The 53,658-nt window shown below is 71.5% G+C and carries 45 protein-coding genes and 2 pseudogenes; 19 read left to right on the forward strand and 28 right to left on the reverse strand.

Annotated elements, in window-relative coordinates; genetic code table 11:
• Window positions 1-127 precede the first annotated feature (127 nt).
• Together ACFC0G_RS27895 and ACFC0G_RS27900 are read right to left on the reverse strand one after the other, a co-directional pair.
• The gene (locus ACFC0G_RS27895) at window positions 128-808 is read right to left on the reverse strand and encodes an ABC transporter ATP-binding protein (protein WP_376407918.1); all 681 of its coding nucleotides are present in this window, start codon (window positions 806-808) and stop codon (window positions 128-130) included.
• Window positions 805-1,881, reverse strand: a complete 1,077-nt coding sequence (locus ACFC0G_RS27900; RefSeq protein ID WP_376407920.1) for an ABC transporter permease — start codon at window positions 1,879-1,881, stop codon at window positions 805-807. The genes ACFC0G_RS27895 and ACFC0G_RS27900 overlap by 4 nt, the downstream gene beginning before the upstream one ends.
• Window positions 1,882-2,005: 124 nt before the next feature.
• Here ACFC0G_RS27900 and ACFC0G_RS27905 point away from each other — a divergent pair, with 124 nt between their 5' ends.
• Window positions 2,006-3,238 carry a sensor histidine kinase gene (locus ACFC0G_RS27905; protein ID WP_376407922.1) on the forward strand — a complete coding sequence of 411 codons (1,233 nt, stop codon included), beginning with the start codon at window positions 2,006-2,008 and terminating at the stop codon, window positions 3,236-3,238.
• Window positions 3,235-3,864 (forward strand): response regulator, encoded by a 630-nt coding sequence (locus ACFC0G_RS27910; RefSeq protein WP_376407924.1) that lies wholly within the window; start codon window positions 3,235-3,237, stop codon window positions 3,862-3,864. The genes ACFC0G_RS27905 and ACFC0G_RS27910 overlap by 4 nt, the downstream gene beginning before the upstream one ends.
• Here the strand turns inward: ACFC0G_RS27910 and ACFC0G_RS27915 are convergent.
• Entirely contained in the window at window positions 3,854-4,186 is a 333-nt protein-coding gene (locus ACFC0G_RS27915; RefSeq protein ID WP_376407926.1) for a DUF5955 family protein, read from the reverse strand. The genes ACFC0G_RS27910 and ACFC0G_RS27915 overlap by 11 nt on opposite strands.
• Window positions 4,187-4,406: 220 nt before the next feature.
• Between ACFC0G_RS27915 and ACFC0G_RS27920 the strand changes: the two genes are divergently transcribed.
• The 3 genes from ACFC0G_RS27920 (at window position 4,407) to ACFC0G_RS27930 (ending at window position 8,297) form a co-directional block, all read left to right on the forward strand.
• Entirely contained in the window at window positions 4,407-5,021 is a 615-nt protein-coding gene (locus ACFC0G_RS27920; protein ID WP_024758423.1) for an NTP transferase domain-containing protein, read from the forward strand.
• A 266-nt stretch (window positions 5,022-5,287) separates the two neighbouring features.
• Window positions 5,288-6,910, forward strand: a complete 1,623-nt coding sequence (gene aceB / locus ACFC0G_RS27925) for a malate synthase A (RefSeq protein WP_376407928.1) — start codon at window positions 5,288-5,290, stop codon at window positions 6,908-6,910.
• Between the two features lie 241 nt (window positions 6,911-7,151).
• A complete protein-coding gene (locus ACFC0G_RS27930; protein ID WP_376407930.1) occupies window positions 7,152-8,297 on the forward strand; it encodes a GDSL-type esterase/lipase family protein in 1,146 nt (381 codons plus the stop codon).
• A gap of 12 nt (window positions 8,298-8,309) precedes the next feature.
• On the opposite strand, the gene ACFC0G_RS27935 is transcribed toward ACFC0G_RS27930, so the two are convergent.
• Window positions 8,310-10,172, reverse strand: a complete 1,863-nt coding sequence (locus ACFC0G_RS27935; RefSeq protein ID WP_376407932.1) for a hypothetical protein — start codon at window positions 10,170-10,172, stop codon at window positions 8,310-8,312.
• 65 nt (window positions 10,173-10,237) lie between these two features.
• Window positions 10,238-11,209, reverse strand: coding sequence for a fibronectin type III domain-containing protein (locus ACFC0G_RS27940; RefSeq protein ID WP_376407934.1), 972 nt, complete (start codon window positions 11,207-11,209; stop codon window positions 10,238-10,240).
• A gap of 131 nt (window positions 11,210-11,340) precedes the next feature.
• Here ACFC0G_RS27940 and ACFC0G_RS27945 point away from each other — a divergent pair, with 131 nt between their 5' ends.
• A complete protein-coding gene (locus ACFC0G_RS27945) occupies window positions 11,341-11,928 on the forward strand; it encodes a hypothetical protein (RefSeq protein ID WP_376407936.1) in 588 nt (195 codons plus the stop codon).
• 25 nt (window positions 11,929-11,953) lie between these two features.
• On the opposite strand, the gene ACFC0G_RS27950 is transcribed toward ACFC0G_RS27945, so the two are convergent.
• The 9 genes from ACFC0G_RS27950 to ACFC0G_RS27990 form a co-directional block, all read right to left on the reverse strand.
• Complete coding sequence (locus ACFC0G_RS27950) at window positions 11,954-12,721, reverse strand: aspartate/glutamate racemase family protein (protein WP_376407938.1); 768 nt, start codon at window positions 12,719-12,721, stop codon at window positions 11,954-11,956.
• Between the two features lie 62 nt (window positions 12,722-12,783).
• Window positions 12,784-14,133: a nucleobase:cation symporter-2 family protein gene (locus ACFC0G_RS27955; RefSeq protein ID WP_376408031.1), complete on the reverse strand. Its 1,350-nt coding sequence runs from the start codon at window positions 14,131-14,133 to the stop codon at window positions 12,784-12,786.
• A gap of 397 nt (window positions 14,134-14,530) precedes the next feature.
• Complete coding sequence (locus ACFC0G_RS27960; protein ID WP_376407940.1) at window positions 14,531-15,919, reverse strand: 8-oxoguanine deaminase; 1,389 nt, start codon at window positions 15,917-15,919, stop codon at window positions 14,531-14,533.
• A 48-nt stretch (window positions 15,920-15,967) separates the two neighbouring features.
• Window positions 15,968-17,374, reverse strand: coding sequence for a nucleobase:cation symporter-2 family protein (locus tag ACFC0G_RS27965; RefSeq protein WP_376407942.1), 1,407 nt, complete (start codon window positions 17,372-17,374; stop codon window positions 15,968-15,970).
• 69 nt (window positions 17,375-17,443) lie between these two features.
• Window positions 17,444-18,367, reverse strand: coding sequence for a factor-independent urate hydroxylase (gene pucL, locus ACFC0G_RS27970; RefSeq protein ID WP_125742494.1), 924 nt, complete (start codon window positions 18,365-18,367; stop codon window positions 17,444-17,446).
• Between the two features lie 5 nt (window positions 18,368-18,372).
• A complete protein-coding gene (gene uraH, locus ACFC0G_RS27975) occupies window positions 18,373-18,762 on the reverse strand; it encodes a hydroxyisourate hydrolase (protein ID WP_376407944.1) in 390 nt (129 codons plus the stop codon).
• Window positions 18,759-19,274, reverse strand: a complete 516-nt coding sequence (gene uraD / locus ACFC0G_RS27980) for a 2-oxo-4-hydroxy-4-carboxy-5-ureidoimidazoline decarboxylase (protein ID WP_376407946.1) — start codon at window positions 19,272-19,274, stop codon at window positions 18,759-18,761. The genes uraH and uraD overlap by 4 nt, the downstream gene beginning before the upstream one ends.
• Before the next feature lie 156 nt (window positions 19,275-19,430).
• Window positions 19,431-19,769: a helix-turn-helix domain-containing protein gene (locus ACFC0G_RS27985; protein WP_376408033.1), complete on the reverse strand. Its 339-nt coding sequence runs from the start codon at window positions 19,767-19,769 to the stop codon at window positions 19,431-19,433.
• A gap of 44 nt (window positions 19,770-19,813) precedes the next feature.
• Window positions 19,814-20,065, reverse strand: coding sequence for a hypothetical protein (locus ACFC0G_RS27990; RefSeq protein WP_078627122.1), 252 nt, complete (start codon window positions 20,063-20,065; stop codon window positions 19,814-19,816).
• A gap of 140 nt (window positions 20,066-20,205) precedes the next feature.
• Between ACFC0G_RS27990 and ACFC0G_RS27995 the strand changes: the two genes are divergently transcribed.
• The 4 genes from ACFC0G_RS27995 (at window position 20,206) to ACFC0G_RS28010 (ending at window position 24,929) form a co-directional block, all read left to right on the forward strand.
• A complete protein-coding gene (locus ACFC0G_RS27995; RefSeq protein ID WP_376407948.1) occupies window positions 20,206-21,039 on the forward strand; it encodes a TIM barrel protein in 834 nt (277 codons plus the stop codon).
• 44 nt (window positions 21,040-21,083) lie between these two features.
• Window positions 21,084-21,974, forward strand: a complete 891-nt coding sequence (locus tag ACFC0G_RS28000) for a 2-hydroxy-3-oxopropionate reductase (protein ID WP_376407950.1) — start codon at window positions 21,084-21,086, stop codon at window positions 21,972-21,974.
• Window positions 21,975-22,186: 212 nt separating this feature from the next.
• The gene (locus tag ACFC0G_RS28005) at window positions 22,187-23,644 is read left to right on the forward strand and encodes a catalase (RefSeq protein WP_376407952.1); all 1,458 of its coding nucleotides are present in this window, start codon (window positions 22,187-22,189) and stop codon (window positions 23,642-23,644) included.
• 619 nt (window positions 23,645-24,263) lie between these two features.
• Entirely contained in the window at window positions 24,264-24,929 is a 666-nt protein-coding gene (locus ACFC0G_RS28010) for an HNH endonuclease (RefSeq protein ID WP_376407954.1), read from the forward strand.
• Here the strand turns inward: ACFC0G_RS28010 and ACFC0G_RS28015 are convergent.
• Window positions 24,913-26,142 carry an MFS transporter gene (locus tag ACFC0G_RS28015; protein WP_376407956.1) on the reverse strand — a complete coding sequence of 410 codons (1,230 nt, stop codon included), beginning with the start codon at window positions 26,140-26,142 and terminating at the stop codon, window positions 24,913-24,915. The genes ACFC0G_RS28010 and ACFC0G_RS28015 overlap by 17 nt on opposite strands.
• Window positions 26,143-26,243: 101 nt before the next feature.
• Between ACFC0G_RS28015 and ACFC0G_RS28020 the strand changes: the two genes are divergently transcribed.
• Window positions 26,244-27,215, forward strand: coding sequence for an ArsR family transcriptional regulator (locus tag ACFC0G_RS28020; RefSeq protein WP_376407958.1), 972 nt, complete (start codon window positions 26,244-26,246; stop codon window positions 27,213-27,215).
• Window positions 27,216-27,398: 183 nt separating this feature from the next.
• On the opposite strand, the gene gcl is transcribed toward ACFC0G_RS28020, so the two are convergent.
• Complete coding sequence (gene gcl, locus ACFC0G_RS28025) at window positions 27,399-29,186, reverse strand: glyoxylate carboligase (RefSeq protein WP_376407960.1); 1,788 nt, start codon at window positions 29,184-29,186, stop codon at window positions 27,399-27,401.
• Between the two features lie 236 nt (window positions 29,187-29,422).
• Between gcl and ACFC0G_RS28030 the strand changes: the two genes are divergently transcribed.
• From ACFC0G_RS28030 to ACFC0G_RS28040, 3 genes are all read left to right on the forward strand, one after another.
• Entirely contained in the window at window positions 29,423-30,724 is a 1,302-nt protein-coding gene (locus ACFC0G_RS28030; protein WP_376407962.1) for a hypothetical protein, read from the forward strand.
• Window positions 30,725-30,878: 154 nt separating this feature from the next.
• On the forward strand, window positions 30,879-31,703 hold the full coding sequence (locus tag ACFC0G_RS28035) for a TIGR04222 domain-containing membrane protein (RefSeq protein WP_376407965.1): 825 nt from the start codon (window positions 30,879-30,881) through the stop codon (window positions 31,701-31,703).
• A gap of 19 nt (window positions 31,704-31,722) precedes the next feature.
• Window positions 31,723-32,373 (forward strand): GNAT family N-acetyltransferase, encoded by a 651-nt coding sequence (locus ACFC0G_RS28040; RefSeq protein ID WP_376407967.1) that lies wholly within the window; start codon window positions 31,723-31,725, stop codon window positions 32,371-32,373.
• A gap of 60 nt (window positions 32,374-32,433) precedes the next feature.
• Here the strand turns inward: ACFC0G_RS28040 and ACFC0G_RS28045 are convergent, their stop codons facing one another.
• From ACFC0G_RS28045 to ACFC0G_RS28055, 3 genes are all read right to left on the reverse strand, one after another.
• Window positions 32,434-33,492 (reverse strand): phosphotransferase, encoded by a 1,059-nt coding sequence (locus tag ACFC0G_RS28045; RefSeq protein WP_376407970.1) that lies wholly within the window; start codon window positions 33,490-33,492, stop codon window positions 32,434-32,436.
• 236 nt (window positions 33,493-33,728) lie between these two features.
• Window positions 33,729-35,339, reverse strand: coding sequence for an AMP-binding protein (locus ACFC0G_RS28050; RefSeq protein ID WP_376407972.1), 1,611 nt, complete (start codon window positions 35,337-35,339; stop codon window positions 33,729-33,731).
• Window positions 35,336-37,021, reverse strand: a complete 1,686-nt coding sequence (locus ACFC0G_RS28055; protein ID WP_376407975.1) for an AMP-binding protein — start codon at window positions 37,019-37,021, stop codon at window positions 35,336-35,338. Before ACFC0G_RS28055 ends, ACFC0G_RS28050 begins: the two co-directional genes overlap by 4 nt.
• Before the next feature lie 138 nt (window positions 37,022-37,159).
• Here ACFC0G_RS28055 and ACFC0G_RS28060 point away from each other — a divergent pair, with 138 nt between their 5' ends.
• Window positions 37,160-37,972, forward strand: a complete 813-nt coding sequence (locus ACFC0G_RS28060; protein ID WP_376408036.1) for a LuxR C-terminal-related transcriptional regulator — start codon at window positions 37,160-37,162, stop codon at window positions 37,970-37,972.
• A gap of 67 nt (window positions 37,973-38,039) precedes the next feature.
• On the opposite strand, the gene ACFC0G_RS28065 is transcribed toward ACFC0G_RS28060, so the two are convergent.
• Window positions 38,040-39,176, reverse strand: a complete 1,137-nt coding sequence (locus tag ACFC0G_RS28065) for a winged helix DNA-binding domain-containing protein (RefSeq protein ID WP_376407977.1) — start codon at window positions 39,174-39,176, stop codon at window positions 38,040-38,042.
• A 162-nt stretch (window positions 39,177-39,338) separates the two neighbouring features.
• On the opposite strand from ACFC0G_RS28065, the gene ACFC0G_RS28070 reads away from it, so the two are divergent.
• Window positions 39,339-40,445 (forward strand): magnesium and cobalt transport protein CorA, encoded by a 1,107-nt coding sequence (locus ACFC0G_RS28070; protein WP_376407980.1) that lies wholly within the window; start codon window positions 39,339-39,341, stop codon window positions 40,443-40,445.
• A 493-nt stretch (window positions 40,446-40,938) separates the two neighbouring features.
• On the opposite strand, the gene ACFC0G_RS28075 is transcribed toward ACFC0G_RS28070, so the two are convergent.
• From ACFC0G_RS28075 to ACFC0G_RS28100, 6 genes are all read right to left on the reverse strand, one after another.
• On the reverse strand, window positions 40,939-42,336 hold the full coding sequence (locus ACFC0G_RS28075; RefSeq protein ID WP_376407982.1) for an aminotransferase class III-fold pyridoxal phosphate-dependent enzyme: 1,398 nt from the start codon (window positions 42,334-42,336) through the stop codon (window positions 40,939-40,941).
• A 233-nt stretch (window positions 42,337-42,569) separates the two neighbouring features.
• Window positions 42,570-43,475 (reverse strand): carbon-nitrogen hydrolase family protein, encoded by a 906-nt coding sequence (locus ACFC0G_RS28080; protein WP_024758428.1) that lies wholly within the window; start codon window positions 43,473-43,475, stop codon window positions 42,570-42,572.
• A complete protein-coding gene (locus ACFC0G_RS28085) occupies window positions 43,472-44,266 on the reverse strand; it encodes an ABC transporter ATP-binding protein (RefSeq protein WP_376407985.1) in 795 nt (264 codons plus the stop codon). Before ACFC0G_RS28085 ends, ACFC0G_RS28080 begins: the two co-directional genes overlap by 4 nt.
• Complete coding sequence (locus ACFC0G_RS28090; protein ID WP_376407988.1) at window positions 44,263-46,239, reverse strand: dipeptide/oligopeptide/nickel ABC transporter permease/ATP-binding protein; 1,977 nt, start codon at window positions 46,237-46,239, stop codon at window positions 44,263-44,265. Before ACFC0G_RS28090 ends, ACFC0G_RS28085 begins: the two co-directional genes overlap by 4 nt.
• Window positions 46,236-47,252: an ABC transporter permease gene (locus ACFC0G_RS28095; protein WP_376407990.1), complete on the reverse strand. Its 1,017-nt coding sequence runs from the start codon at window positions 47,250-47,252 to the stop codon at window positions 46,236-46,238. Before ACFC0G_RS28095 ends, ACFC0G_RS28090 begins: the two co-directional genes overlap by 4 nt.
• Entirely contained in the window at window positions 47,252-48,835 is a 1,584-nt protein-coding gene (locus ACFC0G_RS28100) for an ABC transporter substrate-binding protein (RefSeq protein ID WP_376407993.1), read from the reverse strand. The genes ACFC0G_RS28095 and ACFC0G_RS28100 overlap by 1 nt, the downstream gene beginning before the upstream one ends.
• 131 nt (window positions 48,836-48,966) lie before the next feature.
• On the opposite strand from ACFC0G_RS28100, the gene ACFC0G_RS28105 reads away from it, so the two are divergent.
• Both ACFC0G_RS28105 and ACFC0G_RS28110 read left to right on the forward strand, forming a co-directional pair.
• Window positions 48,967-49,860 carry a LysR family transcriptional regulator gene (locus ACFC0G_RS28105; protein WP_376407996.1) on the forward strand — a complete coding sequence of 298 codons (894 nt, stop codon included), beginning with the start codon at window positions 48,967-48,969 and terminating at the stop codon, window positions 49,858-49,860.
• A 794-nt stretch (window positions 49,861-50,654) separates the two neighbouring features.
• Window positions 50,655-52,499, forward strand: a complete 1,845-nt coding sequence (locus ACFC0G_RS28110; protein ID WP_376407998.1) for a hypothetical protein — start codon at window positions 50,655-50,657, stop codon at window positions 52,497-52,499.
• A 71-nt stretch (window positions 52,500-52,570) separates the two neighbouring features.
• Here ACFC0G_RS28110 and ACFC0G_RS28115 read toward each other — a convergent pair.
• Both ACFC0G_RS28115 and ACFC0G_RS28120 read right to left on the reverse strand, forming a co-directional pair.
• Window positions 52,571-52,982: pseudogene (locus tag ACFC0G_RS28115) on the reverse strand (hypothetical protein); the annotation flags it as partial.
• Window positions 52,983-53,044: 62 nt separating this feature from the next.
• Window positions 53,045-53,232, reverse strand: a pseudogene (locus ACFC0G_RS28120) (hypothetical protein); the annotation flags it as partial.
• Window positions 53,233-53,471: 239 nt separating this feature from the next.
• Here ACFC0G_RS28120 and ACFC0G_RS28125 point away from each other — a divergent pair.
• The gene (locus ACFC0G_RS28125) at window positions 53,472-53,630 is read left to right on the forward strand and encodes a hypothetical protein (protein WP_376408001.1); all 159 of its coding nucleotides are present in this window, start codon (window positions 53,472-53,474) and stop codon (window positions 53,628-53,630) included.
• Window positions 53,631-53,658: the final 28 nt, after the last annotated feature.

Raw genomic sequence — 53,658 nt, forward strand, 5'->3', positions numbered from 1 at the left:
GGTCTGCTGCTTTTTTTTTTTGTGTTTTTGGGTTTGTTTTTTTTTACAAACACCCCACCCCCCCCCGCGCCGGCCCCCCCCCCCCCCGCGGGCCCCCCCCCCCCTTCCGTGTGTGCTTCCGTACGCGCTACGCCTGCACGGCCTCCGCGAGACGGCCGTCCTGGACCGTCACCGTGCGGTCCGTACGGGCCAGGTGGGTCCGGTCGTGGGTCACGAGCACCGTCGCCGTGCCCCGCTCCGCCGTCAGGCCGGCGAGCAGCTCCATGACCGCCGCGCCCCGCTCGTGGTCCAGGGCGCTCGTCGGCTCGTCGACCAGGAGCACGGACGGCTCGTTCATCAGCGCCCGCGCGATGTTCACCCGCTGGCGCTGACCGCCCGACAGCTGGTGCGGGCGGCGGTGCGCCTGGTCCGCGAGGCCCACCGCGTCGAGCAACTCCATCGCCCGGCCCCGTACCGACGCCGGCGCGCGCCCCGACAGGTGCGCCATCACCTGGAGCTGTTCCGCCGCGCTCAGCGAGGGCAGCAGGTTGGGCTGCTGGAAGACGATCCCGATGTGCTCGCGCCGCAGCTCGGCGCGGGCGGCCGGGGTGAGCGGCCCCGTGTCCGTACCGGCGACGACGACCTGCCCCCGGTCCGGGGTCACCAGGGTCGCGGCCACGGCCAGCAGGCTGGACTTGCCGGAGCCGGACGGGCCGACGACGGCCGTGAGCGTGCCCGCGGGGACGGTCAGGGAGACGGCGTCGAGGGCGGTGAGCCGGCTGTCTCCGTCGGGGTAGGTCAGGGTGACGGCGTCGAGGACGAGGCTCATCGGGCGCTCCCGAGGGCGGTGAGGGGGTCGACGGCGGTGATCCGCCGGATGGACAGGGCGGCGCCGAGCACCCCGAGCACGATGATCACGGCGGCGGGCCCGAGGACGGTGAGCGGCTCCAGGACGAAGGGCACGTTCCCGCCGCTGACCAGGGCGCCGATGCCGACCGCGAGGGCGGTGCCGAGCAGGGTGCCCGCGGTGAGCATGAGGACGGCCTGCCCGAGGGCGTCCTTGAGGAGGTACGGCGTGGAGGCGCCGAGCGCCTTGAGGACGGCGACGTCGCCGCTGCGCTGGATCGTCCAGACGGTGAAGAACGCTCCTATGACGAGCGCGGAGATCGCGAAGAGGAAGCCGCGCATGAGCTGGAGCGAGCCGTTCTCGGCCTGGTAGGACCCTATGGCGGTGAGCGCCCCGTCGACGGTCCGCGCCTCCGTCCCGGCGGCCTTGTCGCCGGCCGCCCAGTCGACGTCGCCGCCGCTGAGCGCGATGACGGTGGCCTGTTCCTGCGGGGTGGTGCCGCTGTGGCCGAGCTTCTGCCAGTCGTCGAGGGAGGTCCACACCACCGGGGTGTGGCTGTACGAGGCGTCGCCGGAGACGGCCGTGACGGTGGCCTCCAGGGGGCCGAGGCGCAGGGCGTCGCCGACGCCCACGCCCAGCTCCTCCGCCGCCGACTCCGACAGGACGGCCTTGCCGGCGCCGACGGTCCCGGGGGCGAGCCCGGACCCCGGCTCCGTACCGAAGGCGGAGACGGCGGCGGTGCGGTCCCCGGCGGCGGCGTTGAGCGTACGGATGCCGAGCGGCTCGGCCGCCGTCACCCCGGGCCGGTCCGCCCACCCGGTCCACTGGTCCTCCGTCACCGTCGAGTTGGTGAAGGAGACCGACTGCCCGGACGGCGGCGCCGCGAAGGCCAGCCGGTCGGCGGACAGGCCGGTGATCGCGGAGATGTTCTCTCGCGCGAGCCCGGCGGTCAGCCCGGACAGCAACCCCACGAGCAGGGTGATCAGCACGATCACGGTGCCCATGAGGGCGAATCGCCCCTTGGCGAATCTCAGGTCTCTCCATGCCACGAACATGCTGACCAGAGTGGTCCGAGGGGGGCCGTCGGGGCATCGCGCCACGGATGGCTCCGCAATCAAACTTTCGATTGAGTCCGGATTGTCCGTTCCCCGTCCGGCCCCTGTCTACGCTGGAGGGGACATGGATCCTCGCTCTCTCACCCCCGCCCTGCGCGTCCTGCGCCTCTGCCTGCATCTGCTGATGGCGGGCCTCCTCGTCCTCGCGGCGGTACGGGCCGACTCGGCCGCCGGGACGGTGATGGCGGTGGTCGTGGGCGCGGTCTACGCGGCCGGTTCGCTGCTGCCGTCCGTGGGCCGCTCGCAGCGGGCCGCCGCCGTCTGGCTCGGCGTCCTGGGCGCGGCCTGGCTGGGCCTGCTCTGGCTGACCCCCGACGCGCTGTGGGTGGCCTTCCCGCTCTACTTCCTCCAGCTGCACCTGCTGCCCACGCGCTGGTCCCTGCCGGCCGTCACCCTGACGGCGGGCGCGGCGATCCTCTCGTACGTCGGACACGGCGCCCCGCTCAACCCTGGGGTCTTCATCGGGCCGCTGCTCGGCGGGGCGGTCGCGGTGGCGACCGTCCTCGGCTACCAGGCCCTCTACCGGGAGAGCGAGCGGCGGCGCCGGCTCATCGAGGAGCTGATCGAGACCCGGGCGGAGCTGGCGGCGGCGGAGCGGCACGCGGGGACGCTCGCCGAGCGCGAGCGGCTCGCGCGGGAGATCCACGACACGCTCGCGCAGGGCCTGTCCTCGATCCAGCTCCTGCTGCGCGCCGCCGAGCGGGCGCTGCCGCCGGGCTCCCCGGCCGCCGGGCACATCGACCGGGCGCGGCAGGCGGCGCAGGACAACCTGGCGGAGGCGCGGCGCTTCGTCCGCGCGCTGTCGCCGCCGGACCTGGAGCACGGCTCGCTCGCGGCGGCCCTGGAGCGCCTGTGCGAGCCAGGGGCCGGTTCCGGACCTGACGGGTCCGACGGACCTAACGTGTCCTACGGGTCCTACGGCGCCTACGGACCGGGGGCCGGGCCGCGGGTCCGGTTCTCGGTGAGCGGGACGCCGACCGAGCTGCCCACCCCGTACGAGGTGGCGCTGCTGCGCATCGCGCAGTCCGCGCTCGCGAACACCGTGCGGCACGCCTCGGCCTCCCGGGCCGAGATCACCCTGTCCTTCATGGACGCCTCCGTGACCCTGGACGTCGTCGACGACGGCAAGGGCTTTGACCCGGGTTCCGTACGCCAGTCCCGGGAAGGCGGCTTCGGGCTGCCGGCGATGCGGTCGCGGGCCGAGTCGCTCGGCGGCACGTTCACCGTCGAGTCCGCCCCCGGCCAGGGCACGGCGGTGGCCGTGTCCCTCCCCCTCCCCGCTGGAGTCTCCGCATGACCACCATCAGGCTTCTCCTCGCCGACGACCACCCGGTGGTACGGGCGGGCCTCCGCGCGGTCCTGGACACCGAGCCGGACTTCACCGTGGTCGGCGAGGCCGCCACGGCCGAGCGGGCCGTGGAGCTGGCCGCCGCCGGGGGCGTGGACGTCGTCCTGATGGACCTGCAGTTCGGCGCCGGGATGCACGGTTCGGAGGCGACGGCGGCGATCACCGCGGTGCCCGGCGGGCCGAAGGTGCTGGTCCTGACGACGTACGACACGGACGCGGACATCCTCGCGGCGGTGGAGGCGGGCGCCTCCGGCTACCTCCTGAAGGACGCGCCGCCGGAGGAGCTGGCGGCGGCGGTACGGACGGCGGCGGCCGGGCAGTCGGCGCTCGCCCCGGCGGTGGCCCACCGGCTGATGGACCGGATGCGGACCCCGGCGGAGGCGCTGACGAAGCGGGAGCTCGAGGTGCTCCAGCTGGTGGGCGAGGGCCTGTCGAACCAGCAGATCAGCAAGGCGCTGTTCCTCAGCCAGGCGACGGTGAAGTCGCACCTCGTGCACATCTTCGCGAAGCTGGGCGTGGACTCGCGCACGGCGGCGGTGGCGGCGGCGACGGCCAGGCGGCTGATCAGGCGGTAGGGCCGGATCCCGGATCGGGCGGCGTCCCGAAGAGCTCGACGGCGCGGCGGACCCCGGCGAGGCCCTCGGCGAGCGCGCTCACGGAGCCGAGCGAGCCCGCGACGATCAGCAGGGAGCGGCGCAGCCGCCGTACCTCGGGGACGCCGCTGAGCGCCATGGCGTCGAGGGCGGCGAGCTCGCCCTCGGCGATGCCGCGATCGGCGAACTCCACTCGGTGACCGGCCAGTTCGCGCCGGAGCCGGGACACCGCGGACCGCAGTTCGGCCACCCTGGGATCCACGCCCTCGCCGGTCACTCGCCTCTGCCCCACGCTTCGCAACATGGTTCTCCCCCTCGCACGACACTGTGCGCAGAACACTCCGACCCCACCGAACACACCCCGCCGAAAGCGCCTCGCCGAGCACGCCTCGCCGGCCCCCGGACGGCGGTCGGGCGCCGGGAGACGCGGGCCAGTTAACTCCTTCGCCACCCCGGCGCGCCACCCCGCACGGCCGGAATTCAGGCGAGCGTGTGATTCCGCGTCATGAGGTATGCAGTCCCCTATGACTGCCACAGAAGATCGAACCCCGCTCGTCGCCGGACTGCTGCTCGCCGCGGGAGGCGGGCGGCGCCTCGGGGGGCGCCCCAAGGCCCTCCTTCCCCACCGGGGGCGGCCCCTCGTCGAGAACGCGGTGCGCGTGCTGCGCGAGGGCGGCTGCGAGGTGGTGCACGTCGTGCTCGGGGCGGCGGCCGGGACCGTACGGGAGCGGGCCGAGCTGCCCGGGTGCGTGCTCGTCGAGAACCCGGAGTGGGCCGAGGGGATGGGGTCCTCCCTGCGCGCCGGGCTCGCCTCGCTCGCCGCGGATCCGCGCGGGGTGGACGCGGCGCTGGTGTTCCTGGTGGACCAGCCGGGGATCGGGGCCGCGGCGGTGGCCCGGGTCCGTGCGGCGTACCGCTCGCGGGATTCGCTGGCGGCGGCCTCGTACGACGGGGAGCGGGGCCATCCGGTGCTGTTCGGCGCCGGGCACTGGGCCGGGATCGCCGAGGGCGCGGTCGGCGACCGGGGGGCCCGCGACTATCTGGCGGCACACCGGGATGCGATCACGCCGGTGGACTGTTCGGATGTGGCCGAGCCCTACGACATCGACACGGAGGCGGATCTGGCCCACCTGGAGTGAGCGACCGAAAGTGAGCGACCGGGAGTGAGCGGCACGGCACGGGGCGTGGCACGCAGCGCCATGTTGTGTCGATCCAGAGAATCTCGACATCAACAAACCATTGAACTTCCACCATGAGGAAACTAGTATCCACTGTTCAGAAGCGCCTGCCAGTTCCGAAGGCGCTTGCGGCCGTATCTCGGCGCCTGCGGCACTCCGTGCCGTCCCGCGACGCCCGGCGGCCGTCTGGCACCGCCCGTGAAGTTCGCTGAAGGAAGTGACAGTTCATGTCCGCACCAGCGCCGTCCCCCCTGGCCGTCGTCGATGCCGAGCCCCTGCCGCGTCAGGAGGAGGTGCTCACCGAGGCCGCCCTGGCCTTCGTCGCCGAACTGCACCGGCGGTTCACTCCGCGCCGGGACGAACTCCTCGCCCGCCGGGCGGAGCGTCGCGCCGAGATCGCCCGCACGTCCACCCTGGACTTCCTCCCGGAGACCGCCGCGATCCGCGCCGACGACTCCTGGAAGGTCGCACCGGCCCCGGCGGCCCTGAACGACCGCCGCGTCGAGATCACCGGTCCGACCGACCGCAAGATGACGATCAACGCGCTCAACTCCGGCGCCCGCGTGTGGCTCGCCGACTTCGAGGACGCCTCGGCGCCGACCTGGGAGAACGTGATCCTGGGTCAGGTCAACCTGATCGACGCGTACCAGCGGAACATCGACTTCACGGACCCGCGTTCCGGCAAGTCGTACGCCCTCAAGCCCGCCGGCGAGCTGGCCACGGTCGTCATGCGGCCGCGCGGCTGGCACCTGGAGGAGCGTCACCTGACCTTCGACGGACGCCCGGTGCCCGGCGCGCTCGTCGACTTCGGTCTGTACTTCTTCCACAACGCCCAGCGCCTCATCGACCTCGGCAAGGGCCCGTACTTCTACCTCCCGAAGACGGAGTCGTACCTGGAGGCCCGCCTCTGGAACGACATCTTCGTCTTCGCCCAGGACTACGTCGGGATCCCGCAGGGCACCGTCCGCGCCACGGTCCTCATCGAGACCATCACGGCCGCGTACGAGATGGAGGAGATCCTCTACGAGCTCCGCGACCACGCCGCCGGCCTGAACGCGGGCCGCTGGGACTACCTCTTCTCCATCGTCAAGAACTTCCGTGACGGCGGCGCCAAGTTCGTCCTCCCGGACCGCAACGCGGTCACGATGACGGCCCCGTTCATGCGCGCGTACACCGAACTCCTCGTCCGCACCTGCCACAAGCGCGGCGCGCACGCGATCGGCGGCATGGCGGCCTTCATCCCCTCCCGCAAGGACGCCGAGGTCAACAAGGTCGCCTTCGAGAAGGTCAAGGCCGACAAGGACCGCGAGGCCGGCGACGGCTTCGACGGCTCGTGGGTCGCGCACCCGGACCTGGTCCCGATCGCGATGGCCTCCTTCGACGCCGTCCTCGGCGAGAAGCCGAACCAGAAGGACCGGCTCCGCGAGGACGTCTCCGTGGCTCCCGGCGACCTGATCGCGATCGACTCGCTCGACGCGAAGCCCACCTACGACGGCCTGGTCAGCGCCGTGCAGGTCGGCGTCCGCTACATCGAGGCGTGGCTGCGCGGCCTCGGCGCCGTCGCCATCTTCAACCTGATGGAGGACGCGGCCACCGCCGAGATCTCGCGCTCGCAGATCTGGCAGTGGATCAACGCGGGTGTCGTCTTCGAGAACGGGAAGACGGCGACCCCGGAGCTGGCCCGCGAGGTCGCCGCCGAGGAACTCGCCGCGATCCGCGCGGAGATCGGCGAGGAGGCCTTCGCGGCCGGCAAGTGGCAGCAGGCGCACGACCTGCTCCTGCACGTCTCCCTCGACGCGGACTACGCGGACTTCCTCACGCTCCCCGCCTACGAACAGCTGGTCGGCTGACCGCACAGCGGCCGAACAGCGCTCGGAAGAACCCACAGATCAGGGCTCTGCCCCCGGTGTCCGCACAGACACCGGGGGCAGAGCCCTGTTTCCGTTCCCTGGCTCCTCACAGGTGACGTGACGGAACCGAGATATGCAGCTACCTAGCGGTAACAAGTCACGGCGTGCGAGATTCCGCCATGCCACCGGCCGGAGGCTGTCCCCCACGTCACTGCGCACCGCATACCGCAGGAGCACAGCCATGCCTTCGACCCCCCACCGTGCCTTGCGCGGACTCCTGGCCCTGTGTACCGCCGCCGGGCTCGCCTCCGTCGCCGCTCCACCCGCCCACGCCGCCCCCGGCACCGGCCCCACCGCCGTCGTCACCATGGGCGACAGCTACATCTCCGGCGAGGCCGGACGCTGGCTGGGCAACAGCCTGACCAACTCCGGCAGCCGCACCGGCACCGACCGGGCCTGGACGGGCAGCGCCTACGACCCGTCCCGGGTGTACGGAGCCACCGCGGGCGGCTGCCACCGCTCGGACACCGCCGAGGTGAAGAGCGCCGGACCGCTCGCCTCGTCCCTGATCAACCTCGCCTGCTCCGGGGCGACCACGAAGAACGTCGTCCGGGCCTCCCAGGGCGGCCAGGCCTACAAGGGCGAGGCCCCCCAGGCCGACCAGCTGGCGGCCGTGGCGGCCTCGCACGACGTGGAGCTCATCGCGCTCTCCATCGGCGGCAACGACCTGGGCTTCGCCGACATCATCGAAACCTGCGCGAAGGACTACATCGTCTGGTACTCGTACTGCCACGACGACCAGCAGGCCGAGGTCGACGCGCGGATCGACGGCGTGATGGCGGACGTCGGCCGGTCGGTCGACGAGATCCGGGCCGTGATGACGGGCGCGGGCTACTCCTCGTCGGACTACCGGATCGTGCTCCAGTCGTACCCCTCCCCCATCCCGCGCGCCGCCGAGAACCGGTACGGCGAGAGCGGCTGGGCCCGCACCAACACCGGTGGCTGCCCCTTCTGGAACGCAGACTCCGACTGGGCGCGGGACTCCCTGGTCCCGCAGCTCGCGAACCGGCTGAAGGGGGTCGCGGCGGCCAAGGGCGTGCAGTTCATGGACCTGCGGGACGCGCTCCAGGGCCGCGAGGTCTGCGCGAAGGCGAGCAAGCAGGTCACGTCGACCGTGCCGGCGTCGGCGACGACGAGCGAGTGGGCGCGCTGGATCGACAGCCAGAGCACGCAGGGCCTCGTCCAGGAGTCGATGCACCCGAACGCGTACGGCCAGCAGGCCCTGGGCCGGTGCCTGGCCCTCGTCCACGCCCGGCCCACCGGGAACCACAGCTGCAAGAACACGGCGGGTTCCGGGGCCTCGGGGATGTACCTGACGGCGGGGTGACCCCGCCGGGGCTCAGGGCATCGTGATGCCCAAGGGGCCGAGGACCCGGGCGGTCTCGTGCCGGTCCGCCTCGGCCATCGCCCGGACCAGGGCGGCGGAACCGCCGGGCCAGGCGGCCGCCGCCGCGTCGAAGGCGGCGCGGCGGGACTCCAGGGGCCCCGTCTTGCCGGGCAGCGCGTCGAGGACGTACAGCGCCCGCGCCGAGGTGGGGACCTGGAGGTGGTCCGCCCGCTCGCCCCTCGCGCTCAGGACCTCGTGGGCGTACGCGCCGATCACGGGGTCGCGCAGGGCGCCGCGGAGGGCATCGGCCGGGGCGGCGCCCGTGTCGAGGACGGCGAGGAGGCCCCGGGAGTCGGCCGCTTCGGCGGTGCCCGCGTGGGCGGTGCCGAGGGCGGCGAGCAGCTGGGACCAGGCCTCGGCGGTGTCCACGCGCGCGTGCAGCCAGTCGCCGAGGACCCGCGCGGCGGACGACGCGGGCCAGCCGGTGGCGGCGCCGACCAGGTCCTGCGCGGACCAGCCGGCCGTCTCGACCGCGTCGGGCGCGGCGATCCCGCGCACCCGGAGCAGATAGCGCACGACGCCGGCGCCGCGCGGGGTCAGCCCGAAGGCGTCGCCGGTGCGGAAGAGGAGGCCGGTGGCGGCGAGCCGGTCGACGACCGCGGCGAGGTCACGGGCGGGTCCGGTGAGCCGTTCCCGGTCCGCCTCGGTCAGCTCCGGCGCCCCGAGGAGCCGTACGAGCTCCGCCAGGGGCGGGGTCGTGTACGCCTCCGGCGCTTCGGCCGGGACGGGTACGGGCAGGTCCTCCAGAGCCGGGTCGACGGACCAGTCCTCGTACTCGGCGGCCTTGCGGGCGACGGACTCGGCGGAGCAGCCGCGCTGGTACACCACGTACAGCAGGTGCGCCGCCTCGCCGGCGTACGGGCCGAACTCCCGTTCCTCCCCTTGCGCCCCTTCGTCGCCTTCCTCGTCTGCCTCGCCTTCCGCGCCTTCCTCGCCTTCCGCGAGGCTCTCCACGGCGGCGGCGAGCGCGTCGGCGGCCGACTCCACGGCCCCGGGCCCGGCCGGCGTCTCGACGGCGGGCGGCGGGGGCACGGGGGCGGCGGAGTCGCCGTAGTAGTCGAGGTGTTCGTCGAGGAGGGCGTCGGCGAGGACGAGGTGGGGGAAGTCGTCGGGGCCGGGGGCGAATCGGGCGTACGGCCCGGCAAGCTGTTCGGCGAGCCCGGCGGCGGTCCACCGGTCCAGGAGCGCGGCGGCCACCTGCCCGATGCCGGTGGCGACGGTGTGGTCGGTGAGCAGCGGTCCGGCGGCCGGGGCGGACTCGGCGTCCCGTACGTACGCCCGGGTGAGGGCCTCGGCGAGCAGGACGTCGGCGAGGGCGGTGCGGCCCATGAGGTCGGCTCGGCGCACCCCGTCGGGGAGCGGTGCGCCGTCGAGGGCGGCGAGCCGTCGGCGTACGTCCTCGGGGTCGGCGAGATCGGTGCCGCAGGCCCGCAGGAGGGAGGCGTACCAGCGGTGCCAGGTGAGGTTGCCGGGGTCGTTCATGGCGCGCTCGAAGTCGGGCGCGGCCTCCGCGACCACGGCGACGACCTGCTCGCCGCGCCCTCCGTCGAAGCGCGCGGCGAGTGCCCCGAGCACGGCCGGATAGGCGGCGAGCTCCCCTGGCGCCGCGTACACGAACGTGGGGAGGTCCTCCACGAGAAGGTGCCGCACGAGCCCGGGCGTGGGTTCGGGCACCCCGGTCCCCCGGTCCGCCCCTCGCAGGGCGAGCAGTCCCAGGACGGCTTCGGCGGCACGCGTGAAGGCGGGGTCGCGGCGCTCGGGCGTTCCGTCGAGGAAGCTGTCGAGCCCGGTGTTGGTGAGAACGGTCTCGGCCACGCTTCCCAGGGTAATTCCGGGGAGGAGATTCCGGGCATGCAAGACATTCCGTCAGCGCGTTCGGCTCAGCGGACCACCACCACGCGGGGCGCCGAGAAGTCGCCCCAGGTGCCGTCGGGAAGTTGGGCGCGGAGGGTGACGGTGTAGCGGGTGCCCGGGGGGTCCTGGACCGGGAAGGTGTAGGTGGCGCGGGCCGGGGGTGGCGTGGTGCCCCAGACGATGGTGGTCGCGAAGCGGCCGTCGAGGTGGAGTTCGTGGTGGGTGACGGGGGCTCCGGTGTCCGGCGGGGTCCAGGTGAGGGTGATCTCGCCCTTGGCAGCCGTGGCGGTGAGGTGCTCGGGCGCGGTGTTCGGGGGTGCGCCGGGGGCGGAGGCGGTGGTGAGTTCGACGCGGGGGCCGTCCGGGGAGGAGTTCTCGGCGGCGTCGCGGGCGCGGACCGTGAAGGCGTAGGCGGTGCCGGGGCGCAGGCCGGTGACGCGGGCGGTGGTGGCGGTGCCGGGGGCGGTGTGGACGCGGGTGTCGGCCTGGTAGACGTCGTACGCGGTGACGCGGGTGTCGTCGCGGGACGGGGTCCAGGTGAGGACGGCGGCGCGGCTGCCGTCGGCGGTGGCACGCAGTGCACGCGGGGCGGTGGGGGGCGTGCGGTCCTCGGCGTTCGCGGGGAGGGTGGTCGCGGCGACGGTGACGCTCGGGGGCGAGGCGTTGCCGGCGGCGTCGCGGGCGCGGACGGTGAAGGCGTGCCGGCTGGCGGGCGCGAGTCCGACGACGTCGGTCATCAGGGTGGTGGCGGGGAGCTCCTTGACCTCGCGGCCCTCGCGGTAGACGACGTAGCCGGTGACGGCCCGGTCGTCGGTGGCCGCGCTCCACATGACGTGGACGGTGGTCGCGCTGCCGGCGGTGGCGGTGACTCCGGTGGGGGCCGTCGGGGCGGCCGTGTCCTTCGGTGGGGGTTCCGCGGCGCCCGAGCAGGCGGAGAGGGCGAGCAGGAGGAGCGCTGCGGCTGCGGTCAACAGGCGTGCGGGGAGCGGGCGTTGCACGGGAAGCCCTCCGTCCGTCGAAAAGGTCCAGACCTATATCGCACAGTCGGGCCGACCCCGGCAAGAGGGCGTTGTCAGTGGGGTGCGCTTCACTGGAATCGTCACGCTCCGTAGTCGATCGAGGGGGAATCATGACGGACCGTACGACCTATGTGACGCTCACCGGTGTGCGCCGCCGCGGCTGGACCGATGCGATGGTCCGGGACCTGCTCGGCTCGCCCGACGTGCAGGGCCGCGACCCGCGCCGCTGGTCCCTCACGCCCGTGCGGCTCTACCTCCTGGTCCGGGTGGAGACGGTGGAGCGGACGGCCGAGTTCGCCGCGGCCTCCCTCGTCTCGGAGGCCCGGTCCGCGGCCGCCGGGGTGTACGCGGAGCGGCGCCGGGCCGCCGTGCTGAGCGCGATCCGCGCCGAGCCGATCGAGGTGCCGCTGCTCCCCGGGCCCGAGCTGGAGCGGCGGGCGGTCCGCCATCGGCACCTGCTGGGCGCGCGGGGCCCCGGAGGGGCCGGGGACGCCCCTCCGGAGGGACTCGTGCGGTGGCAGGTGAGCTACCTGCGGCACGCCCTCGCGCGGTACGAGTCGCTGCTCGACGGGCTGTACGGGGAGACCGGCCGCGGGGACGCCGAGCGGCTGCTGAGGCGGCGGCTGTACGAGGCGATCGCCGGGGCCTACCCGGCGCTGGCCCGGGAGTGCCGGCGGCGGATCGCGGTGGAGCGGTGAGGAGGAGCGGACGGGTGAGGGGGTCTCAGCCGCTCAGCAGGCGGGAGAGCGCGCGGCAGGCCGCCGGGATCGGGGCGACGACCTCGACCGCGCACCGGGCGCGCAGCTCCTCGGCGGCCTCGCCGAGCGGTCCGCCGCCGATGACGACGGCCCGTGCCCCGTCCCGTTCGGCGCAGGCCCGGACCGCCCGCTCCAGCCGGTCGAGGAGCAGTGCGGGGTCGGCGGAGAGGCGTTCGGGGGTGCCGGCCGTGAGCCGGACGCCCGTGTACAGGTCGGCGAGGCCGAGGTCCGCGACCCGCTCGGCGATGGCGTCGGCGAGCAGCGGCGTGGTGGTCGCGATGCCGAACGGCCTGCCGTCGGCGGCGGCTTCCAGGAGGGCCGCCTCGCCGAGGCCCGCCACGGGCAGGGCGGTCGCGGCGCGCAGCGCCGCAAGGCCGGGGTCGCCGAAGGCGCCGACGAGGAGCGCCGCGCAGTCGCCCTCGGCGGCGGCGCGGAGCCCGGCGGCGAGCACCTCGGGGGCGGCGGCGCGCAGGGCGGCGGGGTCGGTGAGCATGCCGGGGCCCCGGGGCACGGTCACTCCGCGGACGGTCGCCCCATGGGCGATCACCCCGTGGACTGTCGCCCCGTGGACTGTCGCCCTGTGTGCGGTCGCACTGTGGGCGGTCGCACTGTGGGCGGTCACCCCGTGGGCGGTCGCGGCACCGGCCGTGGCGCCCAGCTCCCGCAGGGTCCGGCGGGCGATGGCGGTCATCATCGCGGTCGTCGCCGTGGAGGTGTTGGGGTTGATCAGCACGACGGCCCCGGGCCCCGCGGCGTGCGCGGGGACCGGGGCGATCGGTGGGATGAGGAGCGGGCTCAGTGGACGTGCGCCGCCTTCGCCGTGGCGCTGCCGGAGATGTCCTCGCCCGGTTCCATGGGCGCGGTCACCTCGTCGTCGTCCTGGCCGCGGCCCAGGTGGTTGAAGACGATGTTGAGCAGGACGGCCGCGACACAGCCGGTGGAGATTCCGGAGTCCAGGATGATCTTCGCGGTCTCCGGGAAGGCGTGGTAGAACTCCGGCGCCGTGATCGGAATGATGCCGACGGCCAGCGAGACGGCCACGATCAGGACGTTGTTGTCCTTCTCCAGACCGGCCTTGACCAGCGTCTGGATGCCGCTGGCGGCGACCGAGCCGAAGAGGACGACACCCGCGCCGCCGAGGACCGGCCGGGGCACGACCGAGATCAGCGAGGCGGCGATCGGGGAGAGACCCATCAGGACCAGGAAGCCACCGCCGCAGGCGACGACGAAGCGGCTCCGGATCCTGGTCATGGCGACCAGCCCGATGTTCTGGGCGAAGGCGCTGCACATGAAGCCGTTGAAGAGCGGGCTGAGGGCGGAGCCGAGGGTGTCGGCCCGCAGACCGGCCGCGATGGTCTTCTCGTCGGCAGGCCGTTCCACGATCTCGCCGAGCGCCAGCATGTCGGCGGTCGACTCGGTCATGGAGACCAGCATGACGACACACATGGAGATGATCGCGGCGAGGGCGAACTGCGGGGCTCCGAAGTGGAACGGCGTCGGGAAGCCGACGATGTCCGCCTCGGTCACCGGGGAGAAGTCGGTGACCCCGAACGGTATGGCGATGAGCGTGCCGATGACGAGGCCGACCAGGACGGCGACCTGCTTGAGGAAGCCGCGGGTGAAGCGGCGCAGCAGCAGGACCACGACCAGCGTGATGCCGGCGAGCGTCAGATAGGTCGTCGAACCGTAGTCCTCTGCCCTGGGATTGGGCCCTTGGGCCCAGCCGAAGGCGACCGGCAGGAGGGAGACACCTATGAGGGTGATCACGGTGCCGGTGACGACCGGCGGGAAGAACCGGACGAGCCGGGAGAAGAAGGGGGCGGCGAGGAAGCCGAGCACTCCGGCGACGATGATCGCGCCGAAGATGATGGGCAGTGCGTCGGTCTTGTCGTCGGTGGTGTCGACGATCGCGAGCATCGGGGCGACACCGGCGAAGGTGACGCCGTTGACGAACGGCAGCTTGGCGCCGATCTTCCAGACACCGAGGGTCTGGAGGAAGGTCGCGAGACCGGCGGTGAAGAGGCTCGCGCCGGTCAGGAAGGTGAGTTCGGTGCCGGAGAGGCCGACGGCCGCTCCGACGATCAGGGGCGGCGCGACGACGCCCGCGTACATGGCGGCCACGTGCTGGAGGCCGCTCGTGAGCATCTTCAGTGGGGGCAGCGTCTCGTCGACCGGATGCTTCTCGTGGTCTTCGGGGGCGGAGCCTGCGTCTTGTGCATTGCGAACCTGGGGCTTGGCGGCCACGGCGGTTCCTCCGGTCGGTTACGCGTCGGCGGGGACGCGGGGTTCAGGGAGGTGGTGCGATGCGGTGCGAAGTACAGGAGGTGCGGCTCGTCGTGCGGTGGGGCGGTGCGCTGGGGAGGAGGCGCGGCGGGGGGTGCCGACGGAGGTGAAGGCAGGCGTGAAGGCAGGCTTCACCGTCCCGGGAGGTGCCGTACGTCTTCTGCGTACGGCACCTCCCGGTCGGGCTGCCGCGGACCCCGCTCGGGTCCGCGGCGACCGACCGAGGGCCGTCCCCCTCGGTCGGACTCCATGGGGAGGGTCAGCTCTGGGCCGTGATACGGGCCAGGCGCTGCGCCTCCGCACGCGCGTCGCGCGCGATCTGCTCCTCGTCGGCGAACAGCAGTCGGTTGTTCTCGACGATCTGCTTGCCGTTGACGAAGGAGGCGGTGACCGGGGCCGCGGCGCCGAAGACGACGGCGGTGACCGGGTCGGCGATCGACGAGTGGCCGAGGCCGTCGATCTTCCAGAGGACGAAGTCGGCGAGCTTGCCGGCTTCGAGGGAGCCGATGTTGTCGGCGCGGCCGAGGACCTGCGCGCCGCCGTAGGTGCCGAGGCGCAGGGCCTGGCGGGCGTTGAGCGCGGCCTCGCGGTGGGCGCCGAGGCGGTTGATGAGGAGCGCGTTGCGCAGCTCGGTGTGGAGCTCGCCGGACTCGTTGGACGCGGTGCCGTCGACGCCGAGGCCGACCGGGACGCCCGCCTTCAGCATGTCCGGTACGCGGGCGATGCCCGCGGCGAGGCGCGCGTTGGAGGACGGGCAGTGCGCCACACCGGTGCCGGTGCGGGCGAAGGCGGCGATGTCGGAGTCGTTCATGTGGACGCAGTGCGCCATCCACACGTCCTGGCCGAGGAAGCCGGTGGACTCGAAGTAGTCCGTCGGGCCCATGCCGAAGAGCTCGTGGCAGAACTTCTCCTCCTCCACGGTCTCCGAGCCGTGGGTGTGCATGCGCACCCCGAGCCGGCGGGCCAGCTCGGCACCCTGCTTGAGCAGCTGGGTGGAGATGGAGAAGGGGGAACAGGGGGCGACGGCGACCTGGGTCATCGCGTCGAAGGAGGCGTCGTGGAACTTGTTGACGGTCTCCTCGGTCGCGGCGAGCGCGCCCTCGGTGGTCTCGACGGCGAAGTCCGGCGGCAGGAAGCCGTCCTTCTCGCTCATGTCCATCGAGCCGCGGGCGAGGGTGAAGCGGACGCCCATGTCGGAGGCGGCACCGATGATGGCGCCGGACAGGTCGCCCGAGTTCTTCGGGTAGACGTAGTGGTGGTCCATGGCGGTGGTGACACCGCCGCGGGCCATCATCGCCAGGGAGCCCTGGGCAGCGACGCGGACCATCGACTCGTCGATGCGCGACCAGGTCGGGTAGAGCGCGACCAGCCAGTTGAAGAGGTTGTGGTCGGTGGCCAGACCTCGGGTGATCCACTGGTAGAAGTGGTGGTGGGTGTTGACCAGACCGGGCGTCACCAGATGACCGGTGGCGTCGATCCGGCGGACCACGTTCTCCAGGCCCTCGGGCGCCTTGCCGGCACCGATGGACTCGATCTTGTTGTCGGCGACGACGAGGTAGCCGGAGGCGTACTCGGTGTCGTTCGCGTCGACGGTCGCGATCGCCGCGTTCTCGATGACGATGCGCTGGGCTGCCGAAGGTGCTGCCATGGCGGTGCTTCCTTCATTCCTCGGGGGTGGTGTGGGCACGGCAGGACCCTAGGAGGATTTGAGTGCCGGAGCCGCGTGACGGCTCCGGGTGCCGAGATGGTGAAAGAACAGGTTGAGCAGGACCGCGACGAGCGCGCCCGCGCTGATGCCGGAGCCGAGCACGGTCTGCGCCCAGGCCGGGAAGTCGGCGTAGAAGGTGGGAGCGGCGAGCGGGATGATGCCCGCTCCGAGCGCGACGGCCACCAGGATGATGTTGGAGCTGTCGTCGAGTCCGGCTTCCGACAGGGTGCGGATGCCGCTGACCGCGATCGAGCCGAAGAGGACGATGCCGGCGCCGCCGAGGACGGGCATGGGGACCATCGAGACGACCGCGCCGAGGACCGGGAAGGCGCCGAGGACCAGGAGGGCGCCGCCGGCGACGGCGACGACGTACCGGGAGCGGACCCGGGTCAGCGAGACGACGCCGACGTTCTGGGCGAAGGCCGAGGTCGGGAAGCCACCGAAGACGGGGCCGAGCAGGGTCGCGATGCCGTCGGTCCGCAGACCCCGGGTGATCGTCTTCCCGTCGCTGGGCCGCTCGCAGATCTCGCCGAGGGCGAGCATGCCGGCGCTGGACTCGGTCATGAGCACCAGCATCACGATGCACAGGGAGAGGATCGCGGCGGGCTGGAACTCGGGGGCGCCGAAGGCGAAGGGGGCGGGCAGGGCCGCGACCGGTGCCTCGCGGAGGGCGGTGAAGTCCGCCATCCCGAAGGGGATCGCGGCGAGGGTGCCGATGAGGAGGCCGAGCAGCAGGGCGATCTGCTTGACGAAGCCCTTGCCGAAGCGCTGGAACAGCAGGACGACGACGAGGGTGAAACCGGCCAGCGCCAGGTACTTCATGGCGCCGAAGTCGGCGGCGTTCTTGTCGCCGCCCTGGGCCCACGCGACGGGCACGGGCATCAGGGTGACCCCGATGAGGGTGATGACGACGCCGGTGACGAGCGGCGGGAAGAAGCGCAGGAGCTTCCCGAAGAAGGGGCCGACGGCGAGACAGAACACTCCGGCGACCATCACCGCGCCGTAGATGGAGGGGAGTTGGTGCCCGGGGGCGCTGGTCTCGGCGATGGCGAGCATCGGGGCGATGCCTGCCGAGGAGGCGGCGTTGACGAACGGGAGCCGGTTGCCGGCGAAGGTCCGGACACCGAGGGTCTGCAGGATCGTGGCACAGCCGGCGATGAGCAGGCCGGCGGCGATGAGCCGGGTCATCCCCGCCGCGTCCAGGCCGACGGCCTGGCCGATGATGAGCGGAGGGGTGACGACGCCGGCGTACATGGCGGCGATGTGCTGGAGTGCCGCGGGCACGAGCCGCGAGGCGGGAAGCTTTTCGTCCACCGGGTGGACCTGGTGTGCGGTCTCCGGTGGGGTGGAACACGGGCCTTCGGCGGATGCCGGCCCCATTGCAGGCTGTGCCATGGGAGTTCCTCCGGGCTGGTGCGGGCCCCGCCCGACTGCGGGCGGGCGGGGCCGTCACTCAGATGGCGCTTAGAGGTTGGTCATGTCGACCGGGATCTGCGCCGTCGCCCCGTCACGGAGGACGGTGGCCTCGATGAGGCCGTACATGCGGTCGGCGGCGTAGTAGACCTCGTTGTCGTTCTTCAGACCGAAGGGCTCGAGGTCGACCAGGAAGTGGTGCTTGTTCGGGAGCGAGAAGCGGACTTCGTCGATCTCCGAGCGGTGGTTGATGATGCGCGTGGCCATCTGGTACAGCGTCTGCTGGAGGGAGTACGAGTACGTCTCCGAGAAGGCCTCGAGCATGTGCTTGCGGGTCTGCTCGTAGGACCGCTCCCAGTTGGGCATGCGCTGGTCGTCGTCGGTCCAGTTGAACCGCCAGCGGGCGGAGACCTGCGTCGCCAGGATGCGGTCGTACGCCTCCTGGAGCGTCGTGTACTTGTCCTTGATGTAGCCCCAGAACTCCGAGTTGGTGGAGTTCATGACGACGAGGTCCTTGAGGCCGGAGATGACCTCCCACTTCTCGCCGTCGTAGGTCACCTGGGTGACGCGGGTCTCCTGGCCCTTACGGGCGAAGGAGTGGTTGACCTCTTCGGCGCCGATGAACTTGGAGTTGGCGTCGGAGGAGGCGATGCGCTCCCAGGAGTACTCCTCGATCCGGATGCGCGCCTGCTTGATCGGCTCCTGGCTCGTCACGAAGTGGCGGGCGAGGTGGATGCCGAACTGCTCGGCGGACTCGATGCCGTACTCCTTGGCGAACGCGAAGACGGTGTTCTTCGTCGTGTCGGTGGGGAGGCAGTGGGCGTTGGAGCCGGTGAGGTGGACGTCGTCGAGGTCGCCGGAGAGGGCGACGGAGACGTTCAGGTCCTTGATGTGGTGGGTGTCGCCGTCCCGCGTGATCTTGACGACGCGGTTCTCTGCTTTGCCGTACTGGTTCTGGCCGAGAATCGTGGGCATGTCTGCTAGCTCCCTCGGTAAACGGAGTAGCCGAACGGGTTGAGCAGCAGCGGTACGTGATAGTGCTCGCCCGGCTTGACGGCGAACGTGATCGCCACCTCCGGGAAGAACGCACCGCTGTCCCTTACGCGGGGGGCGTCCTGCTGCGCCTCGGCTTGCTTCTTGGAGAAGTACTCCTCGACCTCGAAGTCGAGTCGTACGTGGGTGGTTTCTTCCGGCAGCGCCGGCAGGTCCTTGCAGCGCCCGTCCGCGTCGGTGGCGGAGCCGCCGAGCGTGACCCATGCGCCGTCGAGGCCCTTGCGGGCCGCGAGCGTGATGGCCACGCCCTCGGCGGGGCGGCCGATGCTGGTGTCCAGGATGTGCGTGGACACCGAGGCCGTGGTGTCGGTGCTCATTCGGAGCTCTCTTCCTCTGCGAGACGGGTCAGCCGGATGCGGTTGATCTTGCCCAGTTCGGTGCGGACGATCTCCCGCTCCTCCTCGGGCGAGTTGCCGATCCGCTCACGGACCGCGTCGCGCATCTGCTCGCCGGTCCTGCCGGTGGCGCAGATGAGGAAGACATGACCGAACTTGTCCTGGTAGGCCAGGTTGAGTTCGAGCATCTCGGTCTTGAGCTCCGCGGAGGCGCCGGCCATCCCGCTCTGTTCGCGGGAGGAGGTCGGGTCCCCGGCCTTCGGACGACCGATCGGCGGGTGGCCCGCCATCGCGTCGGCCAGGTCCTCGACGGTCAGCTCGGCCATGGCGGCGTCACTGGCGAGGAAGAGGGCTTCGGCGGTGGCGTACGGGCGCTGGGCGAGCAGTTTGCTCCCCCACGCCGAGCTGGAGCACACCTCGTGGAGCGCGGCGAGAGCCTCGCTGTCCGCCGAGGTGTTGAACCGGGTGAGACCCGGTGTCGTACCTGAAGTCACGGGAAGCCTCCGTGGCTGTTTTTCGCTGTGCGTCGGACGGGCTGCGGATAGCTAACGCCCTCCGCAACACAACGTCAACACTTTGTTGAAAAGTCGGCCACACAAAAGCCGTCGTCCCGACATCTGGACGACGGCTTGTGGTCACAACAAGATCAACTAGCTGCTCTCGGCGGCCTTTTCCCTGCTCAGGGCGGTCTCTCTGTTGAGGTAGTTGTACACGGTGAAGCGGCTGACGCCCAGCGCCCCCGCCACCGTCTCCACCCCATGGCGCACCGAGAAGGCACCGCGTGCCTCCAGAACGCGCACCGCTTCCTGCTTCGCCTTGCGGTCCAGTTCGGCCAGCGGCATCCCGTGCCGTCTTTCCATCGCCGCGAGGATGTGATCCAGCGAATCGGACAGCTGCGGCAGTCGTACGGCGAGGACGTCCTCCCCCTCCCAGGAGAGGACGACGTCGTCACCCTCCGCCTGCGTGGGACCCAGCAGCTCCGCGCCCATGGCGTCGACCAGCGGCTTCACCGCCGCGATCAGCGGATGTTCGGTCACTTCTCGCCCTCCCCGATCACATTCACCTGGAGCGAGACCCGCGTGGCACCGGCCGCGAGCGATCTGCGCAGCAGCGCGTCGACCGCGGTGAGCACCTCGTCGGCGCCGCCTTCCGCCGTATTGCCGAAGGGGCCGACGTCGACCGCGTCCAGTTCGGCCGACTGGATGACCTCACGGGCCACGACCGCGTGCGCCGGCGCCTCGTCGAGGTCGAACGGCTCGGTCGTGAACTCCACTCTCAAACGCACCATGGACCCAAAGTACGGCCCCGCCCCGACGTACGGGAGCCCCGGACCTGCGGGGACCTCTTGACAAGGAGGACGACCTGCTTGCAACATTCCGTCAGACAGAAACTTACTTCCGCGATACGGAAGGAGCGCCGCCCCTCATGGGATACACGGACCAGCGCTTCGATGTGAACCTGTCGATCCTCTTCACGGAACTCCCGCTCCTGGAGCGCCCCGCGGCCGCCGCCGCGGCGGGCTTCACGGCGGTCGAGCTGTGGTGGCCCTGGATCGACACCGCCACCCCCGAGCAGAGCGAGCTCGACGCCCTCAAGAAAGCCCTTGAGGACGCCGGCACCCAGCTGGTGGGTCTGAACTTCTACGCCGGACAGCTCCCCGGCCCGGACCGCGGCGCCCTCTCCGTACCCGGAGAGGAGTCGGACCGCTTCCGCGCCAACATCGAGGTGGCCGCCGACTTCGCCGCCTCGGTCGGCTGCAAGGCGCTCAACGCGCTCTACGGCAACCGCGTCGAGGGGGTGGACCCGCAGATCCAGGACACCCTCGCCCTGGAGAACCTGGTCCTGGCCGCCCGCGCGGCGGACCGGATCGGCGCGATCCTCCTCGTCGAGACCCTCAACAAGCCGGAGTCGCCGCTCTACCCGCTGGTGAGCGCCCCCTCCGCGATCGAGGTCATCGACAAGGTGAACGCGGCCACCGGTCTCGGCAACGCCAAGTTCCTCCTCGACATCTACCACCTGTCGATGAACGGCGAGGACGTCAGCCAGGTCATCGCGGAGTACGCCGCCAAGACCGGCCACGTCCAGATCGCGGACAACCCGGGCCGCGGCGCGCCGGGCACCGGCGAGCTCCCCCTGGAGCAGCTCCTCGACGAGCTCAAGAAGGCCGGCTACGACGGCTGGGTCGGCCTGGAGTACAAGGCCGCCGACGCCGCCGCGTCCTTCGCCTGGCTCCCGGTCGAGGCCCGCCCGGCCCGCTGACCAGCGACTTCTCCCCGTACCACCAGTTTTTGAGAGGCACCCTCATGAGCAACCTTCCCAAGATTGCCTGGATCGGCCTCGGAATCATGGGCTCCCCCATGTCCGAGAACCTGCTGAAGGCCGGCTACGCGGTCACCGGCTTCACGCTGGAGCAGGACAAGCTGGAGCGGCTGGCCAAGGCCGGCGGCACCTCCGCCTCGTCGATCGCCGAGGCCGTGAAGGACGCCGACGTCATCGTCACGATGGTGCCCGCCTCCCCGCAGGTCGAGGCCATCTCCTACGGCCCCGAGGGCATCCTGGAGAACGCCAAGGAGGGCGCGCTGATCGTCGACATGTCGTCGATCACCCCGCAGACCTCCGTCGACCTGGCGAAGAACGCCGCCGCCAAGGGCATCCGCGTCATCGACGCCCCGGTGTCCGGCGGCGAGGCCGGCGCGATCGAGGCCGTGCTCTCGATCATGGTCGGTGGCGAGCAGGCCGACTTCGACGAGGCCCTCCCGATCCTGGAGACCCTCGGCAAGACCATCGTGCTCTGCGGCCCGCACGGCTCCGGCCAGACGGTGAAGGCCGCCAACCAGCTCATCGTCGCGGTCAACATCCAGGCCTGCGCCGAGGCCGTCGTCTTCCTCGAGAAGTCCGGCGTGAACCTCCAGGCCGCCCTGGACGTCCTCAACGGCGGTCTGGCCGGCTCCACGGTCCTGACCCGCAAGAAGGACAACTTCCTGAACCGGGACTTCAAGCCCGGCTTCCGGATCGACCTGCACCACAAGGACATGGGCATCGTCACCGACGCCGCCCGCAACGTCGGCGCGGCCCTCCCGGTCGGCGCCGTCGTGGCCCAGCTCGTCGCCTCCCTGCGTGCGCAGGGTGACGGCGGCCTGGACCACTCGGCCCTGCTGCGCGCCGTCGAGCGCCTCTCCGGCCAGCAGGTCTGACCCCCAGGGGGTGCCTTGCGGGTCACCCCTCAGCCCCTTCACCGGGGCCCCTGATTTCCGGTCGGCGGCGGCGCTGACACCTGTCCTGTCGCGCCCAGGCGTCGCCGCCGACCGGAACACCACACTTCCTTTTCAACAAACTGTTGACGTCGCGTTCCGGCCGAATCTAGGCTCCTCGCACCGTCAGCAGAGTTCCCGTACGGAAGGTCACGATGTCGAAGCGCGTGCTTACGACCGAGTCCGGCGCCCCCGTCGCCGACAACCAGAACTCCGCCACCGCCGGCGTCGGTGGCCCCATCCTCCTCCAGGACCAGCACCTGCTGGAGAAGCTCGCGCGCTTCAACCGTGAGCGGATCCCGGAGCGTGTGGTGCACGCCCGCGGTTCCGGTGCGTACGGCTACTTCGAGGTGACCGACGACGTCACCGCGTACACCAAGGCGGACTTCCTCGGCGAGGTCGGCAAGAAGACCGAGACCTTCATCCGGTTCTCCACCGTGGCCGACTCGCTCGGCGGCGCGGACGCGGTCCGTGACCCCCGCGGCTTCGCCCTGAAGTTCTACACCGAAGAGGGCAACTACGACCTCGTCGGCAACAACACCCCGGTGTTCTTCATCAAGGACCCGATCAAGTTCCCCGACTTCATCCACTCCCAGAAGCGCGACCCCTTCACGGGCAAGCAGGAGGCGGACAACGTCTGGGACTTCTGGGCGCACGCCCCCGAGGCGACGCACCAGATCACCTGGCTCATGGGCGACCGCGGCATCCCCGCCTCGTACCGCCACATGAACGGCTACGGCTCCCACACGTACCAGTGGACCAACGAGGCGGGCGAGGCCTTCTTCGTCAAGTACCACTTCAAGACGAACCAGGGCATCCGCAGCCTCTCCGCCGACCAGGCCGCCGAGCTCGTCGGCAAGGACGCGAACTCGCACCAGACCGACCTGCTCCAGGCCATCGAGCGCGGCGTGAACCCGAGCTGGACCCTGTACGTCCAGGTCATGCCGGCCGCCGAGGCCGCCGAGTACCGCTTCAACCCGTTCGACCTCACCAAGGTGTGGCCGCACAGCGACTACCCGCTCCAGCGCGTGGGCCGCCTGGTCCTCGACCGCAACCCGGAGAACGTCTTCGCCGAGGTCGAGCAGGCCGCCTTCTCCCCGAACAACTTCGTCCCGGGCATCGGCCCCTCGCCGGACAAGATGCTCCAGGGCCGCCTCTTCGCCTACGCGGACGCCCACCGCTACCGCCTCGGTGTGAACCACACCCTGCTGCCGGTGAACGCCCCCAAGGCGACCACCGCGGAGAACTACGGGCGCGACGGCTTCATGGCCACCCGCAACGGCTCGCGCCACGACAAGAACTACGAGCCCAACTCGTACCAGGGCCCGGCCCAGACCGACGCCGCGCTCTCCGCGCCGCTCGCGATCCACGGCTGGACCGGCACCCACGAGGCGCCCGCGCACACCAAGGACGACGACTTCTTCCAGGCCGGCGAGCTCTACCGCCTGATGTCCGCCGAGGAGAAGAGCCGTCTGATCGCCAACATCGCCGGCGGTCTGTCCCAGGTGTCCCGCGAGGACGTCATCGAGAAGAACCTCGCGCACTTCGCCGCCGCCGACGCGGAGTACGGCAAGCGCGTGGCCGAGGCGGTCCGCGCCCTGCGCGAGGACTGACCGCACAGCAGCACCCAGACTGCGTACGGCGCCTGACGGGAGGTCAGTGCCGTACGCGGTCCGGATCGCCGGCCCGGATGAGGGGTGGTCGGCGGACCGGACAAGCGTGAGGACCGCGGCGGCGTCGAGCCAGTGCGGTGGTAAGGGCGTCGGGCCCCCCTTCTTGACCTGAAAGAAGAGGACAGCCGGCACGCCCGTCGCCGCCGCCGCGGTCCTATCGCCCAGCCCTTCCCCTCGGGGGCACCGAAAGCAGCTGCACCCACAGACTCCGTCCGGCGGCGCGAACGACCCACTCTCGACGCCGCCCTCGCACTGCTTCGCAGGCTTCGGACGGCTGCGTCGGACTCCGTCCGCCGGCCCCGAACGCAGGTACACCCACAGACTCCGTCCGGCGGCGCGAACGTCCTGTCGCGCCAGCCTCGTGCCGTCGGACGGGCACAACGGGAGAGCGTGGAACCAGGTTTACGGTCCTTGGTTCCGCGCTCTTCTTCGTATGTACGGGTGGACGCGGTACGGGCGCCCAGCGCATCGTTTCTGCGGTGAAGATCCGCACCCGCTCGGAGGAGCGCTCCGCGATTCGGGCCCCACGCGCCCCGATCCCGCGGCTATCCATCGGTACATGATCAAGAACCTGATGCGCGGTCTCGCACCGCTCGCGCTGATCCTGTCCCCGCTCGCCGTCCCCTCCCCCGCCCTCTCCGCCGGCGTCGTCCTCTTCCCCGACGCGCTGGCCGAGCTCACCGAGGCCTCCGAGGACCCGGACGGCTACAAGGAGTCGGCGTTCCGCCACTGGAACCAGGGCCTCGACCCGGCGGACGGCTGTGACACCCGCTCCGAGGTCCTCGTCGCCGAGTCCGTCGACGCCCCGAAGACCGGTGCGGGCTGCGCGCTGACCGGGGGCCGGTGGACCTCGTTCTACGACGGGCAGAACGTCACCGACCCGGCGGGGCTCCGCGTCGACCACCTCGTCGCCCTCGAAGAGGCCTGGCAGTCCGGGGCCTCCGGCTGGACGGCCGCCCGGCGCGAGCAGTACGCCAACGACCAGGGCGCCGCCGCGACCCTCGTCGCCGTCACGGCCCGCAGCCGGAAGGAGAAGGCCGGCCGCGACCCCGCCGAGTGGGTGCCCGTGGACTCCACCCGCTACTGCCGATACGTCGGCGAGTGGGTGAGCACCAAGCTCCGCTGGGGCCTGTCCGCCGACAAGGACGAGGTGGAGGCGCTCAAGCTGTTCGCCGACGGGCCGTGCGAGGACACGGTCGTGCACCGCTCTACGGCGCCTCGCTAGGCAGTGCCCGACTGGGCGGTGCCGCCTTCGAGGGCGCCTCGTCGGGCGGTGCCGCTTCGGCCTCGCGGTCGGCCCGGGCGAGTACCAGGGTGACGGTGAGCGAGGCGAGCGCGAGCAGCGCCATGCCCGTACGCGGTGACGTGAACTGGGCGAGGGTGCCCGCGAGCGCCGCGCTCACTCCCTGGAGGGCGAGCATCCCGGAGGTGTGCAGCCCGAGGGCGTGGCCGCTCAGCTCCTCCGGCACCAGGGCCATCAGCCGTTCCTGGTGCAGCAGGCTCGCCCCGTACCCGACGGCCGAGACGGTCACGAGGGCGAGGACGAGCGGCAGCCCCGGGTCGAGGGCGAAGACCAGGAACGGGGCCGCGAGCAGCGCCTGGAGCGGGAAGCGGATCCGCTCGCGCAGCCGCGCCGGTACGAAGCGGCCGACGGCCGTGTCCCCGACGAGCATCCCGAGGCCGGCGCAGGCGAAGAGCAGCCCCGCCCGCTCGGGGGCGTACGGCACGAAGAGCGACTCGCAGCCGACGATCAGCCCGTTGGGCACCCACAGGGCGAGGTAGCAGCGGCGGCGGGCAGGCGAGGCCCACAGGCGCGCGTTGGTCCGCCAGGTCTCGGCGACGGAGGCCCGGCCGGTGGCGCGCGGTGTCCGCCGGGTGAGACCGAGGCGGGCGACGAGGGCCGCGGCGAGGTAGAGCACGGCGCCGACGAGGACCGTGCCGCGCGGGGAGAGGAACGCGACCAGGACGCCGCCGGTCGCGAAGCCGGCGATCTGGCAGACGCCGACCGCCATGTTCGTCACCGAGCGGCCGAGGAGGTACTGCTCGCGGGCGAGGATCTCGTTCAGGAGGCCGTAACGGACGCCGCCGCCGAGCGAGGCCGCCAGCCCCTGCCCGAAGAGGACCACGAAGACGGCCCAGACCGGCAGGGCGGGGAGCGCCAGGACCGCCGTGCACAGGGCGAAGAAGAGCGCGAGCCCGGCGATCGCGGTGCGCGGCGGGAGCCGGTCGGCCGCCGAGAGCAGGGTCGTCGCGCCGACCAGCTGGGCGAGCGAGGGCCCGAAGAGCGCGAGGGCGGAGAGCAGCGGGGAACCGGTCGCGCGGAAGACGAGGGTGGCGAGGCCGAGTCCGGCCACCATCTGGGCGGCGACCTGGGCGGAGCCGGCGAGGAAGAGCGGGGTGAACTCGGGGGTACGGAACAGCGCGCGGTAGCGGGGCATGCGGGCAGTCTCGGGGGCGCCCGGCGACGGCGATACTGTTTCGCTCCGGGGCGAAACCAACGGGCTCGTGGGGACTCGTGGCGAAAGGGCGGTCGTCGTCTATGGGCTGGTGGCAGATCGGTACGGACTCGCTCGCGGGCAGCCGTTTCGTCGTCTCGCCGCTGAGCGAGACGATCGCGGCGCTCAAGATCCTGCACACGGGCTCGGGCTCCCACCCGGGCGAACAGGCCTGGCTGGCCCGGCACCTCCCCTCCTACCGGGCGCGCCTGGCGGCCGCTCCGCTCGACGGTCTGCTCGTCGGGGCCGCGCTCGGGCGGACGTGGAACGCGGACTTCCTGACCCCGACGCCGCTCGGCGAGGGCGAGCAGCCCTTCGAGGAGGAGGTCGAAGCGGTCCGCACGGCCGATCCGGCCGCCGCCGTACCGCAGTTGGCGGTCGCGCTCGACGGTCCCGTACCGGAGCCGCTGCGCTCGGCGCGCGATCTTCCGGAGCGGATGGCCGCGGTCCTGACGTGGGTGTGGCGGGAGAGCGTGCTGCCGGAGTGGCCGCGGCGCCGGCGGGTCCTCGAAGCCGATGTGGTGGCGCGGACCGCGCAGTTGGTCCGGGGCGGCTGGGCGGCGGCCCTCGACGAACTCTGCCCGGGGAAGATGCGGTGGCTCGGCGACGGCCGGCTCCAGGTCAACTCCCGGGACTATCCACCGCGTTCGGTGGACGGCGGCCGTCTGCTGTTCGTGCCGGTGACCGCGAGCACGGGATGGGTGTCGTGGGAGGGGACGGAGCGGTCCGCGGTGGTGTACCCGTGCGCGGGCGCCCTTGCGGACGGCTCGGGTCCCGTTCCGCCCGAGGCGCTCGGCGCGCTGCTCGGCGCGGCACGGGCGGGTGTGCTCGTACGGCTCCGAACGCCCAAGTCCACGAGCCAGTTGGTGGCGCTGACGGGGCAGGGCCTCGGATCGGTGGGCCGGCACCTGAAGGTCCTGCTCGACGCCGGCCTGGTCCGGCGGGGACGGGCGGGCCGGTCCGTCCTGTACGAGTGGACGGAGGCGGGCGCGGTGCTGGTGGCGGCCCAGGGGTGAGCGCGGGGCGGGGGCGACCGGGGGTGAGCGCGAGGCGGAGAGCGACCGGGGGAATGGGCGTGGGGCGGCCCCCGTCCCGGTGCTCCTCGGGACGGGGGCCGTGTCAGTGCTCCCGGATCAGACCTTCAGGTCTCGGGCCTTGAGGCCTCAGCCTCAGACCCTCAGGTCTCGGGCCTTGAGGTCTCAGACCTTGAGCGGCTTGATCGCGGTCGGCGCGTGGCCGGGCTCGGTCGCGAGCTCCTCGAACTCGGTGACGTCGCTCATGTCGACCGTCTTGCTCATCGCGATGTTGGTGATGCGCTCCAGGATGGCCTCGACGACGACCGGGACCTGGAACTCCACCGCGAGCTTCTTCGCCTCTTCGAGGGCCTCGCCCAGCTTGTCCGGGTCGGTGACGCGGATGGCCTTGACGCCCAGGCCCTCGGCGACCTTGACGTGGTCGACGCCGTAGACGCCGATCTCCGGGGTGTTGATGTTCTCGAACTCGAGGTTGACCTCGAAGTTGATGCCCAGGTTGCCCTGCGCCTGGCGGATCAGGCCGAGGTACGCGTTGTTCACGAGGACGTGGACGTAGGGGACCTTGTGCTGGGCGGCGACCGCCAGCTCCTCGATCATGAACTGGAAGTCGTAGTCGCCGGACAGCGCCACGACCGGGGTCTCCGGGTCGGCGGTGGCGACACCGATGGCGGCCGGGATGGTCCAGCCGAGCGGGCCGGCCTGGCCGCAGTTGATCCAGTGGCGCGGCTTGTAGACGTGCAGGAACTGCGCGGCCGCGATCTGGGAGAGGCCGATGGTGGTGACGTAGCGGGTGTCCGGCCCGAACGCCTTGTTCATCTCCTCGTAGACGCGCTGCGGCTTGATCGGGATGTTGTCGAAGTTCGTCCGGCGCTGGAGGGTGGCCTTGCGCTCCTGCGCGGAGGCGGACCAGGCGGAGAAGTCCGGCAGCTTGCCGGCGGCCTTCAGCTCCTTGGCGATCTCGATGAAGAGCTCCAGCGCGACCTTGGCGTCGGAGGCGATGCCGTAGTCCGGGGCGAAGATCTTGCCGATCTGGGTGGGCTCGACGTCGACGTGGACGAACTTCCGGCCCTTGGTGTACGCATCCATGTTGTAACCGGTGTGGCGGTTGGCCCAGCGGTTGCCGATGCCCAGGACGAAGTCCGACTCCAGGAAGGTCGCGTTGCCGTAGCGGTGCGCGGTCTGGACGCCGACCATGCCGGCGGCGAGCTCGTGGTCGTCCGGGATGGTGCCCCAGCCCATGAGGGTGGAGATGACCGGGACGTTGATCAGCTCGGCGAACTCGACGAGGAGGTCGGTGGCGTCGGCGTTGATGATGCCGCCGCCGGCGACGATCAGCGGGCGCTCGGACTCCAGGAGGAAGCTCAGCGCCTTCGCGGCCTGGGCGCGGCTGGCCTGCGGCTTGTAGACCGGCAGCGGCTCGTACGTCTCCGGGTCGAACTCGATCTCGGTCAGCTGGACGTCGATCGGGAGGTCGATGAGGACCGGGCCGGGGCGGCCGGAGCGCATCAGGTGGAAGGCCTGCTGGAAGACGCCCGGGACCTGCGCGGCCTCCAGGACGGTCGTCGCGGCCTTGGTCACCGGCTTGGCGATGGACGCGATGTCGACGGCCTGGAAGTCCTCCTTGTGGAGCTTCGAGACCGGGGCCTGGCCCGTGATGCAGAGGATCGGGATGGAGTCCGCGATCGCCGAGTAGAGGCCGGTGATCATGTCGGTGCCGGCGGGGCCGGAGGTGCCGATGCAGACGCCGATGTTGCCGGCCTTGGCCCGGGTGTACCCCTCGGCCATGTGCGACGCGCCCTCGACGTGACGAGCGAGCGTGTGGCTGACGCCGCCCACGTTCTTGAGCTCGCGGTAGAAGGGGTTGATCGCCGCGCCAGGCACGCCGAACGCGTTGGTGACGCCTTCGCGCTTGAGGATCTCAACGGCCGCTGCGGCGGCGGTCATACGAGGCATGGGAGTGCTCCTGCTTCGGCCGGTCGGAGGCAAGCGTGCCCGGCGGCTCAGGGAGCCCGGGAGGCTTGTTTCCGTAATGCGGAAATACTGTTCTGCTATACGGAAGTAATGTAGGTCGGGTCCCGGAGAACCGTCAAGAGAAGTCCGCCCCGCGGGATCACCGAAGTGGCCGAACTCCCTCCCCCGAGGTGGCCGATGGGTGGACGATGGGGGCGGAACGACAGGGGGTCGCGGTGGTGGGTGAGTCGGTACCGGTGCGCTGCCCGGAGTGCCAGCGGACGCAGGCGTACGCGGCGCCCGTCTTTCCCTGCGCGTGCGGAAGCCCCGTCGCCCCTCCGGTGACGGCGGGCGCGACGGCGGAGCCGATCACGCACCGGAACTGGACGGACGAATGGGTCACCGTCCGCTGCGGCGCCTGCGGCCGCGAGGACGACTGGCCCCACCCGGAGCTCGGCTGCGCCTGCGGCACGGTCCTCCGGGTCCCCGTCCAGCCGGTGGGCACGGAGTCCGACGGGAACGGCGGGGCGGGGGCGCAGCACCCGGCCGAGGGCGGCGGACGCGCCGGGGCGCGGGCTCCGCACAGCCCGCAGGCGCCACAGCCCCCGCACGGTGCGCAGACACCGCACGGTCCGCAGACGCCGCATACTCCGTCGACCGCGCACACCGCGCCGAGCTCGCGGACCCAGCGTCCGCCGCAGAGCCCGCCTCCCCCGGCCGGTCCTTCCTCCTCCCCGCACACCGCCCCGTCGCCGTCCCCGTCCCCGTTCCCCTCCTCGGCTCCCGGCCGTGCCGGGTCGACCGCGCCGGACGCGGCACCCCGTGACCCCGGCGGTCCGGGGCTCACGCCGCCGACGGCCGCAGGCGGGACCTTCGGCGCCCGACCGGAACCGGAGGCCCCCGGCGGTCCGGCCAGGCCCCGGGCGTTCGAGCACGGCTCGGAGTGGTTCGGTTCGGGCCCGACCGGCCGGGACGACGGCGTTTCCGGCGACGGGGCTCCGGACCACGGCGTCTCGGGCGACGGCGTTCCGGGTGGCCTGGACGTCCCGGGTGGCCTGGACGTCCCGGCCCGGGCCCGGGCGCACCGCACGTTCGCCGAGCGGTACCCCGCGCACATCCCGCTGCCGCCCACGGCCCCGCGCCCGGCTCCGATGCGGGGTACCTTCCGGCCGGTGACGATCCGGACCGCGCGGGACGCGGTGGCCGCGGCCGCCGGGTACCTCCGCTGGCTCGGCTTCCGGGACGTGGTCCAGCCCGAGGACCGCCCCGCCTCCGGCGTGGACCTGCGGGCGCCGGGACTCGTCGCCCAGGTGGATCCGAGCACGCGGCCGGCCGGGCTGCGGGCCGTCGAATGCCTCTGGCTCAACGGCCTGAGCACCCCCACCACGAGCGTGAGCGTGTTCTTCTCGCTGGCCGGCTACACCCCGGAGGCGCGCAAGCGGGCCGCCGAGATCGGCCTCCCGCTCTTCGTCCTCGACCTGACGGGCACCCCGCAGCCCGTCAACCTCGCCGCCGACGAGCTGGCCGCCGACGGCGCCTGACCCTCCCGTCCGGCGCCGTCCCCGCCCCAACGCACCCCACCGCACCTCAACCCACCCCGCCGAGCCCCGCCCACAACACCTCGCCATCCGAAACCGGCCATTCACGCGTGACGATCACGGTCCCCCGGGCACAACACCCTCGGGGGGTGGCGTCATGTCGACGGCGATGTGGTGGTTCATCGGGGTGGCCTGCGCGGAACTGGCGCTCGCCGCCGCGCTGTTGCGAACCCGCAGCCAGGAAAGCGGGGCGTGGACCGCGGGCGACGAGCCGCCGCCACAGGCCCTCGCGCTGCTGCGGGGAGGGCGCCGGGCGGCCGTCACGGTCGCGCTCGTGGCGCTCCACCAGCGCGGGGCGGTCGCCGCGGGACGTAAACGTACGATTCGGGCCAACGGAGGTCCGGGCCGGACCCGAGATCCCGTACAGCTCGGGGTGCACGGGGCGCTGCACCGGGCGCTGGCGCTGCGGGCGCTCGCCCTGCGGCCCGAGGCGCGGCGGGCCGTGGACGCCCTGCACGGCGAGCTCGGCCGGGCCGGTCTGCTGCGGCCGCCCGCCCGGCTGCGGGCCGCGCGCGTCCTGCTCGCCTGCGTCCCGCTGACGGTCGGCGCCGGACTGCTCGTGGGCTGGGCGCGCCACGGGCGCGACGGCGGACCGGGCGGTGCGGGCCTGATCGTGGTCGTGGCGGTCGCCCTGCTCCCGGTCCTCCTCGCGGCGGCGCTGCTGCGCCTGCCGCCGGCGACGCGGGCCGCGCGGCACCTGCTCGCCGGCCTGCGGGAGCGGCATCCGCTGCCGGCCCACCGGCGCGAGGTGACGGACGGGCGTCTCGTCCAGTTGTACGTCGCGCTGTACGGGGATCCGGCGCTCGCCCTGTTCCTGCCCCGGTTCTCCCGGGACGGCGGGCTGCTCGACCGCCCGCGCGAGGCGGACGAGATCAGGCCTCCCCCGGAGCCGGGCAGGGGGACGGGCCGCACCGTTCCCTGACCTCGCGCCATACTGTCGTATGCGCATCAGAGCGGCCGCTCCGGCCGAACTCCCGCTGCTCCAGGACATCGAACGGGCGGCGGGCGAGCCGTTCCGTTCTCTCGGCATGGCGGCGATCGCCGACGACGACCCCCTGCCCCTGGACGTCCTGGAGGCGTATCGCTGCGAGGGCCGGGCCTGGGTGGCGGTGGACGCGGCCGACCGTCCGGTCGCCTATCTGCTCGCCGACACCGTCGACGGCTCCGCCCACATCGAGCAGGTGTCGGTGCACCCGGACGCCGCCCGCCGGGGCGTCGGCCGGGCGCTGATCGAGCACCTGGCGGCGGCCGCCAGGGAGCAGGGCCTGACGGCACTGACCCTGACGACCTTCACCGAAGTCCCGTGGAACGCCCCGTACTACATCCGGCTCGGCTTCCGCCCGCTCGCCGAATCCGACCCGGCGCTCACGGACGGGCTGCGCGCCATCAGCCACGCGGAGGCGGCACACGGCCTGTCGGTCTGGCCCCGGGTGTGCATGCGCCGGGAGGTCCAGGAGCCGCTGGAGGTCCAGGAGCCCCCGAAGGTTCAGGAGTCCCGGGAGGTCCAGGAGACTCCGGGGGTTCACAAGCCCCGGGGCGCCCAGGAGCCCCGGGGGGTCCAAGAGCTCCAAGAGGCCCAGGAAGCCCCTTAGGCCCTGCCCGGCCTACGCCTCAAGCCCGCCCCGGTCCCAGCCCCCGCCCGCCCGTCGCCCCTAGAACCAAGGGCGGGCGTCGGGCGTGGGCAGCGGACGCAGCTTCGGCCAGCGGACGAGCAGGCGGTCGGCCATGGCGGAGCCGAGACGGCCGACGGCGTGCAGGTGATCGTGGTCGCGGGTCATGTCGGCGACCACGCCCAGGCGGTGGACGAGCCGCTCGCGGGCGGAGACGTAACCCCACTCGAAGTCCTCGGCGGGCACCCGGGCGAGCTGGTCGGCCGTCCCGCGGTGGGCGCGCTCGACGAGCGCGTCGCCCTGGATCAGCCAGCCCGCGCACGCGTCGGCGAGGTCACCCGGCACGTCCTTCCCGGTGAGGCCGCGCCAGGTGGTCCGGTAGACGTCCTCGACCTCCGCGAGCGGGGCCGCGGTCACCGACATCGCACACCAGCAGGTGGGGAAGCCGATGCGGAAGTAGGCGAGTTCGATCAGGCCGTTGCCGAGGGAGGCCCGCTCGAAGTCGACGAAGCGGACGCCGTCGGCGGTGCGCAGATCATTGCCGGGGCAGGGGTCGCCGTGCAGCAGCGCGTGGTGCGGGGTGGGGTCCAACCGCTCCAGGAGACCGGCGAGTTCCTCGGGAACGCCGGCCGGTACGGGCACGTCGAGCGCCCTGGCCAGGGCGAGGAAGGACTCCGCGTCGGCGGCGGTGGGCCCCGACCAGACCGGGAGTGCGCCCGCGTCGGCGGGCCCGGTCAGGGCGTGCAGCCGGGCGAGCGACTCGGCGTACCCCGGCATCCAGTCGTCCGTCCTGCCGAGGTCGTCCAGGTGCTCCAGGACCATGACCCGCGAGGACGGGTCCGTGGCGAGCACCTCGGGGGCCACGGCGGGCCCGGAGGCCCGCCCCGCCAGGCTCAGCCCGGCGAGCTCCCGCTCGAAGCGCGTGTGCGCGTCGGCACCCGCGTCCCCGTCGTCGGTGACCTGCTTGACGATCACCGGCCGCCCGCCGGTCAGCCGCACCCGCCACACCCGTGACCGCGGACTGCTGTCCAGGAGGGTGACCTGCTCGGGGGTGCCCACGGTGGACAGCAGCGCTTCATGGAACGGAACACGGTTCGGCATGTCGCCGAGCGTAACCGCACCTTCGCACGCACGACCGAGCACCCTGGCCCCGGCCATGATCCGCCGGACAGGCCCTAGGGGGTGTCTTGTCGATCAGGCCGGATCAGGGAGCGGCGTCTGGTGCCGTGCATCGCAAGGCGGAGGAGGGAGTCAACGCGGAGCGTTGGCGACCGACGACAACGCGGCGAGGCGCGGTGCCAGGCGTCGCGAGCCCGGCCTGATCGGCAAGACACCCCCTAGCGACCTTCCCCGTACCGCTGCCGCAGCTCCACCTTCCGCACCTTGCCGCTGACCGTCATGGGGAACTCGGTGAGGATCTCCACCCTGCGCGGGATCTTGTAGTGGGCGAGCCGGTCCCGGCAGAAGGCCGTCACCTCCTCCAGGGTCGGCGGGTCGGCCGGGTCGCGGGGGATCACGCAGGCCAGGATCTCCTCGCCGTACCGCTCGTCGGGCACGCCGACGACCTGGACGTCGGCGATCTTGGCGTGCCCGTAGAGGAACTCCTCGATCTCGCGCGGGTACACGTTCTCCCCGCCCCGGATGATCATGTCCTTGATGCGGCCGACGATCTGGACGTAGCCGTCGTCCCGCATCACCGCCAGGTCACCGGTGTGCATCCAGCGGCCCGCGTCGATCACCTCGGCGGTCTTCTCCGGCTCGTCCCAGTAGCCGAGCATCACGCTGTAGCCGCGGGTGCAGAGCTCCCCCGCCGCGCCGCGCTCCACGGTCAGTCCGGTCGCCGGGTCGACGACCTTGACCTCGACGTGCGGCAGGACCCGGCCGACGGTGCCGGTGCGGCGGTCCAGGTCGTCGTCGCGCCGGGTCTGGGTGGAGACGGGCGAGGTCTCGGTCATGCCGTAACAGATCGACACCTCCGCCATGTTCATCTCGGCGACGACCCGCTTCATCACCTCCACCGGGCACGGCGAACCGGCCATGATGCCGGTGCGGAGGGTGGAGAGGTCGTACGTGGCGAAGTCGGGGAGGTTCAGCTCGGCGATGAACATCGTCGGCACCCCGTACAGCGAGGTGCAGCGCTCCTCCTGCACGGCCCGGAGGGTGGCGGCGGGCTCGAAGGACGGCGCGGGGATCACCATGCAGGCGCCGTGCGAGGTGGCGGCCAGATTGCCCATCACCATGCCGAAGCAGTGGTAGAAGGGCACGGGGATGCAGATCCGGTCCTGCTCGCTGTAGGCGATCATCTCCCCGACGAAGTAACCGTTGTTGAGGATGTTGTGGTGGGAGAGGGTGGCCCCCTTCGGGAAGCCGGTGGTCCCCGAGGTGTACTGGATGTTGACCGGCTCGTCGCAGGAGAGCGGCTCGGGGCGCAGCTCCCCCGCCGTACGCGCGAGGAAGACATCCCAGCTGGGGTCCCCGAAGTGCACGACCTCCCTCAACTCCGTGCACTCTCCGCGTACTTCCTCGACCATGGCCCGGTAGTCGCTCGTCTTGTGGGCGAGCGTGGCGAAGAGCAGGGAGATGCCCGCCTGGTTCAGTACGTACGCCAACTCGTGGGAGCGGTAAGCGGGGTTGATGGTGACCATGATCGCGCCGATGCGGGCGGTGGCGTACTGGACGAGGACCCACTCGGCGCAGTTCACCGCCCAGATCCCGACCCGGTCGCCCTTCCGGACGCCGCTGCCGAGCAGCGCGTCGGCCAACCGGTCGACATCGGCGCCGAGTTGGGCGTAGGTCCAGCGGCGGCCGCCGGGGACGTCGACGAGCGCCTCCCGGTCGGGCCAGGCGGCGACGGCCCGGTCGAGGTTGGCGCCGACGGTGTCGCCGAGGAGGGCGGTGCCGGACACCCCGTGCGCGTACGAGAGTTCCGTGGTCCGCGCGTTCGTCATCCCCGGTCTCCTTCGGTGTACTCCGTGCCGCCGCCCTCGGCGGTGAGCCGGCGCAGTTCCACGCGCCGGATCTTGCCGGAGACGGTCTTGGGCAGCTCGGCGAACTCGATCCGCCGGATCCGCTTGTACGGGGCGAGGACCGCGCGCGAGTGGTCGAAGAGGGCCTGCGCGGTCCGCGCGTCCGGCTCCCAGCCCGCCGCGAGGACGACGTACGCCTTGGGGACGGCGAGTCGCAGCGGGTCGGGGGCGGGGACGACGGCCGCCTCGGCGACGGCCTCGTGCTCCAGGAGGGCGCTCTCCAGCTCGAAGGGGCTGATCTTGTAGTCGGAGGCCTTGAAGACGTCGTCGGCGCGTCCGATGTACGTGATGTACCCGTCCTCGTCCCGCGAGCCGATGTCACCGGTGCGGTAGTAGCCGCCCGCCATCGCCTCGGCCGTACGCTCCGGGTCGCCGTGGTAACCGGTCATCAGGCCCACCGGGTTGGCCGACAGGTCGAGACAGATCTCGCCCTCCTCTACGTCCGCCCGGCCGCTCACCGGATCGACGAGCGTGACGCGGAAGCCGGGGCTGGGGCGGCCCATGGAGCCCTCCTTGAGCCGCTGGCCGGGGCTGTTGGAGACCTGCACGGCGGTCTCCGTCTGGCCGAAGCCGTCCCGGATGGTGACGCCCCAGGCGCGCCGTACCGACTCGATGACCTCGGGGTTGAGGGGTTCGCCGGCGGCGACGACCTCGCGCGGCGGGGTCTTCAGCTGCCCGAGGTCGGCCTGGATCAGCATCCGCCACACGGTCGGCGGGGCGCAGAAGCTGGTGACGCCGTGCCGGTCCATCTCGCTCATCAGACGGGCCGGGTCGAAGCGCGTGTAGTTGTGGATGAAGACGGTCGCCTCCGCGTTCCACGGCGCGAAGAGGTTGGACCAGGCGTGCTTGGCCCAGCCGGGCGAGGAGATGTTGAGGTGCACGTCCCCGGGCTTGAGGCCGATCCAGTACATCGTCGAGAGGTGCCCGACCGGGTACGAGGTGTGGGTCTGCTCGACGAGCTTCGGCCGGGCGGTCGTCCCGGAGGTGAAGTACAGCATCAGCGTGTCCGCGGCGAGGGTCACGCCGTCGGGCTCGAAGTCGGCGGACTCCCGGACGGCGTGCTCGTAGCCGAGCCAGTTCACCCCGTCGCCGCCGATCGCGATGCGGGTGTAGTCGCCGGGGACGTCGTCGAACTTGGCGGTGTCCTCGGCGCGCACGATGACGTGGCGGGCGCGGCCGCGCTCGACGCGGTCGCGGAGGTCGGCGGGGCCGAGGAGGGGGGTGGCGGGGATGACGACGGCGCGCAGCTTCATCGCGGCGAGCATCGTCTCCCACAACTCGGCCTGGTTGCCGAGCATGACGATGATCCGGTCGCCGGCGCGGACGCCCTGGGCGCGCAGCCAGTTCGCGACGCGGTTCGAGCGGGCCGACATCTCGGCGAAGCTGATCCGCGTCTCGGAGCCGTCCTCCTCGACGATGTGCAGGGCGGTTCTGTCGTTGCCGGCGGCGATGACGTCGAACCATTCGAGCGCCCAGTTGAAACGGTCGGGGCGGGGCCAGGCGAAGCCCTCGTACGCCGTGTCGTAGTCCTCGCGATGGTGGAGCAGGAAGTCCCGGGCCGCCCGGAACGTCTCCGTCGCGTCGGCCGCGCTCGCTGCGGTCATGTGTCCTCCTCGTTGCGGGACAGGTCCCGGACATCGTGTAATCGGTGACCCAGGTCTCACTACCCCCGTTCGGGGGTGAACCAGCCGACCGGCCCAACGGACGACGGGGAGTGAACGGTGCGCGAGCACGTCGAATCGATGGAGCTGCGCGGCGCGCTGCTGCGGATGCGCCGTGCCACCGGTCTCCCGGTGGTGTTCGGGGGGCTGCTCCAGGACGGCCGCGTGCTGCGGATCGCCGAGCTGACCGGGGCGGTGACCCCGGCGCTGCACGGGCTCGCGATCTCGGCCGGCTCGGGGCTCGGGGGCAAGTGCCTGGCGCTCTCGCGGCCGTGCGCGGTGACGGACTACCCCTCGGCCCGGCACATCACGCACGAGTACGACGTGCCGGTCTCCGCGGAGGGGCTGCGGTCGGTGATCGCCGTACCGGTCGTGGTCCGGCGCACGGTGCGCGGGGTGCTGTACGGGGCGCTGCGCGACGCGCTGCCGATCGGCGAGCGGGTCTTCGACGCGGCGGTGGCGGCGGCGCGGGACGTGGAGCAGGCGCTCGCGGTACGGGACGAGGTCCGCCGGCTGCTGGCCCCGCCGCCCTCGGAACCGTCCTGGGAGGAGGTGCGGCAGGCACACGGCGAGCTGCGCGCGCTGGCTCCCCGGGTGGCGGATCCGGAGCTGCGGGAGCGGCTGCTCGCGGTGTGCGGCCGTCTGGAGTCGGCCTCGGTCACGGCGGCGTCGCCGGTCCCGGGGACGGCGGGCCCGGTGGTGTCGCTGACGTCGCGCGAGAAGGACGTCCTGGCGGCGGTGGCCTCGGGGGCGACGAACGCGGCGGCGGCGTCACGCCTCGGGCTGCGGCCGGAGACGGTGAAGGGCTACCTGCGCTCGGCGATGCGGAAGCTGGGCGCGCACACCCGCCTGGAGGCGGTGGTGGCGGCCCGCAGGGCGGGGGCGCTGCCGTAGGGCCCCCTCACTCCCCGCCCCTCACTCCCCGCCCTTCACCACCCTCCTTCACCACCCACCCCCTCCATCAGCCCCGATCGTGCGTGATCTCCTTGTGGACGATGTCGTACGGGGTGCCGGGCGGCGTCATGACCCGGAGGGTCCGCTCGGCCTCGGCGGCGAGCTCGGCGCGCTGGGCGCGGGTCACGGCCGCGAAGGGCTCGACGGTGAGCGTGGTGCGCTCCTTCGTCTCCTCAAGGCGCCAGAGCCCCGCGACGAGGCCGTCGAGAAGGAAGACGGAGAAGGCACGGTTGCCCTGCCAGGTGCGGGAGCGGATCTCGGGGCTGACGACCCGGGTGCGGTCGGCGTGCGACAGGAGCAGGTTGTCGAACTCGGGCAGGAACCGCGGCGGGGCCGGGGTGTCCTCGTCGGGGCGGGGCGCGTCGGGGAGGTCGAAGAGCTCGGTGCCGCGCGCGTCCTGGAACACCAGCAGCCGGGGCCGGAGGCGGTCGAAGGCCTCGCGGAGGCCGGTCAGGCCGCACCAGGTCTGCATGTCCTTGACGGAGGCGGGCCCGAAGGCGCCGAGGTAGCGGAGCACGGTCTCGTCGGTGTCGGCGGCCTCCGCCGGGACGGCGTCCCCGAACCAGACGTCGGTGGTGGTGAGGGCGACCTGCCCGGCACGGCCCCACAGGCCGCGCGGGGTGGCCTGGACGAGGGGGAGGAGACAGCGGGCGGCGAGGGAGAGGGACTGCGGGTCGGCGTGGGGCCACTCCTTGAGGAGCTCGTCGCGGAGCTGCTTGGGGGTACGGGGCCGCTCCTCGACGAGCTCGCGGGAGAGCACGGCGAGCCGCTCCAGGTCGACGCCGTCGAGCCCCCCGCGGCCGACGAAGATGGCGAGCTCCCGGTCGATGGCCCCGGGCTGCACGAGCCGGCGCAGGGCGACGGCGTCCCGGGCCGTGTGGGTGTGCACGGTGGAGCGCATGGTCACGATGCGGGCGACGGCGTGGGACTCCATGAGCGCGGACAGCTGCTCGGGCGCGAACCCGTCGAGGCGGGCGGCGAGCGCGTAGTACGGGGGCTTGGTGTTCTGCGCCTGGAGGCCGAGCAGACGGTCCACGGCGTCCTCGACGCCGAGCGGGGCGCGGCGGAGGAGGAGCTGACGGTCGAGGGTGGCGCGGTTCAGCGCGCGGGAGGAGAGGACCGGGTGCTTCGTCGTGGAGGCCATACGAGGAAACTACTGGGCCTTGCGGACAGATTCGGTCCGCAATACCGAAGTACAGCCCGAGCCGCACCGACAACCGCCATATATCATGCCGAAAGCCCCGCAGACTCTCCCCCACACTCGCCCCCCACCACGGCACACACGACTCATAGGAGGCGAAGGCCCGTGTCCGACCGCCGTCCCCGCGCGGCCTGGCGCCGCCATCCGGAACCGCCGCTGGAGCCCGAGTCGGCGCCGCGCGCCACCGACCGGCCGAGCGTGGTGCAGGCGACCCTCTACCGCGACGGCCGGCGGGTCTCCTCCCCCGCCACGCTCGCGGACACGTTCCGCCAGCTGCGCGAGCACCCCGACGGCATGGCGTGGATCGGCCTGCAACGCCCGACGGAGGCGGAACTCCACTCCCTGGCAGCGGAGTTCGACCTCCACGAACTGGCCGTGGAAGACGCCCTGGAAGCCCACCAGCGCCCCAAGCTGGAACGGTACGGCGACACCCTCTTCGTCGTCCTGCGGGCCGCGCGCTACCTGGACGCCCAGGAGGAGGTCGAATTCGGCGAACTCCACATCTTCGTGGGCCCGGACTTCCTCATCACGGTCCGCCACGGCGCGGCCCCGGACCTCTCCACGGTCCGCCGCCGCATGGAGGAGGACCCGGACCTCCTCGCCCTCGGCCCGGAAGCGGTCCTGTACGCGATCCTCGACGCGGTGGTCGACGGCTACGCCCCGGTGGTGGCGGGCGTCCAGAACGACATCGACGAGATCGAGACGGAGGTCTTCGGCGGCGACCCGGCGGTCTCCCGCCGCATCTACGAACTCTCCCGCGAAATGGTCGAGTTCCAACGAGCCACCCGCCCCCTGGTGGGCATGCTCCACGGCCTGATGGCGGGCTTCGCCAAGTACGGCACGGACGAGGAACTCCAGCGCTACCTCCGCGACGTCGCCGACCACGTCACCCACACCAGCGAACGCGTGGACGGCTTCCGCCAGGCCCTGACGGACATCCTCACGGTCAACGCGACCCTGGTCACCCAACAACAGAACGCGGAAATGCGCGCGTTGGCGGAAGCCGGCTTCGAACAGAACGAGGAGATCAAGAAGATCTCGGCCTGGGCCGCAATTCTCTTTGCACCCACACTCGTTGGGACTATCTACGGCATGAACTTCGACTCCATGCCGGAGCTGCACTGGACGGGCGGATACCCGTTCGCGATCGGCTTGATGGGGCTTGTCTGCACCGGTTTGTACGTGATTTTCAAGCGGCGGGACTGGCTCTAGGGAGCGATCGACCCCACCTACACCACGCACGTGGTTTGCTTCTGCACCTGCTGCACGAACCGCCCATTTCGGGCCCTGGGGAGTCCCTGGGGAGAAGTGATGCGGGTGATCTCGTCTACCTGCCTCCAGCAACGCCCTGACCAGGACTTTTACCCTCCTGCAGGCCGTTGGGGAGAATCCGGGGAGAATCGACTGCCGACACAGCTCCTGCGTCTGTGGCTTCCCCCCATCCTCATCCAGGCTCGGCATCTTGCCGGTCGCCCTTGCCGCCCCCTAGCAGATCACGGACAGTGACCTTGGCCTCTGAGCGGAGCCACACGCCTGCCCTCTCTGCGCGGCCTCCTGATGGCGGCGACAAGCCGTGCTCTGGTCAGCGCGGCGTCTGCGCCCTGCGGAAACAGATCTGCACCGCCCGACGATGCCGATCCTCTACCGGAAGAAGGGAGGTGTCTGGCTTGAAGCTGTTCCACACGAGCGGCGTGAGTGCTGATGGTCAGCGGGCGTGGAGGAAATAGCGGTCCGCATCAGTGAGGGCCTGCCCCAGCAGATCGACGATGTGGTCGAGTTCGTCGCGGGTGGAGATCAGGGGTGGTGCGATCTGCACGACCGGGTCGCCGCGGTCGTCCGCGCGGGCCAGGAGTCCGAGGCCGCGCATGCGTGCGAGAAGGAACTGCTTGACGAGTTCGTCCTGGCGCTCAGGGGTGAAGCCTCGGCCGTCCGCTCCGGCGACGAGTTCGAGGGCCCAGAAGAAGCCGTCGCCGCGTACGTCGCCCACGATGCTCAGCTCGGTCAGTTCGGCGAGCCGCTTGTGGAGGTGGCCGGTCAGGCCGCGGACGTTGTCCAGGACACCGTCTCGTTCGAAGATGTCGAGGTTGGTCAGGGCGGTGGCGGCGGCGACCGGATGCCCGGCGAAGGTCAGCCCGTGCAGGAGGGTCACGCCGTCGTTGAAGAAGGGCGCGGAGACCTTGTCGGACACCAGGACGGCGCCGAGCGTGGCGTAGGACGAGGTGAGGCCCTTGGCTGTGGTGATCATGTCGGGGATCGCACCGTACTTGGTCACTGCGAAGTATTCGCCAATGCGGCCGAAACCGGTGATGACCTCGTCGGCGACCAGGAGGAAGCCGTACTTGTCCGCCATCGCCCGTAGCCCTGCCCAGTAGCCCGCCGGAGGCGTGAGGCAGCCTCCGGAGTTCTGCACGGGTTCGGCGATCAGCATGGCCACGTTCTCCGGGCCGGCCTCCAGCACCGCCGCTTCGGTCTCGGCCAGCAGCCGCCGGGCGAAGGCATCCTCGTCGGTGTCGGTGGTGCGGTAGCGGTTGGTGTTGGGTGCGTGGGTGACCTCGAAGGCCGGTGCGCCGAAGGGTTCCTTGAGCGCCGGGATTCCCGTGAACGCGAGGGCGCCCATGGTCAGGCCGTGGTAAGCGGTGCGGCGGGCGATGGCTTTGGTGCGTTGAGGCTGGCCTTGCGCGACGTGGTACATGCGGGCGAGCTTCCACGCGGACTCCACGGACTCCGAGCCGCCGGAGGTGAAGAACACGCGATTGATTCCGTCGGGTGCCAGAGCGGCAAGCCGCTCGGCCAGCTCGATGGCGGCGGGGTGCGCGGTGTTCCACAGAGTACTGAACGGCAGGCGGTTGAGCTGCTGTTCGGCCGTCTTGGCGAACTCGGGGCCGTAGGAGTAGCCGAGCTGTGCGCAGAACAGGGCGGACAGGCCGTCTATATAGCGTTTTCCGGCCGTGTCGTAGACGTAGACGCCTTCGGCCCGGTCGGGCAGGAACAGTCCCTGGCCGCCGCGCAGGCTCGCGTGTTGGCCGAAGTGCAGGAGCAGGTGTTTGCCTGCTGCTTCGCGCAGCCGGTCGGCCTGGTGTGTAGTGGCGGGGTGGTCGGACATGGTGTTCTCCGGGGAGGTCGGCGGGCACATGAGCGGCAGACGGCAGGCCCGGCGGAGCGACTGGGCGGACCCGGGCGCAATGGGCGGCCACATCTCGTGAGCAGCTGCCGACCGCTGGAGCGGTATCTGAACGGCGGCTCCGGGAGGGCTCGGCAACGGAGACTCGGCGCCCGCTGCCGAGCCGGTCGTCAGGCGCCGGGCTGTCGGTCGCGACCGCGGGACCGCTGGGTGTCTCAGGCTCCCGTCGATCCGGCCCGGGCGGGATGCAGCGGGCCGAGGCCGGTCATGATCTGGCCCTTGTCGTAGCCCTCGGTGGCGGGCGGGAAGGGGGGCGGGGCGTCGCGCAGTTGCTTCCACAGCGGGTTCAGGCCGAGGGTGCCGCGTTCACGGGTGGTGGCCACGAGGTCGAGGTCGAGGTGGAAGGTGAGGAACTCCTCGCCTGCTCCGCCCTGGGCCAGTACGCGGCCTTCGGGGTCGGTGGCGATGCTGCGGCCGGTGCCGAAGAGGCCGCCGATGTTCGGGTTGAGGACGTACACCTGGTTGGTGATGGCGTTGGCGCGGGCCAGGACCAGTTCCTGTTCGCGGTCGGAGGTGCGCGTGTAGGTGGGCTGGATGATGACCTCGGCGCCCATCCAGGCGAGGGTGCGGGAGATCTCCGGTACCCAGCCGTCGTAGCAGATCGCCAGGCCGAAGCGGCCCACCTGGGGGATGTCGAAGGTGACGTAGGTGTCGCCGGGCACGGAGGTCTCGTACGGCATCCAGGGGAAGATCTTGCGGTACGAGGCCACCACTTCGCCCTGCGGGGAGATGGCGACGGCCGTGTTGTGGACGCCCTTGGCCGATCGCTCCGGGATGCTGCCGGGGACGATCCACAGCCCGGTGTCGGCCGCGAGCCGGCATACCGCGTCGGTGGTGGGGCCCGGGATCGGTTCGGCGAGGCGGTCGAGGTAGCCGGCCGGGTGGCGGGCGTCGAAGCTGCCGAAGGCGCTCAGGTAGAGCTCGGGGAAGACGACCAGGTCGATGGACGGGGAGAGGGCTTTGAGGGAGCGCACCTCGCGGCTGAACTTCGCGAATGTGGCCTGGGGGTCGCCGGTTACGGGTGCGACCTGGGCGAGGGCGACGCCGAGGATTCGGCTCACTGGAGAGCTCCTTGTGCGGTGGCGGCTGCGGGTGTGTTCGGCGGGGTGTCGTCCGGTGGGCGGAGCCCGGGGACGGCGTCGAGCAGCCTGCGGGTGTAGGGGTGCTGGGGGGAGTCCAGGACCTGGGCGGTGGGCCCGGTCTCGACGAGTTCGCCGTGCAGCATGACGCTGACCCGGTCCGCGATGTGCCGGACCACGCCCAAGTCGTGGGTGATGAGGAGGAAGGCGAGGTCGCTGTGCTCGCGCAGGTCGAGCAGCAGGTTGAGGATCTGGGCCTGGACGGAGACGTCGAGGGCGGAGGTGGGTTCGTCCAGCACCAGCAGCGAGGGCCCGACGGCGAGGGCGCGGGCGATGGCGACGCGCTGGCACTGGCCGCCGGAGAGCTGGTGGGGATAGCGGGTGAGGACAGTGGCGGGCAGGCCGACGCGCGCGAGTTCCGCAGTGACGTCGGTGACAGGCCGGCCGGCTTCGCGCAGTGGCTCGGCGATGAGTTGCCGGACGGTCATCCGGGGGTTGAGGGCGGCGTAGGGGTTCTGGAAGACGATCTGTACCTGGTGGCGCAGCCGCCGCAACTCCTTGCGGCGCAGCCCGGCGAGCGGGCGGCCCGCGATGTGCACGGTGCCGGAGGTGGGCGGGATCAGGCCCAGCACGCAGCGCGCGAGGGTGGTCTTGCCCGAGCCCGACTCACCTACCAGCGCGTGTACTTCTCCTGCGGTGATGTTGAGGTCGACGCCGGCGACAGCGGTGTGCGAGCCGAAGGTCTTGACGAGCTGCTGTACGTCGAGGATCACGCGGGGACTCCCTTCGGCTGGGTGAGGTGGCAGGCGCTTGCCCGCGCTCCTGCGGCGTTGAGAGGCGGCGGGGTGGCGCATGCCTCGGTGGTGTGGGCACAGCGGTCGGCGAAGGGGCAGCCGGTGAGCAGGTCGGGGCGGTCAGGCACGCTGCCGGGGATGGAGGGCAGCGCTTTGCCGGGGGCGGCCCGGTCGGGGAGGGCGGCGAGCAGGGCGCGGGTGTAGGGGTGATCCGGGGTGTCCAGTACGTCAGCCACCGGGCCTGATTCGACGACCTGACCGGCGTAGAGCACGTACATCCGGCTGCACAGTTCGCGGACCTCGCCCAGGTTGTGGGTGATGTACAGGACTCCGAAGCCGTGCTCGGCCTGCAGGCGGCGCAGCAGGGAGCGGAACTCCTTGGCCACGGTGACGTCCAGGGCGGTGGTCGGTTCGTCGGCGATGAGCAGATCGGGCCGGCACAGCAGAGCGGCGGCGATCATGACGCGCTGCAGCATGCCGCCGGAGAGCTGGTGGGGGTAGGAGCGTGTGACGCGCTCGGCGTCCAGGCCCACTTCCGTCAGCGCGGTGCTCACCTGCTGGGCCGCTTCGCTCCGGGTGCCGCCCTGGTGGAGGCGTACCAGGCGGTCGAGTTGGCGGCCGAGCGGGGTGACGGGGTCGAATGAGGCGGCGGGGTTCTGGAAGACCATGGCCACCTTCCGGCCGCGGATCGTGTGGAAGCCGGCGGCCCGCAGGTCCTGGCCCTGGAGCCGGATGACACCGGCGGTTTCGGCTCCGGCGGGGAGCATGCCGAGGACACTGAGGGCGGTCAGGGACTTGCCGCAGCCGCTCTCGCCGACCACCCCCACGACCTCGCCCGCGCGCACGCGGAGGGAGACGTCGCGTACGACGGCAGCGTCGCCGATGGTGACGCGCAGCCGGGAGATCTCCAGCAAGGGTGCCGCCTGACCGTCTGCGCTCTGCTTGCCCGGGCCGGGCGCGGTCTCGTCCTCAGTGGCGGGCAGGGGGCTCGCCGCGTCGGTGGCCTTCCCCTCCGGCCGGCGCCGCAACAGAGCGGCGGCCTGCCCGGCCAGTGTGCGCAGGCCACGGCGCGCGGCGGCGGAGCGGGCTTCCGTGCGTGGGTCGAACACGTCACGCAGAGCGTCACCGAAGAGGTTGAAGGCCAGCACGGTGAGGAGGATCGCCAGGCCCGGGAAGAGCGCCGCCCACCAGTGGGTCTGGAGGTCGCCGCGGGCCTCGGCGACCATCAGGCCCCAGTCCGCCTGCGGCGGGCGGGTGCCCAGGCCGAGGAAGGCCAGTGATCCGGCGGCCAGGATCACGGTGCCGATGTCGACGGTGGCCTGCACCAGAATCGGTGAGACGGCGTTGCGCAGGATATGCCGGACCATGACGACTCGGTCCTTGAGCCCCAGGGCGCGCGCTCCCTCGACGAAGGGCCGCTCACGCATGGATGCGGTGATGCCCTGGACCAGCCGGGTGTACCAGGGCCACCAGGCGATGGCCAGCGCGAGGGCGGCGTGCTCCAGTCCGGGGCCGAGGGTGGCCACGATGGCCATGGCGAGCAGCAGGGGCGGGAAGGCCAGGAACATGTCGCACAGCCGCATGATCGCCTCACCCACGCGCCCGCCGCGGAAGCCTGCGATCAGTCCCAGCGGGACGCCCACCAGCACGGCGAGCCCGACCACGAGGAGCGGGACGGTCAGCGCCGGCCGGGCACCGTAGATGATGCGGCTGAGCACGTCGCGGCCGAGGTTGTCGGTGCCGAGCAGGTGGCCGGCGCCGGGTGGCAGGTGGCGGGCGGCGACCTCGGCGGCTCCGGCGCCCTGATCAGGGTGCGGGGCGAGCCAGGGGGTGAGCAGGGCGGCGGCGACCAGTGCCGCGAGCAGCACCAGGCCGAGGACGGCGAGCGGGTCGCGGAGCAGGGCGGTGAAGCGGGCGCTGCGCGGTGGGATGGTCTGCGGGCTGTGGCTCATGCCGGCCTCACTCGCGGGTCGAGGCGCGCGTGGACGAGGTCCACCGCGAGGTTGACGAGAACGTAGGCGACGGCGCCGATGAGGGTGACGCCCATGACCGCCGGGTAGTCCAGGCTCAGCAGGCCGGAGGAGGCGTACTGGCCGAGGCCCGGCCAGTCGAAGACCACTTCGACGAAGAACGCGCCGGTCAGGGCGTAGGCGGCGGTCAGGCCGAGCACCGTGACGGTGGGTGGGAGGGCGTTGCGCAGGGCGACGCGCCAGACGAGGGTGCGTTCGGGGACGCCGTAGGCGCGGCCGACGCGGATGTGGTCTTGCTGGAGCGCCTCCAGCATGCTGGTGCGGGTCATGCGGGCCACGACGCCGAGCGGGTAGGCGGCCAGTGTGAGGGCCGGCAGGATCAGGTGCGCCGAGACGCTGGCCAGCGCCGCCCCGTTGCCGGTGAGGAGCGCGTCCACCGTGTTCAGTCCGGTGATCGAGTGGATCGGCGCGGTGAACTCCAGGTCGCTGTCGATGCGTCCGGTGGGCGGCAGGAGTCCCAAGCGGCCGAAGACCAGCAGCTGGAGCAGCAGCCCGAGCCAGAAGGCGGGCACCGATACGCCCGCGATGGACAGCAGCCGCACCGCCTGGTCGATCAGCCTGCCGGGTCGCACCGCAGCTATGCAGCCGAGCGTGACGCCCAGCACCAGCGCCACCGCCATGGCGGCGCCGACGAGTTCGAGGGTGGCGGGCAGCCGGTCGCCGAGCTCGCCGAGGACCGGCTGCTTGGTGGCGATGGAGGTGCCCCAGTCCCCGGTCAGCACATTGCGCAGATACGACAGGTACTGCACCGGCAGCGGCTGGTCGAGGCCGAGGGCGTGTGTCACCCGTTCGACTTCCTCGGGCGTCGCCTTGGCGCCGACGTAGGTGAGGGCGGGGTTGGAGGGGATCACCCGGGCTATGACGAAGGTGATCGCGCTGACCCCGAGCAGGACGAGGAGGGAGCCCCGCAGTCGGCGCAGTAGGAAGCGCGGCATCAGCTGGCTCCGCGGTGCAACTGGTGGAAGGGCATGGAGAAGGAGTAGTTCGGGTTGCAGGAGAAGCCCTTGACTGCGCTGTTCATCACGACCGGGGTGCGCATGTCGTAGAGGAACGCGCCGGGGGCCTGCTCCAGCAGCCGCCGCTGCGCCTTGCCGTACAGCTCGGCGGCCTTGTCCTGGTCGGTGGCGGTGTGGGTGCCGGCCTCGTCGACGAGCTTGTCGTACGTGGCGTCCTTCCAGTAGCTGAGGTTGAAGAACGGCTTGTCGCTGCTGCGGAAGAGCGAGACCAGGTTGTCCGAGCCGGCGTCGGAATAGGTCGGCCAGTACATCAGCAGGAAGATGTCCTGCGCCTTGGCCGGGTCCGCCTTGGCCTTCTCCCACTGCTGGTTGAACAGGATCGGCTGCAGCTCGACCGACACGCCGACCTTGGCGAAGGAGTCCTTGATCAGCGGGGCGTACTTGGCCTGCTGTGCGTTCTCCGCCGCGTAGCTGAGGGTCAGCTTCAGGCCCTTGCCGCCCTCGTATCCGGCCTCTGTGAGCAGCCGACGGGCGGCCTCCAGGTCGTACGGCGTCTGCGGCAGCTGCTCGTCGTAGGGGAAGGCGCCGACCGGTACGGCGCCGCGAGCGCGGGCGCCGAAGCCTTCGGTGCCCACCTTGACGATGTCGTCGTACGGGATGGCCTGCGCCAGCGCCTGGCGTACCTTCACGTTCTTCAGCGGGCCCTTGGTGGTGTTGAAGAAGGCCGTGTGGCTCTGGAAGGTGGGGCACTCGGTGACGGTGTAGCGCTTGTCCTTCTTGAACCGGGCGACGTTCTCCACTGGCAGCGCGGCGGCGTAGTCGACCTGGCCGGACTGGAGCATCTGCTCCTGCGCGGTCGGCTCGGCGGTGATCCTGGCGACGACCGTGCGGTAGCGCTCGCCCTTCCAGCCGCCCCAGTACTTGTCGTACGCCTTGAGTACGACCCTCTTCTTGGCCTGGTACTCCGAGACCCGGTACGGACCGGTGCCTGCGTCAACGCCCTTGGTGAAGTAGTCGTCGCCCCTGGCCAGGGCCTTGGGGCTGACGATCCACGCCCCGTACATGGACGAGGCGATCATGTCGACCGGGGCGGCGCTCTTCAGCTTGAGCACGACCGTGTGCTCGTCCGGTGTCGCGATGGTGTCCAGCGCCGACCAGATGAAGGCTGCGCCGCCGTCCTTGGCGGAGGCTTCCAGGGACGTCTTGACCGCCGCGGCGTTCATCGGCTCGCCGTCGTGGAAGGTGACCCCCTTGCGTAGATAGAAGGTCCACGTCTTGGCGTCGGCGGAGGACGACCAGCGCTCGGCGAGGGCGGGGCGGAAGCGCTCCTTCGAGCCGGGCGGGTTCATCCACAGCAGGGGCTCGTAGACGTTGCTGAGGTAGTAGACCTCGGTGGAGAAGGACTTCACCGGATTCCAGGTCGTCACCTCGGCGGTGGTCGCCACATTGAGGATCTGCCCGGTGCCGCTGTCGGTGCCGCTGTCGTTACCGCTGCAGGCGGATGCGAGCAGGCCGCAGGCCACCAGAGCGGCGGCGGCGGGTGTTCTTCGGGACGTGGCCATGAGTTCGCTCCTCAGGAAGGCGCATTCGCCGGCTGTTCACAGTGAGGCAACAATGGGCCGGGTGAGCTATAACCTCAAATACTTGATGGGATTGACTTTCATGCCTGCGAGGCATGGGTTGGAGGTTCGCTGTGGAGCTGAGGGTGCTGCGCTACTTCCTGGCGGTCGTCGAGAGCGGCTCGGTGACCAAGGCGGCAGCCGAAGTCCATATCGCCCAGCCCTCGCTCTCCCGCCAACTGCGGGGACTTGAGGCGTCCCTGGGAGTGACACTGTTCGACCGCACGGGCAACCGGATGGAACTCACGGCGGCCGGCCGCCGATTCCTGCCCCTCGCCCGGGACCTGGTGACCCGCGCCGACACCGCCCTCGCCGCCGCCAGCTCGCTGGCGTCCGGGCGGGCGATGCGGCTCACCGTGGCGGCCCCCGCCACCACCATCACCGACGTGATCGCCCCGTTCCTGGCCACCTGGGGTCCAGAGGACCCCCTGGTCACGGTGCAGGCGGAGAGCCCGGTACGCGCCTACCAGGCCCTTACCCGGGGCGCCGACGTGGCGATCTCCTCAGCCCCGCCGCGCCACCGCTACGCCGGCCTGCCCGTAGCCCGGCTGCCGCTGTGGGCTTACGTGCCGCCCTCACACTCCTGGGCAAGCCGGGACCGGATCACCATCCAGGAGTTGACTGGTGAGCCGCTGATCGTCCTCACCCTCGCGCACGGCACCCGCCGCATCCTGGACCAGGCGGTACAGGACGCGGGCAGCTCCCTCGACATCGTCCTGGAGTGCGACACCCCGCAGGTCGCCCAGGCGATGACCGCCTCCGGTCACGGCATCGCCGTCGTCTCCGACGACCCCCGCTTCGGCCTGCACCCCCTGCTGATCCTCGACCGGCACGGGGAGCCCCTGCAGATCCGGCTGCACGCGGCCTGGGACGCCGGCCACTACGCGCTGCGCACCATCGAGTCCTTCGCCACCGGCCTGGCACGCTTCTGCGTCGAGCAGTACGGGCCGCAGGCAGCGGGGAGCTGAACCTGCCGGCATTGGGCCGTTCTGGTGCGAAAGCCGTTCAGGAGTCGTGGCCAGCTTGGGATGGTGTCTGGTCCAGCCGGCCCCGCGACAGAGGGAGACGGCCGGACGGGAACACGGCGCGCTGTTCGCAGACCCATCGCTCGACCTGATCCACGGATTCCGGCACTGGTCCGTGGTGTCGAGCAGGTGGGTGCACCATCGCCGGTCGTCGGCGCTCCACCCCGTCCAGCGGTGCCGGGCCCATACGGAGCCGGCTGCCGTCGATGACGGCGTCGGTTCGGGATCGGGAATCCTCCGCCTGCTTGCTGTGCCAGGCGGCCCAGCCGAGGACGGCACCAACCACCGGAACATCCCCGCGACCCTCGCACGGTGAGCCTGCTCAGGAGGTCGACTTCCCGGTCCTGGTACTCCAGCGCACGACGCACCCGCCTCTCGGTCATGCGGTTGCGCCACCGGCGATCGGCGCCTTCCGGTACACCGAGCTCGTCGAAGACATGCACAGCGAGCCGCCCAGCCGCTTGCCGACCCCGCAGGCCGGCGTGGTCTCGCCCGGACAGCTGGACCCGGCGATTCGAGCAGCATCCGATCTGGGTGGCAGGTCAGCTGTGGCGTTCTCGGCGAGTTCACGCGGACCTGGTTTCTCGTCTACCGACCCGCAATGCGGCGCACTCCGCCGGAGAACCTGCCCCGATGCTTTTGAGACACCATGGCGAGTCCTGACAGGCATTGGACAGCTCTCGCTGCGCGCACCCACCATGCCGCAACAACAGACCCCGTCCGGAAGAGGGACGTCCATGACCTCCAGTCCGCCCACCCGCCGCCCACGCGCCATGCGATGTCTTGCGACGGCCACGGCACTGCTCACCGTGCTGCTCGCCGGCGTGTTCACCGCTCCATCCCCCGCGCTCGCCGAAAGCGCGGCCCCCGTGCCGGGCGACCCGCTCACCGGCAACGGCGCCGTGCCCCGCACGGTCCTCACCGCGTCCCAGCTCTCCAGCGCCACCCCCACCGACACCGTCGTAGACAGCGCCTTCGCTCTGCCCGCCGAGGCGGCCCCGCCCGCACACACCTTCGAGGGCACTCTGACCCTCAACGGCACCGCCACGGCCGGCGGCTACCGCAAGCTGAAGGACCCCAACCGCTACTCCCGCACCGAGGCCACCAAGCACCTCCCCCCGTTCAGCGCCACCCTCGTACAGAACGGCAGCCACCTCATCCCCACCGTGCGCGGGCTGCGCTACACCGGGAACGCCTCCTGGAACCTCGCCGTGGGAGCAGGCCGGGCCTGGCAGGAAGACGGCGACGGCGGCCGCACGCGCGCCGCGCTGCCCTTCGCACTGGTCGAACGGAACGCCAACTGCGTGCACAACGGGGTGCTCTCCTTCCTCTTCGACGCATCCTCCATCTCCCAGGTCCGCTACCAGATCACCGCGGAAACCTGCGCCTACCACCAGTTCGACATGTGGGGCCAGGTGGCCGCCACCTACCAGCCGGGCACCGTTCCCGATGGCGAAGCCGCACGCGCCGCCTACGCGGCCGAGGTCGCAGGCCGGCTGCCCACCAAACCCATCGCGCAGCTCGCCACCGACCACCCCGGCGCCGGCGTGGACACCTCGAAGTTCGGCGCGGGGATCACCCCCACCGCGCTCAGCACCTACGGCTTCTACTACGACGGCGTGAACTACGTCGGCGGCTGCCAGACCAGGCGTGGCCAGTACCCGTTCTGCGGGCAGATGCTGCTGCCCTCCTACTCCACTGCCAAGTCCGCCTTCGCCGGCACCGCCCTGCTTCGGCTTGCCCAGCGCTACGGCACCGGTGTCGCGGACCAGCGACTGACCGACCTGATAGCGGAATCCGCCGGGAAGAGTGCCTGGTCGGGTGTCACCGTCGGCCACGCCCTGGACATGACCACCGGCAACTACACCTCGGCGCTCTACGAGACCGACGAGTCGGGCAGCACCATGACCGACTTCTTCCTCGCCGAGCCCTACGCCACCAAGATGGACAAGGCGCTGTCCTTCCCACGCAAGGCCACCCCGGGCAGCAAGTGGGTCTACCACTCCTCCGACACCTTCCTGGCGGCCCGCGCCATGAACAACTACCTCCAGAACAAGGCAGGTTCCGGCGCGGACCTGTTCCACATGCTCCGCGACGAGGTCCTCACCCCGATCGGCATCAGCCCGGACGCCCGCGTCTCCTCCCGTACGGACAACAGCGCGGCCGGCGTCCCCTTCGGCGGGTACGGGATGTTCTGGACCAAGGACGACGTCGCCAAGTTCGCCAAGTTCCTGAACAACGATGCCGGCGCGGTGGCTGGCACCCAGGTGCTGCACCCGGGCCTGCTGGCCGACTCCATGCAGCAGAACCCGTCAGAACGCGGCGCCACGACGACCGGCAGCACACCGATGCGCTACCAGAACGGCTTCTGGGGCCGGGAGTTCACGGCCGCAGACAACCCCGCCTACACCCAGCCGTTCCACGTACCGTTCATGTCCGGATACGGAGGCATCACCGTCGCGATGATGCCCAACGGCTCCACGTACTACTACTTCAGCGACAACAACGAATTCTCCTGGATCGCGGCAGTATCCGAGTCCAACAAGCTCGCCCCCATGGCCTCACCGCAGAGTCCTTCCTGATCGACGACGCCACCGTCCGCGTGAACTGACTGAACACCTCCGGTCAAGGGGCGGACGCCGAGCTCAGACAGCTTGATCGATACGCGGTCGCCGCACAGTTTCGACCAGTCGTCGCGGTCGAAGGCCGCGTTCCAGTGGAGCTGCGGAGCGGAGCGCCATCGCGGCCACGAGAGCGCCAATGGCGTACTTGTGGCCGTACAGGCCGCCGGCATCACTTAGCAGCTGCACCGCGGTGAGGTTGTCCCCCTGGGTGACGTCGTGGACCTGAAGTCGCGAGAGCACTCAGCGCAGCCGGGCGGTCTCTGTCTTCCCGAAGACAGAGACCGCCCGGCTGGTCTCTGTCGTCCCGACGACGGCCTCCACCACCGTCAGGGCCGACACGAGGACGGGCACGCCTACGCACCAGGGCGGCCTTGATCCGGATGACCATCTGTCGGTCGCTGCGCAGGAGCAGCGACGACAGCGCCTGAGAGCCAGAACCAGGGACCTGGCCGCGGGTCCCTTCCTGCGGCGCTGTCGCCGGGTGCGTACGGCGCCGGTGTGACACCGAACAGGTCGCTGCGCGCGGCCTGAACTTCGTTCTCGCTCAGCGGTTCGAGCTCGGCTTCGCAGGAAGCCACGATCTCGGCGAGGCCGTCCATCGCCGGCTGGGCCGGACTGCTGCGGTCGCGTAGACGGACACGCCGCGCTTGCCGGTGCGGGTGCGCAGAGCACCGAGTAGTTCCGAGAGCATGGAGACGGAGATGTTCGCCAACAACTTCTCGGCAGACAAGCCTTCGTGGTGCCTGGCCAGGAAGACCCGCATACGGGTCCGAGAGCGGGGTGGACTGCGGCTCACGCCCGCCGAGGCCGGAGTCCTCGTCTTCTTCCGGGCGCCGCACCCATGGCAGCTCCCGCTCCAGCCAGTCTCAGCAGACCGGTGATGTTGTCTGCCTGGCCGTCGTCGTGTACGTCCTGGGCGTACTCCACGGCATGGACCGGGAACGGCGGGTCCAGGACTACCTCATCGCCCTGTACCACTACGACGACCTGTCGACCGAGGAACTCTGGCTCGGCGAGCACGACCTAGGGCCTGTCGTCAAATGTCACGCCCACATCAGGAGTGATGCGAGGGTGACGGCTGCTTCGTAGGACTGGGCGGTTTTGTCGTAGCGGGTGG

The organism is Streptomyces sp. NPDC056169, from assembly GCF_042268445.1.
In the GTDB taxonomy this organism is placed as follows: Bacteria; Actinomycetota; Actinomycetes; order Streptomycetales; family Streptomycetaceae; genus Streptomyces.

Bases quoted from the DNA above. Each gene is read 5' to 3' on its own strand.
- ACFC0G_RS27895 (WP_376407918.1), bottom strand. From the start codon at position 808: ATGAGCCTCGTCCTCGACGCCGTCACCCTGACCTACCCCGACGGAGAC.
- ACFC0G_RS27900 (WP_376407920.1), bottom strand. From the start codon at position 1,881: ATGTTCGTGGCATGGAGAGACCTGAGATTCGCCAAGGGGCGATTCGCC.
- ACFC0G_RS27905 (WP_376407922.1), top strand. From the start codon at position 2,006: ATGGATCCTCGCTCTCTCACCCCCGCCCTGCGCGTCCTGCGCCTCTGC.
- ACFC0G_RS27910 (WP_376407924.1), top strand. From the start codon at position 3,235: ATGACCACCATCAGGCTTCTCCTCGCCGACGACCACCCGGTGGTACGG.
- ACFC0G_RS27915 (WP_376407926.1), bottom strand. From the start codon at position 4,186: ATGTTGCGAAGCGTGGGGCAGAGGCGAGTGACCGGCGAGGGCGTGGAT.
- ACFC0G_RS27920 (WP_024758423.1), top strand. From the start codon at position 4,407: ATGACTGCCACAGAAGATCGAACCCCGCTCGTCGCCGGACTGCTGCTC.
- aceB (WP_376407928.1), top strand. From the start codon at position 5,288: ATGTCCGCACCAGCGCCGTCCCCCCTGGCCGTCGTCGATGCCGAGCCC.
- ACFC0G_RS27930 (WP_376407930.1), top strand. From the start codon at position 7,152: ATGCCTTCGACCCCCCACCGTGCCTTGCGCGGACTCCTGGCCCTGTGT.
- ACFC0G_RS27945 (WP_376407936.1), top strand. From the start codon at position 11,341: ATGACGGACCGTACGACCTATGTGACGCTCACCGGTGTGCGCCGCCGC.
- ACFC0G_RS27955 (WP_376408031.1), bottom strand. From the start codon at position 14,133: ATGCTCACGAGCGGCCTCCAGCACGTGGCCGCCATGTACGCGGGCGTC.
- ACFC0G_RS27960 (WP_376407940.1), bottom strand. From the start codon at position 15,919: ATGGCAGCACCTTCGGCAGCCCAGCGCATCGTCATCGAGAACGCGGCG.
- ACFC0G_RS27965 (WP_376407942.1), bottom strand. From the start codon at position 17,374: ATGGCACAGCCTGCAATGGGGCCGGCATCCGCCGAAGGCCCGTGTTCC.
- pucL (WP_125742494.1), bottom strand. From the start codon at position 18,367: ATGCCCACGATTCTCGGCCAGAACCAGTACGGCAAAGCAGAGAACCGC.
- uraH (WP_376407944.1), bottom strand. From the start codon at position 18,762: ATGAGCACCGACACCACGGCCTCGGTGTCCACGCACATCCTGGACACC.
- ACFC0G_RS27985 (WP_376408033.1), bottom strand. From the start codon at position 19,769: ATGGGCGCGGAGCTGCTGGGTCCCACGCAGGCGGAGGGTGACGACGTC.
- ACFC0G_RS27995 (WP_376407948.1), top strand. From the start codon at position 20,206: ATGGGATACACGGACCAGCGCTTCGATGTGAACCTGTCGATCCTCTTC.
- ACFC0G_RS28000 (WP_376407950.1), top strand. From the start codon at position 21,084: ATGAGCAACCTTCCCAAGATTGCCTGGATCGGCCTCGGAATCATGGGC.
- ACFC0G_RS28005 (WP_376407952.1), top strand. From the start codon at position 22,187: ATGTCGAAGCGCGTGCTTACGACCGAGTCCGGCGCCCCCGTCGCCGAC.
- ACFC0G_RS28010 (WP_376407954.1), top strand. From the start codon at position 24,264: ATGATCAAGAACCTGATGCGCGGTCTCGCACCGCTCGCGCTGATCCTG.
- ACFC0G_RS28015 (WP_376407956.1), bottom strand. From the start codon at position 26,142: ATGCCCCGCTACCGCGCGCTGTTCCGTACCCCCGAGTTCACCCCGCTC.
- ACFC0G_RS28020 (WP_376407958.1), top strand. From the start codon at position 26,244: ATGGGCTGGTGGCAGATCGGTACGGACTCGCTCGCGGGCAGCCGTTTC.
- gcl (WP_376407960.1), bottom strand. From the start codon at position 29,186: ATGCCTCGTATGACCGCCGCCGCAGCGGCCGTTGAGATCCTCAAGCGC.
- ACFC0G_RS28035 (WP_376407965.1), top strand. From the start codon at position 30,879: ATGTCGACGGCGATGTGGTGGTTCATCGGGGTGGCCTGCGCGGAACTG.
- ACFC0G_RS28040 (WP_376407967.1), top strand. From the start codon at position 31,723: ATGCGCATCAGAGCGGCCGCTCCGGCCGAACTCCCGCTGCTCCAGGAC.
- ACFC0G_RS28045 (WP_376407970.1), bottom strand. From the start codon at position 33,492: ATGCCGAACCGTGTTCCGTTCCATGAAGCGCTGCTGTCCACCGTGGGC.
- ACFC0G_RS28050 (WP_376407972.1), bottom strand. From the start codon at position 35,339: ATGACGAACGCGCGGACCACGGAACTCTCGTACGCGCACGGGGTGTCC.
- ACFC0G_RS28055 (WP_376407975.1), bottom strand. From the start codon at position 37,021: ATGACCGCAGCGAGCGCGGCCGACGCGACGGAGACGTTCCGGGCGGCC.
- ACFC0G_RS28060 (WP_376408036.1), top strand. From the start codon at position 37,160: ATGGAGCTGCGCGGCGCGCTGCTGCGGATGCGCCGTGCCACCGGTCTC.
- ACFC0G_RS28065 (WP_376407977.1), bottom strand. From the start codon at position 39,176: ATGGCCTCCACGACGAAGCACCCGGTCCTCTCCTCCCGCGCGCTGAAC.
- ACFC0G_RS28075 (WP_376407982.1), bottom strand. From the start codon at position 42,336: ATGTCCGACCACCCCGCCACTACACACCAGGCCGACCGGCTGCGCGAA.
- ACFC0G_RS28090 (WP_376407988.1), bottom strand. From the start codon at position 46,239: ATGAGCCACAGCCCGCAGACCATCCCACCGCGCAGCGCCCGCTTCACC.
- ACFC0G_RS28095 (WP_376407990.1), bottom strand. From the start codon at position 47,252: ATGCCGCGCTTCCTACTGCGCCGACTGCGGGGCTCCCTCCTCGTCCTG.
- ACFC0G_RS28100 (WP_376407993.1), bottom strand. From the start codon at position 48,835: ATGGCCACGTCCCGAAGAACACCCGCCGCCGCCGCTCTGGTGGCCTGC.
- ACFC0G_RS28110 (WP_376407998.1), top strand. From the start codon at position 50,655: ATGACCTCCAGTCCGCCCACCCGCCGCCCACGCGCCATGCGATGTCTT.
- ACFC0G_RS28125 (WP_376408001.1), top strand. From the start codon at position 53,472: ATGGACCGGGAACGGCGGGTCCAGGACTACCTCATCGCCCTGTACCAC.